Genomic DNA, 56,136 nt, shown 5'->3' on the forward strand with positions numbered 1-56,136 from the left:
CCGATCTCGCGCCGGTTCCATGAAAATCCCGATCAGCTGCGCGAGGCTTTCGCGCGGGCCTGGTTCAAGTTGACGCATCGCGACATGGGCCCCAAGGCGCGCTATCTGGGCAAGGATGTCCCGGCCGAGGATCTGCTGTGGCAGGATCCGATCCCGGCCTGCGATCATCCTGTGGTCGATGCGGCCGACATCGCCGCGCTGAAGGATCAGATCCTCGGCTCGGGCCTGTCGGTGCCGGAACTGGTGCAGACCGCCTGGGCCTCGGCCGCGACCTTCCGCGGTTCGGACAAGCGCGGCGGGGCCAATGGCGCGCGGATCCGGCTGGCGCCGATGAAGGACTGGGAGGTGAACCAGCCCGAACGGCTGTCCCGCGTCCTGTCGGTGCTGGAAGGCATCCGGGCCGATTTCAATGGCAAGGCCACCGGCGGCAAGCGAATCTCGCTGGCCGACCTGATCGTGCTGGGCGGATCCGCCGCGATCGAGAAGGCCGCGGGCGGCGGCATCGAGGTGCCGTTCACGCCGGGCCGGATGGATGCCAGCGCCGAACAGACCGATGCCGAGGGACTGGAGGTGCTGGAGCCCGAGGCCGACGGTTTCCGCAACTACCTGAAGGCCGATTACAGCGTGCCCACCGAAAAGCTGCTGGTGGACCGGGCGCAATTGTTGACCCTGACCGCGCCGGAAATGACCGTGCTGGTCGGCGGCCTGCGGGTTCTGGGCAACAATCACGGCCAGTCCAGCCACGGCGTCTTCACCGACGCGCCCGGCACGCTGACGAACGATTTCTTCGTCAACCTGCTGGATATGGGGACCGAGTGGAAGGCCGTCGAAGGCTCGGCCGAATTGTTCGAGGGCAGCGACCGGGCGACGGGCGAAAAGAAGTGGACCGCGACCCGCGCCGATCTGGTCTTCGGCTCGAACTCGCAGCTTCGGGCCCTGTCCGAGGTCTATGCCTGCGACGGGAACAAACAGAAATTCCTGCGTGATTTCGTCCGCGCCTGGACGAAGGTGATGAACGCGGACCGCTTCGATCTGGCCTGATCGCAGCTTCCGGCATCGCGACGAACGGGCCGGCGGCAGAAACTACTGCCGCCGGCCTTATTCCGACAAATACAGTCGGGAACCATTGACAATAGCCAAGTTTTTTTGTCAACATCCTGTCGGACAGTGATTTTTCCGGCAGGCAGACATGATTTCCCGATTCAGCATCCTTCCGATCGCCAGCGTCAGCGTTCTTGCGCTGTCGGCGGCTTTCGCCACCGCGCAGCAGGGCGAAGCTCCGGTCGTTCTGGACACGATCACGCTGACCGCAACGACCGGCGCGACCAGCGCCGCCGAGGGTTATGTCAGCGACTATTCGCAAGCCGCAACCAAATCGGACACGCCCATAGCCGAGATGCAGCAATCGGTTTCGGTCGTCACCTCCGATCAGATCACGGATCAGGGCGCGCGGAACCTGGGCCAGGCGCTTGGCTACACGGCCGGCGTTTTGGCGGAACCCTTTGGCGTCGATCCACGCTTCGACACCCCTTATATCCGCGGCTTCAGGGCCGATAACGCTCAATATATCAACGGCCTGCGTCAGGGTCGCTATTTCGGGGCGATCGGGCAGGAATTGTACGGGGTGCAGCAGATCGAGGTTCTGCGCGGCCCGTCATCATCGCTTTACGGGGCCGGATCGCCGCTGGGCGTGATCAATCTGGTCCAGAAACGGGCGCAGGATGGCGATTTCGGCGAGGCCGGGATCGGCTATGGCAGCACCGGCAGCGCGCAGGCGTTCTTCGACATGAACCGCGCCCCGTCCGACGCCCTGTCCTGGCGTCTGACGGGCATCCGCCGGGACGACAGCACCCAGATCGAGGATCTGACCGACAGGGGCGGCTATCTGGCCGGGGCGATGCGCTGGCGACCCGATGACGGCACCACCATCGACCTGATGGCGAACTATACCAGGGATGCGCCGATGTCGCCGACGGGTGTGCCCTTTGCGCTGACCCGGACGGGCGACGGCGATTCCTTGCGCGATCTGTATACCGGCCAGAAAGACTGGGACGACAGCGACCGCACCGCCGCCAGCGTCAGCCTGGAACTGAGCCACGAACTGGACGGCGGCTGGACGCTGAGCCAGGGATTCCGCTATGAGAAACTGGATTGGGATTATCGCAGCACCTACGCGATCGCCGTCACCGGCGAGGACAGGTTCAGCCGCGGCTCCAGCCGGCAGAGCGAGGACAGCGAGACGATCAGCCTCGACACCCGTCTGGCCGGCGAGGTCACGACCGGGCAGGCCGTCCACCGGCTGCTGTTCGGCGCCGATATCCGTCAATACGACGCCTATGAAAGCAGCCAGTTCGGCACCGCGACCGACCTGAACTGGCGCGATCCCGATTATAATGCCGGGGGCCGCAATTTCTTCGGTCAGCCCAATGCCGGGCCCTCGCTGCTGCGTCAGGCGGGCCTCTATGCGCAGGACGAGATCGAATACGGCAACTGGCGCGGATCGCTGGGTTTGCGCTACGATTGGGTGGAACAGACCGGTGAACGCTACGGAAGCGCCGCGGACTACAAGGACAACCAGCTCACCGGCCGCCTGGGTCTGGCCTATGTCATGGCCAATGGCGTCACGCCCTATGTCAGTTATGCGACCTCGTTCGATCCGCAGGCCGGCCAGGATATCGACGGCAATGCCCTGCGCCCGACCGAGGGAAAGCAATGGGAACTGGGGGTGAAATTCCGGCCCACCGCGTTCGATGGGCTGATGACCGCCGCGCTCTACGACCTGCGCCAGACGAATGTGAACCGTTCGGTCCTGGAAGGCGGCATCAGCGGCCTGCGCCAGATCGGCGAGGTGGCATCGCGCGGGTTCGAGATCGAGGCCACGGCCGAGATCGCCGAAGGTTGGAAACTGCGCGGCGGCTATGCCTATAACGAAACCGAACAGGTCGCGCCCTCGGGCGATCCGCTGGACGGAAACGAACTGGCCGATGCGCCCAACCATCTTGCAAGCCTGTGGATCGACCGGGAATTCGGCAACGGCCTGCGGCTGGGCGGCGGGGTCCGCTATATCGGCGAACGCTACATCGATGCGGCCAATTCCGCCGAACTGGACAGTGTGACGCTGATCGATCTGGCCGCAGGCTATACCGCCGACAATGTCGAGATGTCGCTGAACCTGACCAACCTGACCGACGAGGTCTATGTCAGCGCCTGCGGATTTTCCTATTGCTCGTATGGCGAAGGACGCGCTGTCAGCGCCAGGGTCGCCTACACGTGGTGACGGGACGGGCCGCGTTCCGGACCGAACGTCGCGCCGTCCTGACCGCCGCCGGCCTGATGGTGGCGGCGCTGCCCCTGCGCGTGACCGCCGCAGCGGCTGCAGCCGCCCCCGCGCAACGTCTGGCCGCGATCGACTGGGCGATGTTGGAAACCGCCATTGCCATCGGCCACATGCCGGTCGCCGCGAGCGAATTGCTGCGCTTTCGTGCCGATGCGGTGACGCCCGCCGTGCCGCGGGACGTGACCGATCTGGGCCTGCGCGGCTCGCCCAATTTCGAATTGCTGCAATTGTCGCGCCCCGACCTGATCCTGACCTCGCCCTTCTACACCCGCTACGAGGACAAGCTGCGCCGGATTGCGCCGGTGCTGTCGCTGACCTTCTACAGGCCGGGCGACCCGCCCCTGCCTCGCGCGCTGGCGGCGCTGGACGATCTGGCGCGGGCGATCGGGGATCCGGGCGCCGGGCGGTGTGCCCGGACCCGCGCCGAAGCCGCGCTGGACGGCGTGGCGACCGGGCTTGCCGCCTTTCGGGACAGGCCGGTGGCGCTGATCGAGATCGGCGATGCGCGCCATGTCCGGGCCTTCGGCCCCGACAGCCTGTTCGGCAGCACGCTGACCCGGCTGGGCCTGGAAAACGCCTGGTCCGGCAAGACCCGGTTCAGCTTTCTCGCGCCCGTCCCGATGGAACGCCTGGCTGCGATGCCCGAGGCGCGGCTGGTCATCGTCGGCAATGTCCCGGTCGAGGCCCGACGCGACCTGTCGCGCAGCGTTCTGTGGCAGGCGCTGCCGCCGGTCCGCGAGAACCGCTTGTATCGGCTGGAACGGGTCAATGCGTTCGGCGGCGCGCCTGCGGCCCTGCGCTTTGCGGAACTGTTGGCCGCAGCCTTCCAGACCGGACCGCGCCGCGCCACATGACCCGTGCCCTGCCCCTTCTTCTGCTGTCGCTGGCGGCCTCGGCGCTGATGTGGCTGACTGCGGCTCGCGGCCTGTTGCCCATGCAGGCCTGGCCGGCGCCGCCGTTCCGGCCTGAGGCGATGAGCCTGCCCCAGATCCTGCTGGCCTTCGGGCTGATGCCGCGCGGAATCATCGCCCTGCTGGCGGGGGCGGCACTTGGCCTGTCGGGGGCAATCCTTCAGGCGGTGCTGCGCAACCCGGTTGCGGATCCGACGACTCTGGGTCTCTCGGCCGGGGCGCAGCTGGCGCTGGTTCTGGCGACGATCCTGTGGCCCGGATTGTTGTCGCATGGCCGGTGGCCGGTGGCGCTGAGCGGGGCGGGACTGGCCGCGGCGCTGGTTCTGGGCATCGGCGCGCGGCGCGGTTTCGCCCCGGTGACGATGGTGGTCGCCGGCCTGCTGGTCGGGATGACCGCCGCCGCGATCGCCACGGCGGTGACGCTGGCGCGGGGACATTACCTTTTGTCGCTGGTGATCTGGAATGGCGGCGCGCTGGCGCAACAGGATTGGTCGGGCGTGCGCGCGCTGGCGGCCGTCGTTGCCCTGGGCGGGATCGGCGCGGCGCTGCTGGTGCGGCCGCTGCGCATGCTGTCGCTGGGGGCGGGCTCTGCCTCGGGTCTGGGCATGAACGTGGCCGGCATGCGTCTGGCCGCGGTCGCGCTGGCGGTCTGGATCGCCGCCAGCGTCTCGGCCGAACTGGGGCTGATCGCCTTCGTGGGCCTTGCGGCGCCCGCGCTTGCGCGCATCCTGGGCGCGCGCGGCATCGCCGGAAATCTTGCCGTGTCGCCGGTGATCGGGGCGGCGCTGCTGTCGCTGTGCGACGGGCTGGTGCTTGGCCTTGCGGCCGCCGGCGGGGCTGAATTGCCGACCGGTGCCGTGACCGGGCTGATCGGGGGGCCGCTGCTGATCTGGCTGCTGCCCCGCCTGCGCGGCACCACGCCGCCGGGAACCGAGACCGCCGAAGGCCCCGCCCCGCGCCGCGCCCGGCCGGCGCGCCTGCTGATCACCCTGGCGATCGGGGCTCTGGCGGCGGCGCTGGCGATGCTGTGGATCGGGCGCGGCCCGCAGGGCTGGCTGCTGCTGGACCCGCAAAGCCTTGCCGCCTTCCTGCCGATGCGCCTGCCGCGCCTGATCGCCGCCGCCTCGGCCGGGGCGGCGCTGGCCATGGCGGGCGCGATCCTGCAACGGCTGACGGCCAATCCGCTGGCCTCGCCCGAGGTGCTGGGCGTGTCGGGCGGCGCCTCGCTGGGCTATGCTGCGGTGGTGTTCGTTGCCGTCGCCCCGACAGCGGCGTTGCTGGGCGCCGGCGCGACGATCGGCGGGGCCGTGGCGCTGGCCCTGGTCGCGGCCTTCACCGCAAGCCGCGACATGCCGCCCGAACGCATCCTGCTGGCGGGAATCGCGATATCGGCGCTGGCGACCGCGGTCCTGTCGGCGATCATGGCCACGGGCGACGCGCGATCCTGGGTCATCCTGGGCTGGCTGGCGGGATCATCCTCGGGCGTGGGCATGCGCGGCGCCCTGGCCCTGAGCCTGGTCGCGGCGGGGATGCTGGCGGCCTGTCTCGGCGTGCGTCGATGGCTGGCGCTGATGCCACTGGGCGGCGAGACGGCGATCGGGCTGGGCCTGCCCTTGCGGCGCGCGCGGTTGTTTCTGATCCTGTTGTCGGGGATCGGCACCGGCGCCGCGACGGTGCTCGTCGGCCCGCTCAGCTTCGTCGGGCTGATGGCGCCGCATCTGGCGCGCCGGCTGGGCCTGGCGCGGCCATCGCATCACGTCACCGGTGCCGCGCTGATCGGGGCCGGCCTGATGCTGGCCGCCGATTTCGGTTCCCGGATGGCGGGCTTTCCCTATGATCTGCCGCTGGGCCTTTTCGCGTCGCTTCTGGGGGCACCCTGGCTGATCTGGCTGATCACGAGGCGTCCGGGATGAGCCTTTTCGCGATCCGCAGACTTGGCGTCGATGTCGCCGGGCGCCGGCTGATAAAAGGGCTGGACGCCGATCTGCCATCGGGGCGGGTGATCGCGCTGATCGGTCACAACGGCTCGGGCAAGTCCACCCTGCTGAAGGCGCTGGCCCGGCAAATGCCCTGCACGGGCCGCGTCAGCTTCGAAGGCCGCGACCTGCGCGACTGGCATCCGCGCGATTATGCCCGCAGGCTGGGCTATCTGCCGCAGACGACCCCGCCGGCCGAAGGGATGCTGGTGCGCGAACTGGTCGCGCTTGGCCGCTATCCGTGGCACGGCGCGCTTGGCCGCATCGGATCGCGCGACCGTCAGGCCATCGCCCTTGCGCTTGCTGAATGCGGGCTGGAGCCGATGGCCGGCCGCCTTGTCGATACGCTGTCGGGGGGCGAGCGGCAGCGGGCCTGGCTTGCGATGATGATTGCGCAGCAGGCGGGCACCCTGTTGCTGGACGAGCCCATCTCGGCGCTGGACATCGCCCATCAGGTCGAGGTGCTGTCCCTGGTGCGGCGGATGTGCCACGATCAGGGCCGCAGCGCGGTGATCGTGCTGCACGACGTCAACATGGCGGCCCGGTTCTGCGATCATGTCCTGGCGCTGAAGGGCGGCCGGCTGGTGATGCAGGGCGACCCCGACGCGCTGATGCGACCGGCGATGCTGGCCCGGATCTATGGCCTGGGGATGCAGGTGCTGACCCGCGACGATGGCGCCCGCGTGGCCATTCCCGCCTGATAAATCCGGATGCCGCGCGGTCCCTTGCCATTGCCGGCAAGGCTCAGCCCCAATAGGCCGCGGCCGTGTATCCGGTCTTGTCGAGGCCGCGATCCCGCAACATCCGTCTGGCCGACCGCGCCTCGTTGGCCGGTCCCGCGAACCAGACGTGATCGTTCTGATCCAGAGGCCCCAGAAGGGCCAATGCGCCCAGCAGATCGTCGCTGGCAATCACGCGGCGATCGTTTGCCAGCGGCCCCATATCCTCGGGCGCGCAGCGCAGGACGGCGCGCACCCTGCCGCGCGCCAGAACCAGCATCCGGGCAATGGCCGGCAGGGCCGTCTGGTCGCCGAACAGGAACAGCCGCCGCGCATCGGGACACCAGCCGCCACCGGGACCGGTGATGCCCACCTGCTGGCCCTGGGGTCCGGCCAGCGCCCAATCGCAGGTCGGGCTGTCCGCATGCGCGAACGCGTCGAAATCCAGCCAGTCCTGATCCTGCCCGGTCACGGTATAGACCGGCCTGTGCATCGCATCCGCCCCGTCGGGCCAGATGGTCCGTCCCGAGGCGCCGATCCGTGGCCAGACAGGCGCGCGGCCCGGCGGCGGGATCAGCAGCCGGAAATGCAGGCCGTCCTGGGCAAAGCGTGGCATGTCCGCACCGCGCAGCCGGATCCGCAGAAAGCCGGGGCTGCGCCGCATCACGGACAGCACCCGCACCAGTGAAAGCCCGGGCGCCAGCGCGCCAGTATCGACATGATCCCACGCGACCGCCAACCCGGCCTCGTCGAACAATTCCGAGGCGCTGTCGCGCAGCGTGGCCAGCATCCGTTGATCCGGTGCGGCCAGATCGATGCGCAGGCCGGCGCCCTCGGGCGTCAGGCGCAATTCGCAGTTCCAGAGAAACAGGCACAGCCCCTCATCCGTTTCGACCAGAGGCAGATCCCAGGCGGCGGCCCGCGCCTTCAGTGCGACGGCTGCGGCGCCTGATCTGTGGGCGATCCGTCCCCTTGATCGGTGGCTGCGGTCGAACATGCCTGACCCTTTCCGATGTCGAAACTGGCCGGACGATAAAACGAAGTGATTTACTCAACAATACCCTTTGGCAAGGCCGCGCGGCGGGCGCAGGATCGCGCCGGCTTCGGTTCGTCGCTCAGTCGCAGGGCAGATGGACCGGCGCCGATCAACCTGCCAGCCAGTCCATATAGGCCTGCGTGCCGCCGTTCCGGGCGGCGGCCGCGGCGGCCTTGGCGTCGATCGCGGCCGCCGCCGCGCCATCGCTCAGCCCCGCGACCAGGATATCGCGCACCATCCGGGCCTGACCCTGCATCAGGTTGCAGGGATCCAGCTGGAAATAGCCCTGCTCGACCTCGTGTCCGCGCACGATCAGCGGCGGATCCTGCCGACCCAGGATCTCGGCGAATTGCGCGGCGCTGGCCCCCGCGCGTGCCGGATCGACCCAGACCTGCAACCGCTCCAGCGGGTTTCCGGTAGGGTCGGGAATGCGGACCGGGGTGATGCCCGGCAGACCTTCGATGGCGGTCTTCCACATGTCCAGCGCGCGGGTTTCCTCGGCCCGGATGGCGTCGTGATCGCGTTCCATCCACTGCGCCATCGCCTCGATGGCGCCGGCGATGCTTTCCTTGCCGATCTTCATGCCGCGGCCGATGCCGATATTCTGCAGATAGGCCGCGCGGATCAGATCCCTGCGCCCCGCCACGATCCCCGAGGTCGGCCCGCCCATGAACTTGTGGCCCGAATAGATGGCGATATCGGCACCCCCGGCCAGAAATCCCGTCAGATCATATTCCGAGGCCGCGTCCACGATCACCGGAACGCCCCTGGCATGGCAGATGGCCGCGAATGTCTCCAACGGGATCATCCCGTAATCCACCACATGATGCGACACGACATACAGCGCCGCGGCGCAACCCTCCAGCGCGGCATCCAGCTGGTAATCCTTGGCCAGCGTCGATTGCCCGACGATCCGCGTGGCGCCCCCCGCCAGTGCGATGGCCTGGCTGACCGGCGCGCCATATTCGCACAGATGGCCCATCTGCACCGCGACGCCGTTGCCGGGCCCCGGATCGCCCGGCAGCGCCTCGGCGCGCGCGGGATCCAGCCCGGTGATGCAGCCCGCGACCGCCAGTGTGATCCCGGCGCTGGCCGAGGCGGTCAGGAACCCGGCCTCGGCGCCGGTCAATTGCGCGATCACCTCGGATGCGCGGGCCTGCATCTCGTGGATACGGACGAAGCGGGGCATCGCGGCGGCGGTCGCCTCGGCCACCCGGCGGGTGGCGATCGACCCGCCCAGTGACGTCATCGTACCCGACGTGTTGATCACCCGCGCAAAGCCCTGCGCGTCATGCCAAGACCAATCGACGGGGTATCCGGTATTTCCAAGCATGGGAGAGCCTTTCTGCGCTTGAGAAGATTTCCATAATTGCGTAGGTTGCATCAAAACGATGGAAACGACGATGAGCGACGATCCCGGCCCGGCCGACATCCAGACGACGCGGCGCAGCCGGACCAGCGGCATCGACCGTTCGCTTCAGATCCTCGATATCCTGACCGAGCGGCACCAGCCGATGAGCGCCTATGACCTGGCCAGGGCGACGGGCGCGCCGCCCTCGACCGTCTACAAGCTGATCGACGAGTTGACCGAACGGAACATGCTGTCGCGCAGCGCCGATGGCCGCGCCTGGCTGGGGCCGCGCCTGATGCGGTACGGCCTGGCCTACCGCGCCCGCGTCAACGCCTTCAACGAGGCCGAGCGCGCCATGTTCGCGCTGAACGAACGGGTGGCCGAAATGGTCCAGATCTGCGCCCGCGACGAGGGGATGATGCAGGTCGTGGCCATGGCCGAGGGTTCGGGGCCGTTCCGCGTCACCTCGGATGTGGGCACGCGGGTGCCGCTGAACTGGACCGCCTCGGGGCGGCTGCTGATCGGCCATCTGCCCGATGCCGAACGGCTGGCGGTCTTTGCCGAATGTGCGCGTCCTTCCAATACCGGGCTGGCCGAGACCGATCCGGCGATCCTGGCCGACCTGTCCCGGCGCGATTTCCTGGACGGGCTGTCGGTGCAGATCGACACCTCCGAAGATCAGGTGGCCTGCATCGCCGCGCCCGTGCGCGGACAGGACGGCACCTGCCAGCTGACCCTGTCGGTGGTCATGCCCAAGCACCGCGTTCCCGACAAGTTCGACCTTGTGGCCGAGGCCGTGCGCGAGGCGGCGCGATCGGTGGAAAAGGCGCTTGGGCTGCATCACCGCTGATCCGCGACCTCGAAGATCGCCTCGATCTCGACCGGGATGCGGTTGGGCAGCGATCCCACGCCAAAGGCCGACCGGGCATGGATGCCGGTTTCGCCGAACACCTCGGCCAGCAGGTCGGAGGCGCCGTCGATGACGAAGGGATGGCGTTCGAAATCGGAATCGGCATTGACCATGCCCAACAGCTTGACCACGCCGCCCACCCGGTCCAGCGAACCAAGCGCATCGCGCAGCGCCGACAGGATGTTGATCGCGACCAGCCGGGCATGATCACGAGCCTCCTCGGCGCTGATCTCGGCTCCGACCTTGCCGCGGATCAGGCTGCCATCGGCACGGACCGGCCCCTGGCCCGAGACATAGATCATCCCCCCCGAAACCCGGACATTGCGGAATGATCCGATGGGTTTCGGCGCGGCGTCGGGCAGGGTGATCCCGATCCGGACCAGCCGCGTCTCAGGCGTGGTTGGCAGCGACGTGATGTCCATAAAGATCCTCGGCTCTCTTGCAATGGCTCTGGTGATCGGGCGTGACCGGATGCGCCGTGGGCGCGCCCTGGGCGCAGATTTCGGCGGCATGGGGGCATCGGGTGCGGAAGACGCAGCCCGATGGCGGGTTCAGCGGGCTGGGAATATCGCCCTGAAGCGGCGTCCGGCCCCGTGCCGCGCGCGGATCGGGCAGCGGAATGGCCGAATTCAGCGCACGGGTATAGGGATGGGCCGACGCCTTGTGGATCGCGGCGGCGGGGCCGATCTCCATCAGCCGGCCCAGATACAGCACCGCGACCTGATCGCAGAGATAATTCACCACCGACAGGTCATGGGCGATGAAAAGCATCGTAAGGTTCCGCTTCTGCCGCAGATCCAGCAACAGGTTCAGCACCTGCGCCTGGATCGACACGTCCAGCGCCGAGACGCTTTCATCGGCGACGATGAATTCCGGCTCCAGCGCCAGGGCGCGGGCGATGCCGATCCGCTGCCGCTGCCCGCCCGAGAAGGCATGAGGATAGCGGTTCATGTGATCGGCGCTCAGCCCGACCTCCTCCAGCAGCGCGGCCACGCGATCGCGGCGCTCGGCGCGGGTGCCGATGCCATGGGCGCGCAGGCCCTCGGCCACCAGATCGCCCACCTTCAGGCGCGGGTTCAGCGATGACATCGGATCCTGAAAGATGATCTGCATCCGCCGCCGCATGTCGCGCATCTTGGCGTCGGGCAGGGTGGTGATGTCGGTGCCGTCAAAGTGGATCTGCCCGGCCGATGGTTGGACCAGCCGCAGCAGCGTGCGGCCCAGCGTGGTCTTGCCCGAGCCGCTTTCGCCCACCAGCCCGGTGATCGAGCCGCGCGGAATGTCGAAACTGACATCCTCGACCGCGTGAACGATGCCGGACGGCGTGTGGAACCGCCTGGTCAGGTTGCGGATCCGGATCAGCGCGTCGCTCATGCCGGCACCGCCCGTTCCAGAATGCAGGCCGCCAGATGGCCCGGCGCCTTTTCCCGCAGCGCCACCGGCGCGCGGCATTCGGCCCGCGCATGGGGACAGCGCGGCGCGAAGGCGCAGCCTGGCGGCAGGTCGGTCAGCGCCGGCACCGTGCCCGCAATCGGGACCAGCCTTTCGCCAGCGGCCAGCCCCTCGCGCGGGATCGAGTTCAGCAGACCCTGCGAATAGGGATGGCGGGTGTCGTCGAACAGGTCCATCACGCCGGCCTGTTCGACCACCGCGCCCGCATACATGACCGCCACGTCATCGGCCATTTCCGCGACCACACCCATGTCATGGGTGATGAACAGGATCGACATGCCCAGATCCTTCTGCAGCCGCCGCATCAGGTCCAGGATCTGCGCCTGGATGGTCACGTCCAGGGCCGTCGTCGGCTCGTCCGCGATCAGCAGGGCCGGGTTGCAGATCAGGCCCATGGCGATCATCACCCGCTGCCGCATCCCGCCCGACAATTCGTGCGGATAGGCATCGACGCGGGCGGCCGCGCCGGGAATTTCGACCAGTTCCAGCATCTCGATCACCCGCTTGCGGCGCTGCGCCGCCGGCAGGGTCTCGTGCAGGAACAGCATCTCGCCGATCTGGTCGCCGATGGTGAAAAGCGGGTTCAGCGAGGACATCGGCTCCTGGAAGATCATCGAGATGCCGGGGCCGCGCAGCCGCCGGAACCCCGCCGCGTCCAGACCCGCCAGATCGGTCAGCGATCCGTCGCGGCCGCGAAATTCCAGCCGCCCCGACCGCACCCGCCCCGAAGGCGGCAGCAGTCCCATCAGCGCCAGCGAGGTGAGCGACTTGCCCGATCCGCTTTCGCCCACCAGCGCCAGCGTCCGGCCCCGTTCAAGGCTGAAGCTGACATCGCGCAGCGCGGTCACGGCGGCGCGGCCGCGCCCGAAACTGACGCCAAGGTTCTGAACCGACAGGATCGTGTCGCTGCTGGCATCGCTCATGGTTCTAGCCCTCTGGCGGCAGGCGGCGCGCGGCGGGTTGCGCGTCGCAGCCCAGCACGGTCATGCGCGGCTCGAACATCCGTTCCATCACCATGTGGTTGCCCTGGCTGTCCATCGCGTCGACCCGGCTGTCCTCCAGATCGAAGACGGTGAAATCGGCCCGCGTCCCCGGCGCCAGGCCGTCGCGCCCCGACAGGCCCAGGAAGCCGCGCGGGGCCTGGGTCACGGCGCGGATGCATTCGTCGAAGGGCAGGCCCACCGCCAGCAACTTGGCGATGGTCGTGGCCATGTCATGGACCGGTCTGGCCATCGAATGGGCGTGCAGATCGGTCGAGATCGAGAACGGCCGCAGCCCGTCGGCCATCGATTCCCGCGCGGTCCTGAAGTTGAATGACGCGCCGCCATGCCCGATATCCATCAGGATGCCGCGTTCGGCCAGATCCTGCGCCATCCGGAACAGCGCCTCCGTGTCGCGGATCGAGCCTGCGGGCTTGCCGTTGAAGCAATGGGTCACGATATCGCCGGGCGTCAGGATCGCGAACACCTCGTCGATCAGCGGGGGCGGCTCGCCGACATGGACCATCAGCGGCAGGTTGGTCATCTCGGCCACCCGCTTGGCGATCCTGGCGGGGGTGATGCCCCAACTTCCCACGATCACGCCCGAGGCGCGCACCTTGATGCCGCAGATCACGTCGCGATTGGCCTCGATCACCGCCAGCGTCCGGTCGATGTCGATGGACCGCCAGTCGATCAGCTCGGGCACCCGATTGCAGGCCACCAGCCCGATCGAGCCGATGTTCAGGAACGCCTTGATCGTCTCGCTGGCCGGCTCGATCACATATTCGCGCAACCCGTGAAAGCTGGCCTCGCCTGCCGAACCGGCATCGGCCATCGCCGTCACGCCGGTGGGCCGCCCGGCATCGGAGGCGCGGATCGAGATATCGGTGCCGCCATGCCACACATGGACATGCAGGTCGCACCAGCCGGGCGACAGCCAGGCGCCCTTCAGGTCCAGCACCTTTGCGCCGCCCACGGGGGCACTGGCGACAAGGCCGTCATCACCCACGAAGATCTCGTCCGGGGCGGCGTCGAAGCCGGTGGCGCGGAAATTGGTCAGTTTCAGGGCCAAATCAGGTCTCCTTGGCAAGTCTGGGGTCCAGCGCATCGCGCAAGCCGTCGCCGACGATCTGCAACGACAGGACCGACAGCGCGATGGCCGCACCCGGAAAGAGGATCAGGAAGAAGGCAGTGTCGATATAGCGGCGGCCCTCGTTCACCATGATGCCCCATGTGGGGATCCTGGGATCGACGCCGACGCCCAGAAAGGACAACCCGGCCTCGGCCAGCATTGCATAGGCGAAGATGAAGGTGGCCTGCACCAGGATGGGCGACATGATGTTGCGCAGCACATGCGTGACCATGATCCTGGGCGTCCGGGTGCCCAGGGCGCGGGCGGCCTCGACATAGGGCAGTTCGCGAATGACCAGCGTCGAGGCACGCACGATCCGCGCGATGCGCGGCGCATAGACGACCGACAGCGCCAGGATCACGTTGACCATCGTGCCGCCGAAGATCGCCACCAGCGACAGCGCCAGCAGGATGTCGGGAAAGGCCATCATCGCGTCGATCAGCCGCGACAGCGGCGTGTCCAGACGCCGGAAAAAGCCCGCGGCCAGCCCGATCACGATACCCACCGCCGACGAGATGACGGCGACGCCGAGGCCGATCCCCAGCGAGGTCTGCCCCGCGACCAGCAAGCGGCCCAGCAGGTCGCGCCCGAAGGCATCCGCGCCCAGCCAGTATTCGGCGCCCGGCGGCGTCAGCCGCTTGCGCACCGACATGCCGCCGATCTCGGTCACGCCCAGCGTCGGCAGCAGGAAACAGGCGGCGACGATCAGCACGAAGACGACCAGCGCCACCACCACCGCCGGCCGCTGGAACAGCAGCTTGCGGAACGACGGCGCGGCGATTGCAGGGGATGCGGCGGCCATCAGTATTTCACCCTCTTGTCGACGACCAGATACAGAAGATCGGTCAGCAGGTTGACCAGCACATAAAGCCCCGCGACCACGATCAGCGTGCCCTGGATGACCGGGTAATCGCGCCGCAGCACCGCGTTCACGACCAGGTTGCCCATGCCGGGAAGGTTGAAGACCCGTTCGGTCACCACCGCCCCGCTGACCAGCAGCGCGAAGGTCAGGCCGATCACGGTGATGATCGGGATGCCCGCGTTCTTCAGCGCATGGCGCAGCACGACGCGGCGTTCGGTCATGCCCTTGGCGCGGGCGGTGCGCACGTAATCCTCGCCCAGGATGTCCAGCATCGAGGCGCGGGTAAAGCGCAGGATCAGCGCCGAATTGGTGATGCCCAGCGTGATCGAGGGCAGGACCAGATGCCACATCCGCGTGCCGAAGCCCGCGCCGGCGCCGCCATAGCCCGAGGCCGGGAACCAGCCCAGATCGGTCGCCAGATAGCGCTGGAAGATCAGACCGGTCAGGAAGCTGGGGACCGAGGCCGCCAGCATCGCCGTGGTGATCGAGCCCTGGTCCAGCACCGATCCGCGCCGATAGGCGGCCCAGATGCCGATGGGCGTGGCGATGACCAGCGCCACCAGCAGCGAAAACAGTGCCAGAAAGGCCGTCGGCTCGGCCCGGCTGGCCAGAACCTGCGTCACCGGCTGGTTGAAGAACAGCGATTCACCGAGGTTGCCTTGCAGCGCGTTGCCCACGAAGGTCGCGTATTGCACCAGGATCGGCTGATCCAGACCCAGACGCCTGCGCAGCGCCACCACCTCGTCGGGCGTGGCATCGGGGCCCAGCAGCAGCGAGGCCGGATCGCCCGGCGCAAGGCGCACCAGCACGAAGGCGATGGTCAGCACCAGGAAGATGACGACGACCATGCCGATCAGGCGGCGAAGAAGATAGCGACTCATGGGGCGATCTCGCTTGCGGGCGGTGTTCGGGGGCCGGGCTTTCCGGGGCGCGCGGGCCGCGACCGCAAGGATCGCGACCCGTTTCGACCCTATTCGGCGGTGCTGGCGTTCCAGAAGGCCGGCCAGGGCGAGGGCCTGACACCGGACAGGTTTTTCGCCTTGCCCTGCAGCGCGTTGAAATTGCCGACCTTGATCAGACCCACGTCCTCGTAGGCGACCTTCTGCAATTCGGCATAGATTGCCTTGCGCTTTTCGGGATCGGTCTCGCGGGTGAAGCGGTCGAGGATCTCGTTCTTCTTGGGATTGTTCCAGCCCTCGCGCGCGGTGGCGAAGAAGGACGAGGTCAGCGCCGGTTCCGGCAGGAAGGGCGAATGGGTGATATACATGTCCCACAGGTCGGGGTTGTCGCGATTCTGCGCCAGCGTGGCCCAGTCAACCACGTCCATCTGCACGGTAAAGCCGGCCATCTCCAGCGCCATCCGCGCCACTTCGGCCATCTGGTAATGGAACTCGTATTGCCGCGAGGTCAGGATCCGCAGCGGCGTGCCGTCATAGCCGGCCTCTTTCAGATATGCGGCCGCCTTTTCCTGATCGTTGATGTTGTAGAGTTCGGTCCCCGCGTCGTTGCGCCATGTCCAGCCCTCGGGATAGAAGGCGCCGTCGGTCTGGAAGAATTTCTCGTCCCCGAAGGCCGCGAACAGCATGTCGTCGAAGGGCAGCGCGGCCTGCACCGCGCGACGGATGTTCAGATCGGTCATCAGCCCCTTCTTGTGATTGACCGCGAAGATCGGCCAGCCGAAGGGTTCCAGCAGCACCGGTTCGGCCACCTCGGATTTCGCGATGCGGTCATAGGCCTCGGTGGACAGGCTGTCGGCATAGTCGAACTGTCCCGACAGCAGCCCCTCGACCCGCGTGCTGGTGTCGGGCACGGGCACGAAGCGGATCTCGTCGGGGATCTGCTGCCGCTTTCCCGCCGCTTCGCCGGGTTGGGTATAGCCGTCGAAGCGGACCAGTTGCGTGTACTGGTCGGGCTCATAGGCCTGAAGCTTGTAGGGGCCGGTGCCGATGGGCTTGTCGATCGTGTCGGCGATGATCTCCTCGGGATAGATCACGGCGGCGGAATTCGAGAAGGCCAGCAGCGACAGCAACGGCGAATAGGGTTCGTTCAGGGTGATGGTGATCTCGTTCGGGCCGCCGGCCTTGATGCTGTCGATCTTGTCGGCGATGCCCTGACCGCGGCTGGCGACCTTTTCCCAGCGTTGCAGCGAGGCCAGCACATCGGCACTGTCCATCGCGGAACCGTCCTGGAACGACACCCCCTTGCGCAGCGGGATCGTGTAGGTCAGCCCATCTTCGCTGATCGTGGGCATGTCTGCGGCCAGCAGCGGCACCACGGCCCAGTTGTCATCGAAGGTGTACAGCGTTTCCATGAAATGCTGCGTCACGATGCTGACGACATCCTTGGTGGACATCATCGGGTCGAACGTGTCCGGATCGCCGACGATGGCGACCTCGACGGTTCCCTGCGCGGCGACCGGCGCCGCGGCCGCGAAGGCAAGCACGGCCGAGCCGGCCAGGCAGACGGCACGAAATGTCATGTGAAGCTCCCTGATTTCCATTATTGTGTTATGTAATCCGCAGAAATGAGTAGAGAATCACTCTACATAGAAGTCAACAATCATTCATTATTGTGTACAGTAGGGGTCCGGGCGGCGCGACGCAGGCATCAGATCGCCGCGCGGATTGCATCCAGAAGGGCCTGCTGCGCCCGTGTCGGCTGCCATCCGCTGCGCAGGGTCAGGCCGATGGGGCGCGGCACCGGCAGGCCGGGAAACGGAAGTTCCGCCACGATACCGCGCTCGATCTCGCGCGCGGCCTGGGCTTTCGACACGCAGGCCAGATGGCGGCCGTCGCCGACCATCTCGCGCATCAGGATGACCGATCCGGTCTCGATGATGCTGGCCGGCGGATCGAGATTCGAGTCGCGAAACAGCGCCTCGAACAGATCGCGGGTCGGCGTGCCGCGCCGTGCGACAAGCCAGGGCCGACATCGCAGGGCCGACAGCGGCGCGGGATTGTGGATCAGCGGATCATCCGGCCCGGCAAGGATAGCCAGCACGTCATCGAACAAGCGTTCCTGCACCACATCCCCGACCGGAAGCGGCTGACGCAGCGCGCCGATGATCAGGTCGATCTCGCCCCGGCGAAGCCCCGCCAGAAGATCGCCATAGATCCCGTCCATGATGCGGATCGGCTGCCGGGGGCGGTCCTGGCGAAACCGGGCCAGCGCGCGCGGCAGGACATGGGCGCGCGACAGGGGCAGCGCGCCGATGACGATCCGACCCACCTCGCGGCCTTCCAGTTCCGCAAGCTCGGCCACGGCCTGATCCAGCTCCGCAAAGGCCAGTCGCGCCGCCAGCGCCAGCGCCGATGCCGGCCGCGAGGGCGCCACGCCGACCGCGCTGCGCTGGAACAGCGCCCGCCCCGCAGCAGCCTCGATCGCGGTGATCGCCCGGTGCAGGGTGGGCTGCGCGATCCCCAGCCGGTAGGCCGCCAGCGTGAAATTCTGCGTCTCGACGGCGGCGATCAGCGCGGTCAGCTGCGCCCGCGTCGCGGTCGTCCGAAGCCGCGGCGCGATGTCGGACATCGCCATGTCCAGACGTGCCAGCGCGCGGGCCGCGCGATGCTGGAAAAGGCGCCCCGCCTCGGTCGGGAACAGGCCCTGCCGGGTGCGCCGGAACAGGGCCGTGCCGGCCTGCGATTCAAGCTTGGCGATGGCCTGCGTCACGGCCGGTTGCGACACCAGCCCCGCCGCTGCGGCCCGCGTGACCGAGCCGCCCTCTGCGACCGCCAGGAAGACCCTCAGGTGGCGGAGGTTGCCGACAGGCATAGCGCCTCTTCGATCATCGCCAGGCGCTGCATCAGGTCGCCCTCGCGCTCGTGCAGGCCCAGATCGCCGATCCTTTGCTGCCATGCGACCGTGGCGCGGGCGAGATCCGCGGGCAATCCCAGCCCTTCGACGGTCTTGGCGACCTCGCGCATCTCGGCGGCGCGGCGCAGCCCGTGCTGCATCATCCGTTCGGTATTGTAGGCGGCCTTCGCCGCCCAGTCCGTGGCCGGATCGGAGGCTTGCAGCGAATCCAGCACATCCTGCAGAACGCCCGCCCGTCGTGCCGACAGAAGGCATTCCGCGGCCAGCGCCTCCATCCCCTTGATCATCACCGAGCGGATCATCTTGATCGCCGAGGCCGAACCGATGCGGGGGCCGCGCCAGCGATACTGCATGTTCATGCGATCCAGGAAGTCCAGCGCCGTTTCGGGGCCCGCGATCAACAGCGGCGTGCGGTGCAACCGGGGTCGGATCGGCGCCATGATCGCCATATCGACATAGGTTGCGCCGGCATCGCCGATCATCGTCGCCGCCTCGCGCTTGCTGTCGGGGGCGCAGGAATTTCCGTCATACCAGACGCTTGCCGCCGCCAGATGCGGTGCCGCCTGCCGGGCGGCCTCGACCGCCTGATCGGCGGTGACGAGGCACAGGACATGCCGCGCGCCCGCCAGCACGACAGGGGCCGGCCCGCAGGCGACATCCAGATCCGTCGCGGCATCGCGAAGGGGCTGCGCCTGGGCGCCATCCAGCTTGGTGTCCCAGGCCGCGATGGCACCGGCAAAGCCCTCGTCACGCCAGCCCTTCGCGACCGCGCGGCCGGCCTCTCCGAAGCCGATGAAGGCGATTTCTGCGCTCATGTCGATTTCCTTTCGAAACCTGGCGGAATATTGCCCCGCCGGGCCGCGCCCGCCAACCCGTCATAGCCGGAACTTATGCATTGGCGTGGATTTCTGAATTGCCTGCGGTGGGGCCGGGATGCGATCTGGTCGGCAGCACAACTCAGGGAGAATGGAATGCCGGAGCCCGGAACCGCGCTGGTCTTCAGCGCCCATGCCGCGGATTTCGTCTGGCGCTGCGGCGGCGCCATCGCGCTGCATTCCCGGATGGGGTATCAGGTGACGGTGGCCTGCCTGTCCTTTGGCGAACGCGGCGAAAGCGCGCGGCTGTGGAAGGACGGCAAGGCGCTGGACCAGATCAAGGCAATCCGCCGGGCCGAGGCCGAGGCGGCGGCCGAGGTGCTGGGCGTGCACCGGCTGGAATGTTTCGATCTGGGCGATTACCCGCTGCATCTGGACCGCGAGGACAAGTTCCGGCTGGTCGACCTGATTCGCGAGGTGCAGCCGCGCTTCATGCTGAGCCACAGCCAGCATGATCCCTACAACACCGACCACATGCAGACGACCCAGGTGGTGCTGGAATGTCGCATGGTCGCGCAGGCCTGGGGTCACGATCCCGGCCAGAAGGTGCTGGGCGCACCGCAGCTTTACCTGTTCGAGCCGCACCAGACCGAACAGATGGGCTGGAAACCCGACACCTTCCTCGACATCACCCCGGTCTGGGACCAGAAGCGGGCCGCGATGGAACAGATGAACGGACAGGCCCATCTGTGGGAATATTACACCCGCGTGGCGCAGCAGCGCGCCAACCATTTCAAGCGCAATTCCGGCGGTCAGTCGGGCGGGCGCGATTGCCGATATGCCGAAGGATTCCAGTCGATCTTTCCCCGAACCGTGGACGAATTGTGATGCCTGAGGCCCCGATCATCGGCAGGGTGGCGATCGAAGCCATGCTGCGGAAACCCTGGAAAGGCTGATTCATGGCTGTTGTCGTCCAGAACATCGTCCGCGCCGACGCGGAAGTCATCGCCGGTCTGTCCGAGGTCGGCGTCGCGACCGTTCACGAGGCCCAGGGCCGTCGTGGCTGTCTGTCCAGCCGGATGCGGCCGATCTATCCCGGCGCCCGCATCGCCGGCAGTGCCGTCACCATCAGCGCGCCGCCCGGCGACAACTGGATGGTCCATGTCGCCATCGAGCAGTTGCGCGACGGCGACATCCTGGTTCTTGCCCCCACCTCGCCCTGCGAGGACGGCTATTTCGGCGATCTGCTGGCGACCAGCGCGATGGCGCGGGGCTGCCGGGGGCTGGTGATCGACGCCGGCGTCCGCGATGTCCGCGACCTGACGGAGATGCGATTCCCGGTCTGGTCGCGGGCCATCAGCGCGCAGGGCACCGTGAAGGCAACGCCGGGATCGGTGAACGTGCCCATCACCTGCGGCAATCAGGCGATCGAGGCGGGCGATGTGATCGTGGCCGATGACGACGGCGTCTGCGTCATCCGCCGCGCCGAAGCCCTGACCGTGCTGGCCGCTGCCCGCAAGCGGATCGAGGCCGAGGAGGCCAAGCGGCAGCGACTTGCCGCCGGCGAGCTTGGCCTCGACATCGATGACATGCGCGGCAGGCTGGAGGCGAAGGGGCTGCGCTACATCTGAGGGGCGGGGGCGGTCCGGCCGCGGCGGGCCGAGCGCGGCCGCTTGGCCAAGAAAGGGTATTTGGGCAACGAAGAAGGGCTGAAAGGATGCGCGACGAGGACGGGATTGCCTGCCTGTGGATGCGCGGCGGCACATCGAAGGGGGCGTATTTCCTGAAGGACGACCTGCCCGCCGATCCGGCCGGCCGCGACGCCTTGCTGCTGTCGATCATGGGCAGCCCCGATCCGCGACAGATCGACGGGATCGGGGGCGCGGACCCGCTGACCTCGAAGGTCGCGGTCCTGTCGCGGCCCAGCCGTGCGGATGCGGATGTGGATTACCTGTTCCTTCAGGTCTTCGTCGACCGGGCCCTGGTCAGCGCCGCGCAGGGTTGCGGCAATATCCTGGCCGGGGTCGGCCCGGCCGCGATCGAACGAGGCCTGGTCCGCGTCGCAGGCGCGCAGACACCGGTTCGCATCCACATGGTCAATACCGGCGAGATTGCGACGGCCATCGTTCAGACCCCCGATGGCAGGGTCAGCTATGCGGGCGATTGCAGCATCGACGGTGTGCCGGGGCAGCACGCCCCGATCCTGCTGATGTTCGACGACGTGTCGGGGTCCATGTGCGGTGCCCTGCTGCCCAGCGGCCAGGCGGTCGATGTGATCGACGGGATCGAATGCACGCTGATCGACAACGGCATGCCCTGCGTGATCCTGCGCGCCGATGCGGTCGGCCGGACCGGATGCGAGGATCGCGAGGCGCTGGATGCCGATGCCGAATTGAAGACGCGGCTGGAGGCGATCCGGCTGCAGGCGGGGCCGATGATGAACCTGGGCGATGTGCGCGAGAAATCGGTGCCCAAGATGACGCTGGTTTCGGCCCCGCAGGCAGGCGGCGCCATCTCGACCCGCAGTTTCATTCCGCATCGCTGCCATGCCTCGATCGGGGTGTTCGCGGCCGTCAGCGTGGCGACGGCCTGCACCTTGCCCGGATCGCCCGCCGCATCCGTCGCGCGGATGCCGCAGGGCGATGGAGTCGCCGTCGAACATCCGGGTGGCGCGGCCCAGCTGCGGCTGGAGCGCGACGATCAGGGCCGCGTAACCCGCGCCGGCGCGATGCGCACCGCGCGCAAGCTGTTCGACGGGCATGTCTTTCCCGCCTGAGCGAGCCCGGTCTCAGCGAAGTCTGCGGAGCTGCGCCTCGCGCACCAGCGCCGCCATCCGGTAGAAGCCATGCGCCATCTTGGAATAGGGCGTGACCAGGAAGAAGGCCAGCACCAGCCCCAGATGCAGCGCCAGCAACGGGCCGGTCAGCGCCGTGCCCCGCAGCGCGTAGAGGACAAGTCCGGTCAACCCCGCCAGACCCAGCGTCCAGATGAAGGCATTCTCGCCCCCCGACCGGCCCGGCGCACCCAGTCCGGGATCGGCCTTGCCGCGCAGGACGATCATGCCGAAGCAGCCCGCCACCAGCAGCAGGCCGCCGGGAATGCCCAGCAGCTTGGGCAGTGAGAACAGGCCGTAGGGCGCCGGCATGTCCAGCAGGTAGTGCATCACCGTGGCCACGCTGGTCGCGGCGAAGCACAGCAGGAACCCGTACATGATCGCCTGGTGCACATGACGCCGGGCATTGCTGTAGCGTTCGCCCTTTTCGAAGTTGCATCCCTGACCCTGCCCGCCCGACAGGTTCCGCATCGTCCCGGCCGAGATCGCGGCCTCGCGCAGATCATGCAGCGTGACGGCCTGCCCGCCGACCTCGTGCCAATAGGACCGCAATCCCATCGCGATGGCCGCCAGCGGCAACAGGAAGGCCGGCAGGAAGATCGCCACCATCGCGCCGTGGCCCAGCCAGGCATAGAAGCCCGGGCCTTCGCCCGGCAGGGCGGCGATGGCAAGGATCATCGCAGCGATGCCCAGCACGATGGCCACGACCAGCCCGGCCGCGTGGCTTTGCAGCAGGCGGGCCAGCCCCGAGGGCCAGGCAAAACGTTCCCAGCTGTCGACCCGCGCGGCGCCGAGAGCCTTTGGCAGGTTCAGGTCGAATTCGTGCGGCGCGGTATATTGGCAGGCATGGTAGCATCCCCTGCAATTGTGGCACAGATTGGCCAGTTGGGTGATGTCGCCGCTGGCAAAGACCTTGTTGCGGGTGATTGCCGGAAAGACCGAACAATAGCCCTCGCAATAGCGGCAGGCATTGCAGATCTCGATCTGGCGCCGGGCTTCCTGCACCGGATCGTCCGAAATGGCGCCGGGATCGGTCTGCAGGGTGACGTCAAGCGACATGGGCGGCGGCCTCCTGTCCGGCGATGCGTCCGAAGACGGTGCCGATGGTCATGCCGAACCCGGCCAGATAGCCCTGACCCAGAATCGAGCCGGCCATCATCTCTCCGGCACTCCAGATGTTTTCGTAAGGCCCTTCGGGACCGGTCGCGCGGGCATGGCGGTCCACCTTCAGGCCCAGATAGGTGAAGGTCACGCCGGGGCGCAGGGAATAGGCATAGAACGGCGGCTGCTCGATGGCGCGCGCCCAGTTCGTCTTGGCGGGCGTCAGGCCGCTGGTCGCCAGGCCGTCCAGTTCCTGCGGGCGGAACTGGCCCTCGCGGCAGGCGGCGTTGAAACCGGCGATCGTGTCGGCGACCGCATCGACCGGCAGGCCCAGCTTGCCGGCCAGATCCGGGATCGTGTCGGCGGTGATCGGCGGATAGACCGACGGCATGAACAGGTCGATCGAGCGGCTGTCGATGATCGAATAGGCGACCTGATCGGGCTGCTCGGCGACCAGCCGGCCCCAGATCGCATAGCGTTTCGGCCAGACATCCTCGCCCTCGTCATGGAATCGCTGGCCATCCCTGTTGACGACGATCGAGAAGGGCACGCAATCCAGCCGCGTCACGATGCCGCCGTCGAATTTCGGCGCGCGCCCGTCGATGGCGACGGCGTGACATTGTGTCGGATCGCCCACGGTCAGCGCACCCTGATCGACCATGTCCCGCAGCAGGACACCGCGATTATAGGGTGTGCCGCGGATCAGGAAATTGCGCGCGGACGGGCCCCAGGCGCGGGCCAGCCAGTCGATATCGGCCTGGAACCCGCCCGAGGCCAGCACGAAGGCGCGGCCGGCGATGCTGATGATCTGGCCGCCGATGCTGGCGATGACATGGGTGGCCCGGCCTCCCTCGATGCCGACATGGCTGACTTGCGCGTCATAGGCGACGGTGACGCCCAGGTCCTGCGCGGTCAGGTAATAGGCATTGACCAGCGCCTTGCCGCCGCCAAGGAAGAAGGCATTGGTGCGGTCCAGCGACAGCGTGCCCGCCAGCGAGGGCTGGAACCGCACGCCATGGGCCTGCATCCAGGGCAGACATTCGGCCGAGTTGCGGATCGCGTGCCGGGCCAGTTCCTCGTCGGTTTCGCCCCTGGTGACGCGCAGCAGGTCCTGCCAGAATTCCTCCTCGTCATAGGTCTCGACCAGCGGACCCAGATCGCCGTGATGCATGCAGCGGAAATTGCGGGTATGGCGCGAATTTCCGCCGCGATAGGCATGGGGCGCACCTTCCAGGATCAGGACCCGGGCCCCCGCCTCGGCCGCCTCGATCGCCGCGCAGAGCGCCGCGTTGCCGCCGCCGGCGATCACCACGTCCCATGTTTGGCCTGCCAGCGATCGCGAAAGACCGTCAGTCACGTTCCGCCTCGTCTTTCTGTCTCAGGATGCGCAGCCGGGTCAGTTGGGCGCGTTCCATGTGTTCGCGCATCGCGGCCTCGGCGCGCTGTCCGTCGCGGGCGGCAAGAGCGTCGAGGACCGCCTCGTGTTCTTCGACCGCCTGCCGGGCGCGTTCCGGCGCAGCCATCGCCGAGGGGCCCAGGATCAGCAGCGTGTTCTCGACGCTGGCCGCCGCGCGCAGCAGGAACCGGTTGCGCGCCGCGTCCAGCAACCGGGCGTGGAATTGCCGGTTCAGGCGAACCAGGCGGGCGGCATCCTCGACCGCGCGGGCCATCTCGGCGTTGATCGAACGCAGCGCCTCCAGCTCCATCGGCGAGGCGGCGCGGGCCGAAAGCCGCGCGGCGGTGCCTTCCAGCACCGTCCGCATCTCGTAAAGCTCCATGATTTCGGGATAGGCCAGCTGTCGGACGACGGCGCCGCTGCGGGGCTGGTGATCGACCAGGCCGTCGGCCTCCAGCCGTCGGATCGCCTCGCGCACCGGGGTCCGGCTGACGCCGAGGCGGGCGGCAAGCTCGGTCTCGGTCAGTCGTGCGCCGGGGCGGATCGTGCCCGACCGGATCTGTTCGCAAAGCCTGTCATAGACGCCCTCACCCTGCAGGGTGCGCCGCATGCCGTCGCCTGATCCGGATTTCGGACTTTCGGTCATGCATCCAGTCGTATACATCAGGATGCAAAAGGGTCAAGTCCGGATGGGCCGGATCTGTTCCAAAGGCATCGAAGGGGCCGGTGCGCCGGCTTGCCGCCCCGGGCGCATTCTGGCAAAGGCTTTGCACATCATGCAGAAACCTGCGCGCATAGGCCGGCCTGGCCGGATGATCGTGACCTTCGCGCTGGCTCTGGCCGGGGCGGGGCTGTTTCTGGTCCTGAACCTGCCCCTGCCCTGGTTGCTGGGGCCGATGCTGGCATGCCTGATCGCGGCGTTGCTGGGCGCCCCCCTGCGCGGCGCCGGCGGCTTCAGCACCTTCATGCGGACCTTCCTGGGGGTGGCGGTCGGCGCATCCATCACCCCTGAAGTGCTGGCCGGCCTGCCCGAAATCGCGGCCTCGCTGGCGCTGGTGCCGATCTTCATCGCGATCATCGCGATGGTCGGCTATCCGCTGTTCCGGCGTGTCTTCGGCTTCGATCATGCCACCGCCTGGTATGCGGCGATGCCGGGCGGCCTTCAGGACATGCTGGTCTTCGGCGAAGAGGCGGGCGGCGACGTGCGGGCGCTGTCGCTGATTCATGCGACGCGGGTGCTGGTGATCGTGACCGTGGCGCCGCTGATCATGCGCATCTACTGGGGCGTCGATCTGGCGCGGCCGCCGGGCGCCTCGATCGCGGGCTATTCGGCGTCCCAGATCGCGCTCATGGTCGCGGCGGGTTTCCTGGGCTGGAAGCTGGCGGAACGGGCCGGATTGTTCGGCGCCTCGATCCTGGGGCCGCTGATCCTGACCATGATCCTGTCGCTGAGCGGCATCGTCCAGAACCGCCCCCCGGCCGAGATCATCCAGGCGGCGCAGTTCTTCATCGGCATCGCGGTGGGGGTGAAATATGTCGGCATCTCGGCGCGCGAATTGCGCATCGACGTGACGGCGGGGCTGGTTTATGCCGTCGTGCTGGCGCTGATCAGCCTGGTTTTCATCGAGGGGATCGTGACGCTGGGCCTGGCGCCGGGGCTGGAGGCGTTTCTGGCCTTCCTGCCGGGCGGGCAGGCCGAGATGACCGTGATCGCGATCATCGCCGGCGCCGATCTGGCCTATGTCGTCAGCCACCACCTGCTGCGGATCATGATCGTGATCCTGTTGGCGCCGATCGTCGCGCGGCTATTCCGGCGGCGCGAATAGGCGCGTATCCTGCCCCGATGAGCTGGGATTTCGAGGAAGAGGATCGGGACTGGCCACTGCCCATGGCGGATCGGCGCAGCCTGTTCGATCCGCAGCCGTGGCGCGAGGCGCAGGCCGATTGCGCCTTTGCACTGGCGCAGGCCGGGCTGGCCGCCGGGCGGCTGGAATCGCGGCTGACGCCGATGACGGGACCGGCGCGGGCCGGCGCGCTGAGGCGGCTGGCGCTGCTGGAGGCCGAGGCGATGCTGTGGGCGCAGGGCTCGCCGCTGGCCCGGCACGAGATCGGCCTGGACCTGATGGCCGCCCGCGCCGGCACCGATCTGGATGCGATGGCGCAGGCGCGGTGGGCCGTCCGGCGGCTGGAAGGACAGGGCGATCCGGCCGATCTGCGCGGCTTTCTGGGCCTGCACCGGGCCGAAGGCGTCGATGCGCCCGAGGCGCCGCTGGGGCGGCTGTCGGGGCGGGCCTTCGACCACGCGGCTGAGGGATTTCTGGCCGCCGTCCGGGGCTTGGAGCCGCTGCATCCGCTGGCCCGCGCGCCCGCGCTGCGGCTGCTGTGGCGGCTTTACGATCTGTCGCCCGAGAACGCGCCGATCGAGGCGGCGGTCTGGATCGCGCGGCGCATGGCCGCGGATTGTCCGGGCCTGCCGTTCCTGCCGATGGGACGCGCCGGGCAGCCCGCTGACGAGGGGCCGCCGAAACACCGCCTGCGACGGCATCTGGCGGCGCTGGCCGATGGCGCCTCGGCGGCGCTCGCGCATCTGGATCGGGTCGCGGCATGGTCCGCGCGCGCCGGCGTCGAGACAGAGGCAATCAAGGGGTCCAACGCGGCCCGGATCGTGGCGGCGCTGGCCGCCCATCCGCTGATGAGCACGGCCATGGTCGAGGAAAGCTGCGCCATCAGCCGCGACACGGCCGAGCGGCTGCTGGCGCGATTGGAGAGGATGGGCCTCGTGCGCGAGGCGACCGGCACGCGCCGGTTCCGCCTGTGGGCCGCCGCGATCTGAGCCGACGACATTCCCCGGCGCAAACAGCCGTTTTTCGGGAACGGCATGCGCCGACCGGCACCGCCCGTCTAACCCGCGCGCAGGCCGCGGCGGGGAATGTCCTTGATCGCATGGATGATCCCGTCCGAGCGGCCCGAGACCGCGCCCACGTCGCGGGCCAGCGCCCGCATGGCGCGGTTGTCGCCGATGAAATCCATGTGGATTCGGCCAAGGCCCGCGCGGCGCGCGGCCAGCACCGTCGCCAGCACCAGCCGCTTGCCCAGGCCGATCTGCTGGAAGGGCTGCTCGATGGAAAAGGACGCCTCGCCCTGGTCCCGAGCCGGCCATGGGATCAGCTCGCCCAGACCGCGCAGCACGCCGCCCACGAAAGCGCCGAAGATCAGCGCGTGGTCCCAGTCAACGCCGTCGGAATAGGCGCGGATCGCGTCATCCGTCAGCGCCGCGTGAAAGCGGGCACGGCGGTCTTCGGGCGACAGCCGCAGCAGGTGTGCTGCATGGTCATGGCGGTCGCGGCCTTCCAGCCCGCGCAGGCGGATGCGGGGCGGACCGAAATCCGGGGGATGGGGTATCTGCGACATGGCGCGGACCTCATGCTGCGCTGCGGCACATATGGGTCGCGGGCGCTGGCGGGTCAATCGCGGGCGGGCTTGACTTGGCGTCGCCCACGGCCGCATGTCGCGGAAATGTTCGGCTTCCGCGACCTTGCCATCATCCGCGCCATTGCCCGCCATGGCGGATTTCGCGCCGCCTCGGATTCGCTGGGGCTGGCGCAATCGGCGATCTCGCGACGGGTGCGGCATCTGGAGGACCGGATGGGCATGACCATCTTCCAACGCGACGGCCGGGGCGTGCGTCTGACCGCCGCCGGCCGCCGCCTGGTCGAGGAATCCGAGATCCTGATCGCTCAGCGCGACCGGATTCTGGGCGAACTGACGCAGGGCCTGATGGCGGGCGTCGTGCGGCTGGGCGTGGCCGAGACGATGACGCATACGGTCCTGCCCCGCATGCTGACGGATCTGCGCGCGCGCCATCCGCAACTGCGGTTCGAAATTTCGGTCGATACTTCGGAACAGATGGCGCAGATGCTGGTCGCGGACGGGCTGGACGTGGCGATCATGATGCGCGATCAGGCGCCGCGCGGGATCAACCTGACGCCGCTGCCGCCGGTGACGCTGGGCTGGTTCGTGGCGCCCGCGCATTTCGACCTGCCGCGCCCGGCCGGGATCGACGACCTGGCGGCGCTGCCGATCGTGTCCTTTCCCAAGACGACACTGCCGCACCGGCGGGTAGCCGATTTGTTGTCGCCGGGGCGCCGGCAGGCAGCGGCGATCCACGGATCGGCCTCGTTGGCGACGGTGCTGCACCTGGTCGGGCAGGGATTCGGCATCGGCACGATTCCCCATGACATCGTAGACGCTTGGCCCCATGCGGGCCTGGAGGAAATCGCGGTGCGGCCCGAGGCGCGGCTGCCCGATCTGGATTTTGCCATCTGCTACATGCCGGAACGCAATGAGGAAATCGGACGCGCGGTGACGCGCGCGGCACTGGACGCGGCGAGGAAGTGATCACCGGGCGCGATCAATATTGCGGATAAGTGAGCGCTTGATTCAATCGGTTTCGTCAGGAATCCTTGTCGGAGAGGAGAACCGGATGATCCAGCCCCAGCCGCAACCCCAGCCCCGTCTTGCCGATCCGCGCATTCTGCGCGCCCGGATCCGCGACGGGCTGTTCGATGGCCCTACGGCGGGCCTTTGCGGTGATGCGTTGCAGGCCAATCTTGTGATCCTGCCGGGCGAGGAGGCGTCCGATTTCCTGCGCTTCTGCCAGGCCAATCCGCGCCCATGCCCGCTGCTGGCCGTGGGCGAGCCTGGCGATCCATCGCTGCCGGCGCTGGGCGACGGCATCGACCTGCGCCATGATCTGCCGCGCTATCGCGTCTGGCGCCGGGGCGCGCTGGCCGACGAGCCGGCCGACATCGCCGATCTGTGGCGGAATGACATGGTGTCCTTCGCGCTGGGCTGTTCCTTCAGCTTCGAGGATGCGCTGCTGCGCGCCGGGATCGCGGTGCGGCATCAGGAAACCGGCCGGAACGTGCCGATGTATCGCACCAGCCTGCCGACCAGGCCCGCCGGGCGCTTTTGGGGGCCGCTGGTCGTATCGATGCGGCCGATGCGGGCGGCCGAGGCGATCGAGGCCGTGCAGATCTGCGCGGGCTTTCCGCTGGCCCATGGCGCGCCGGTCCATCTGGGCGATCCGGCGCTGATCGGTATCGCGGATGTGATGGCACCCGATTACGGCGACCCGCCCGAGTTCCGCCAGGGCGAGATTCCGGTCTTCTGGGCCTGCGGGGTGACGCCACAGGCCGCAATCGCCGCCGCCCGGCCCGATCTGGCGATCACCCATGCGCCCGGCCACATGCTGGTCACCGACATTCCCGCCGGTCGCGCGACGGCGCGGCTGACCGGGGTCCATGCCGATCTGCCCATAAAAACCCAACAGGAGAGACTGACATGAAACTTGCAAAAGCCCTGCTGACCGGAACCGCGCTGCTGGCCTCGCCGGCCATGGCCGAGGAACTGGCCGTCGTCGGAAGCTGGTCGAACCTGCCGCTGTATCAGGATTTCGAGTCGCCCTTCTGGACCGAGAAGCTGCCGCAGATGACGGATGGCGAATTCACCGCGCAACTGACCAGTTTCGACCAGATGGGCATCGCCGGCGCCGATGTCTACCGGATGCTGGGCGACGGGGTCTTCGATGTCGGCTCGACCGTGGCCGATTACACGGTCGGCGATGCGCCCGAACTGGAAGGTCTGGACGTGCCGCTGATCGCCAACACGCCCGCCGAGGCCCGAAGCATGGTCAAGGCCGCCCGCCCGATGGTCGAGGAGATCATGCGCAATCGCTTCAATGCCGAGGTTCTGGGCATCGCGCCCTATCCGCCGCAGGTCGTGTTCTGCAAGGGCGAGGTCGGTTCGCTGGCCGATCTGGAGGGCAAGAAGATCCGCGGCTCGGGCCGGATGACGACCAAGCTGCTGGAGGCTCTGGGCGCGGAAGGCGTCAACATCGCCTTTTCCGAAGTGCCCGGCTCGCTGGAGCGGGCCGTGATCGACTGTGCCGTGACCGGCGCCGGGTCTGGCTATTCCGCCGGCTGGTGGGAGGTGACGGACACGCTGATGGTGCTGCCGCTGGGCGGCTGGGATCCGGTGGTGATCGCGATGAATGGCGACCGTTACGACGGGCTTTCCGGGGATCAGCAGTCGATGCTGAAATCGGCCGTGGCCGAGGGGCTGGAAGCGCCCGCCTGGGACGCCGCGCAAGGCGGGCTGGAAGGCGACATCGCCTGCCTGACGGGCCAGGGCGAATGTGCGGCCGGCGATGCGGCCTCGATGACGCTGGTGCAGCCGTCCGAGGCCGATCTCGCGGCGGCGCGGAAAGTGCTGGAAGACGAGGTTCTGCCCGACTGGGCCAGCCGCGCCGGCGCGGAATGGGTCGCGCGCTGGAATGATTCGGTCGGCAAGGCCGTCGGCGTGACCGTCCAGTAGCGCCCGCGCCGCCATGATCGACGCAACCCTTGGCGCGCTGCGGCGCGCGAACCGGGCCATAGCCCTGATCCTGGGCGCGGGCCTGATCCTGACCGTGCTTTTCATCCTGACGGATGTGATCCTGCGCAAGCTGGGCAGCGCCAGCCTGGGCGGGTCGGACGAGATCTCGGGTTATGTCATGGCGGCGGTCGCAAGCTGGGGGCTGGCCTGCGCCCTGCTTGAACGGGCCCATGTCCGCATCGACGTGATCCGGCTGAAGCTGGCCCGGCCCGCGCAGATGGCGATGGACCTGTTCGCGATGCTCGTGACCAATGGCGTCGTGCTGCTGATCGCCTGGCAAAGCTGGCCGGTGCTGGGCAAGACGCTGGAACGCGGCTCGCGCGCGAACACGCCGCTGGAGACGCCCTTGTGGATTCCGCAAGGCATCTGGTTCGCCGGCTGGCTGTGGTTCGCGATCAGCGCCACCGCGCTGTCGCTGATCGGAATCGCATTTTTGCAGGCCGCGCGGCGGGACGATTTCGACACCGTGCTGGGCATTGGATCCGAGGTGCCGGAATGATCTGGACCACTGCCATCGCGCTGCTGGGCCTGATGGCCCTGTCGATCCCGGTGGGCATCGTGCTGTTCCTGCTGGGTATTGGCGTGGGCCAGTTCTATTCGGCCTTTCCGCTGCTGCGCGGGATGGGGCAGGTGATCTGGTCGTCGTCCAATTCCTCGACCCTGATCGCCATTCCGCTGTTCGTCCTGCTGGGCGAAATCCTGGTGCGCGGCGGCGTGGCCGAACGCACCTATGCGGCGCTGGACAAGTGGCTGTCATGGCTGCCGGGCGGTCTGGTCCATGCCAATATCGCGACGGCGACCATGTTTTCGGCCACGTCCGGATCGTCGGTGGCCACCGCCGCGACCGTGGCCACCGTGGCCATGCCGCAGGCCGAGCGGCTGAACTATGATCCGCGGCTGTTTTCCGGCGCCATCGCGGCCGGCGGCACGCTGGGAATCCTGATCCCGCCCTCGATCAACCTGATCGTCTATGGCTTCCTGACCGAAACCTCGATCCCGCGCCTGTTTTCGGCCGGGCTGGTCCCCGGCCTGCTGATGGCCCTGGCCTTCATCGCGGTCACGGCGGCGATCTGCTGGGTGCGGCCGGGGCTGGGCGGGCCTTCGCGCGGCTTTTCCTGGGCCGAACGGGCGCGGTCGCTGACCCAGCTTGTGCCGATCGTGGTGCTGTTCGTGGTCGTGATCGGGTCGATCTATGCGGGTTGGGCGACGCCCACGGAAAGCGCGGCCATCGGCGTGGCCATCGCGGCGCTGATCGCGATCCTGCTGGGTGACGGTCTGGGTCCACGCGCCCTGTCCGAGGCGCTGCACGGCACCATCCGCATCTCGGCGATGATCATGCTGGTGGTGACGGGGGCGACGTTTCTGAACTTTGCCATGACCTCGGCCGGGCTGGGGCGGCAACTGACCGATCTGATCGGGGGATCGGGGCTGTCGCCCTTTGGCACGCTGCTGCTGGTCATCGCGCTGTATCTGGTGCTGGGCTTTTTCATCGAGACCTTGTCGCTGATGGTCGCGACCATCCCCATCGTGGTGCCGATCATTGCCGGGCTGGGCTATGACAAGGTGTGGTTCGGGGTGCTGTTGATCGTGCTGATCGAGATGGCGCTGATCACGCCGCCGGTGGGCCTGAACCTGTTCGTGGTTCAGGGGGCGCGGAAATCCGGCCCCATGAGCGACGTGATCATGGGCGTGATTCCCTATGTTCTGGTAATGCTGACGATGATCGCGGCACTGGTCGCGTTGCCGGGGCTGGCCTTGTGGTTGCCCTCGGTGCTGTGAAAGGAAATGGAAGATGCGATTTTCGGCCGGGGGCGAGGCCCTCGATCTGGACCTGAAACACCTGGTCGTGGCGGGCTGGACCGGCCGCGACCCCTCCGCGATCCGGCACCATATCGAGGAACTGGCCGCGATCGGGGTCAGCCCGCCTTCTGCGACACCGCTGTATTACCGGGTCTCGGCGGCGCTGCTGACGCAGGCAGGCCGGATCCAGGTGGTGGGCTATGGCTCATCCGGCGAGGTCGAGCCGCTGCTGCTGCAATCGGGCGGGCGACGCTGGCTTGGCCTTGCCTCGGACCATACCGACCGGGCGCTTGAGGCGCATTCGGTCGCCTTGTCGAAACAGGTCTGCGCCAAGCCCTGCGCGGCCGAGGTCTGGCCGTGGGAGGATGTCGCCGACCGGCTGGAGGCGATCGTTCTGGAAAGCTGGATCGACGACAGCGGGGAATGGGTGCTGTATCAGCAGGGCACGCTGGCCTCGATCCGGCCGCTGACGGAACTGGCCGCGGGGGCCGGTCTGGACGATCTGGCCGCCGAGGGTGTGGCGATGCTGTGCGGGACGTTCGGCGCCAGGGGTGGCGTGCGCCCGGCGGCACGGTTTCGCATGATGATGCGCGATCCTGCGACAGGACGCGAGATCCGCCACGATTATGCTGTTCAGACCCTGCCCGAGATCGCATGACGGCCGCCCTTCCAGATGACCGCGAGGGCACCCGCCCGATGGCAAGGATCGCGCCGCGATGAGCGACGCGCGCTCGCCCGAGGTGCTGCCCGCGGGGCCGGACGGGGTTCTGGTCCGCTTCGGCCTGACGCCCGATCCCGACGCGATGGCGGCGGCGCAGGTTCTGGCTGCGGAATTGCAAGACGACGCACCGGCCGCCGCGGTCGAGATCGCCCCGGCGCTGGTTTCGGTCCTGGTGCGGTTCGATCCGGGCCGGACCGATCGGGGCGCGGTGGCGCGCGATCTGGCGGCGCGGGCCGAACGGATCGCGGCCGCGCGTCCGGTGCTGCCCGATCCGCCCCGGCGCTGGACCATCCCGGCGGCTTTCGGCGGCGATCACGGCCCGCAACTGGCCGAGGTGGCCGAAAAGCTGGGCATGTCCGAAGATCGTGCGGTGCAGCAGATCTGCGAGGCCGATCTGCGGGTCCTGGCCATCGGCTTCGCCCCCGGCCAGCCCTATATCGGGCTGTTGCCCCGTGCCTGGAACCTGCCGCGGCTGGCCGAGATGACGCCGAACGTGCCGGTCGGCGCCGTCGTCGTCGCCGTGCGCCAGATCGTGATCTTCGGCGCGGCCTCGACCACGGGCTGGCGTCAGGTGGCGCGGACCGGGTTCCGCACCTTCGTTCCGGATCGCGAGACGCCGATGCTGCTGAAGGCGGGAGATGCGATCCGCTATGCCCCGATCGGCGCGGCCGAGATCGAGGGGCTGATGACGCCCGATGGCATGGGCGGCGCGCGGCTGGAGATCCTGCGATGAGCCGGTTGACCATCAGCCGCGCCGACGGGCTGCTGTCGGTGCAGGACATGGGGCGGCCCGGCCATCTGGGGCAGGGCCTGTCATGCGGCGGTGCGATGGACCGGATGGCCCTGATCGAGGCCGCCGCGCTTCTGGGCGCGGACACGCCGCTGGCGGCGATCGAGATGGCCGGCGCGGGCGGCGTCTTCGGCGTCGATGCGCCGATGCGGGTGGCGCTGACCGGTGCGCCGATGGCCGCCTTTCTGGACGATGCGCCGTTGCGCTGGCATGGCTGTCACCTGATCCTGCCCGGTCAAGCTCTGCGCATTGGTGGCGTGGACAGCGGCGTCTACGGCTATCTGACACCGGCGGGCGGGATCGCCACGCCGGAATGGCTGGGCAGCCGCGCCGCGCATCTGAGCATCGGCATTGGCGCGTTGCTGGACAGCGGCGACGACCTGCCCTGCGGCGAGGATCCCGACCCCGACCGCCCCGCAAGGGTGATCGAACCCGCCGTGCGCTTTGGCGGCGGCACGCTGCGGGTGATGGATGGGCCGCAGACCGGCCTGTTCGCCGATGACGTGCTGGAGGCCTTCTATGCCGCCGGTTTCAGGCGCGGGCAGCGGGCGAACCGGCAGGGGATTCTGGTTCAGACGGGGAAGGGATGCTTTACCTCGGACCATGCGGCGGGACTGGCTTCGGACGTGATCGGACCGGGCGATGTGCAACTGACCGGCGAGGGCGTGCCCTTCGTGCTGATGGCGGAATGTCAGACCATGGGCGGCTATCCCCGCATCGGTCGGGTGATCCCCGCAGACCTGCCCCGGATCGCGCAGGCCGCCGAAGGGGCGGCATTGCGGTTTCAGCGCCTCGACGCGTCCCAGGCCGATGCGCTGTGGCGCGATGATGCGGCGCTCTTGCGCGAGGCGGCGGGGCGCTGCCGCAACCTGATCCGCGAGCCCTCGACGATTGCCGACCTTCTGTCCTATCAACTGGTTGGCGGCGTCACGGCGGGGCGGGAACTGGAGGACGAATGAAGGTCGATCTGAATTCCGACATGGGCGAGGGCTTCGGCCCCTGGACGATGGGCGATGATGCCGGGCTGCTGGATGTGATCACATCGGCCAATATCGCCTGCGGCTTTCATGCCGGCGATCCCGATGTGATGGCGCGCGTGATGCGGCAGGCGCAGGGCAAGGGCGTCGGCATCGGGGCGCATCCGGGCTTTCACGATCTGCAGGGCTTCGGGCGGCGGCGGCTGCGCCTGTCGGCCGAGGAACTTGGCAACATGGTTGCCTATCAGCTGGGCGCGGCGCAGGGCGTGGCGCGGTCGCAGGGCGCGCAGGTGCGACACCTGAAGCTGCACGGCGCCCTGGCCAACATGGCCAGCGAAGACCCCGAGATCGCGCGCGCCTGCTATCGTGCGGCGCTGGCGGTCGATCCGGAAATCGTGCTGGTGGTGCTGGCCGGGACGCCAATGCAGCAGGTGGCCCGGGATCTGGGCGCGGCCTGGGCCGGAGAGATCTTTGCCGACCGTGCCTATAACGAGGATGCGACGCTGGTCGATCGCAGCCAGCCCGGCGCGGTCCTGCATGATGCGGCGCAGGTCGGCGCGCGGATCGAGACGATGCTGCGGGCGGGCGCGATCATCACCGCATCGGGCAAGCAGATCCCGTGCCGGATCGACACGATCTGCGTGCATGGCGACAGCCCCGGCGCGGTGGCGATGGCACGGGCGCTGCGCGATCATCTGGGCGCGGCCGGGATCGAGGTCGCGCGGTTCTGACCGGGGCCGGGGCGCCGCCGGAAATGCGCCGCTGCGCAAGACATGCAGTTTTTTGCCTGCACGTCTTGACGAGCAGGTTTTTACCTGCATATTAGTTCCTGTCCCGAGGCGGAATCGAGAATGGATGACGACAAGGTCTTCAAGGCGCTGGCCGATCCCGGCCGCAGGCGCCTGCTGGATCGGCTGTGCGAGCAGAACGGCCAGACGCTGGGCCAGCTTTGCGACCGGATGGAGATGACGCGCCAGTCGGTGACCCAGCATCTGGGGATTCTGGAAGACGCGAACCTCATCAGCACCGTCAGGCGGGGGCGCGAGAAACTGCACTTCATCAATCCGGTCCCGCTCTACGAGGTCTATGGGCGCTGGATCCGAAAGTTCGAGGAGGGCCGTCTGGGCCTTCTGTCCGACCTCAGACAGCAATTGGAACGGGAGTGAGCGATGACCGACATGTCAGCCAGCTTCGTCTATGTCACCTATATCCGCACTACGCCCGATAAGGTCTTCGAGGCCATTACCCGACCCGAGATCGCCTGCCGCTACTGGGGGCATGAAAACATCTCGGACGACTGGCAGCCCGGATCGGAATGGCGCCATGTCCGCACGAATCCGGCGCGCAGTGTCGATCTGGTGGGCAAGGTGCTGGAAAGCGACCCGCCCCGGCGCCTGGTGCTGAGTTGGGCGAATGAAAGCCAGCAGGACGACCCCGCCCAGTTCAGCCGCGTGATCTTTGACATCGATCAGCAGGACCGGATGGTCAGGCTGACCGTCACCCACGAGGATTTGCAGCCCGGCAGCGGGATGCTGAAGGGGATCACCGAGGGCTGGCCGCTGGTCCTGTCCAGCATGAAATCGCTGCTGGAAACCGGGCAGGGGATGGATCTGTAGGCAGAAGCCGCGTCAGTGGCAGCGCCCGCCCGGCATCGGGCGCTGCCACTTTTTCCACAAGGCCCGCTTTCAGAACGGGCTGTCGGGAAAGTAGAATTGTTCCGCGTTTTCCGGCGTGATCAGCTGGCTGCCGATGATGAAGCGGCCGACCATCGGCGCGCCGGACACGAAGTTCAGCGCCGTCATCTCGATCGCCGAGGAAATCAGCGCCGGCGGATAGGTCACATCGACCGGCAGTTGCGGGTCACCCTCCATGATGCGCTTGACGATTTCCTTCATCCCGGCCCCGCCGATCACCCACATCTCGTCAGTCCGGTCGGCGGCGGCGATCGCCTCCATCACGCCGATGGCCATGTCGTCATCGGCTGCCCAGACGGCGTCGATCTGGGGATATTTCGACAGGTAATCCTGCATCACGGTAAAGGCGTCGTCGCGGTTCCAGTTGCCGTGCTGCATGTCGAGGATCTCGATATCCGAGCCCTCCAGCGCCGTCTGGAACGCCTCCACGCGCTCGTTGTCCAGCGTGGTCGGGATGCCGCGCAGCACGACGATCTTGGCGCCCGGCTGAAGGTTTTCCTTGAAATATTCGCCCGCGACACGGCCGAAGGCGGTATTGTCGCCGGCGACATACAGATCCTCGATCCCCTCTTGCGACAGGCCGCGATCGACGACGGTGACGAACTTGCCGGCCTTTTTCACCGCGGCGACCGGGGCGGTCAGCGGTTCGGATTCGAAGGGCAGCACGATCAGCGCGTCGATGTTGCGCGTGGCCATCATGTCCTCGATATCGCTGACCTGCTTGGCCGCGTCGCCCGCCGTGGACAGCACGAATTCAAGATTCGGATAGACCTTGCCCAGTCGGTCGATCGTGTCCTGGGCGTGCCAGTTCAGCCCGCCCATGAAGCCGTGGGTGGCCGACGGGATCGACACGCCGATGATGGTCTTTTCGCCGTCCTGCTGCGCGACGGCGGCGCCGCCGGCAAGGCCCAGCACCGCGACGATGGCCGCGGATTTCATCAGGCTTCTGCGTTTCATTCCTTTCCCTCCCTTGGATCACCGCTCGTCGGCGGTGCGTTTTTCCCGCTGCAAGACGACAGCGAGGACAATGATGATTCCCTGGATGGCGCCGTTCAGATAGGGGCTGACCAGATCGGCGAGGTTCAGGATGTTGTCGATCAGCGACAGGATCAGCACGCCCACGACCGTGCCCCAGACGCGGCCCCGCCCGCCCTTCAGCGCGGTGCCGCCGATGATGACGGCGGCGATCGCCTCCAGTTCCCACAACACGCCGGTCCCGCCCGAGGCCGAGCCGAGGCGCGGCACGTACAGAACCGTGGCCAGCCCGACCAGAAGGCCCAGAAGCATGTAGGTCAGCAGCCGCGCGCGATTCACGTCGATGGCGGAATAGCGCGCCACCCGGTCGTTCGAGCCGATCGCCTCGACATGGCGACCGAAGCGGGAATGGCGCATCATCCATTCGCCCGCCATGGCGGTCAGCGCGAAGACGATGATCGGCCAGGTGATCCAGCCGATGCCGCCGTAATAGACCGGGCGATAGAGGGTGCGCAGCCCGTAATCCAGGCTGAGCGTGCCGCCGTCGGCCAGCCATGTCACCAGCGACCGGAAGATGCCCATCGTGCCCAGGGTGACGATGAAGGGTTCGATCCTTGCCTTGGTGATCAGCGCGCCGTTCAGGTATCCCGCGGCGATCCCGCCAAGGATGGCAACGCCCATGCCGATGATGATCGTGCCCCAATTCTCGCCCAGGCCGGGCAGGGCGGCGTTCATCGCGATGATGGCGATGCCGGCCAGAAACGCGGCCATCGAGCCGACCGACAGATCCAGCCCGCCCGCGGTGATGACGAAGGTCATGCCGACCGCGATCATGCCGATAAAGGCGGAACGGGCCAGCACGTTGGTGATGTTGGCCGGCGCCAGGAAGGCCGGGTTCAGCAAAGCGCCCAGAATGACCAGCGCAATCAGCGCGATCAGCGGGCCGAGGGTATGCAGATCGGGTTTCATGCGGCCTCGCCCCTGACGCCCATGGCAAGGCGCACGATCCTGTCTTCCGTCATGTCGTTTCCCGTGACCTCGCCGGCGATGCGGCCCTCGCGCATGACCAGGACGCGGTCGGCCAGGCCGATCACCTCGGTCATTTCGCTGCTGATGACGATCAGGCTGCGACCCTGCGTCGCCAGATCGCGGATGAAGGCATAGATCTGCGCCTTGGTGCCCACGTCGATGCCGCGCGTCGGTTCGTCGATGATGATGATGCGGGGATCGGGCAGCATCGTCTTGGCCAGCAGCAGCTTCTGCTGGTTGCCGCCCGACAGCTTGCCCGCGATCATCGTGCGGCTGGGCGCGCGGATGTCGAATTCCCGTGTGGCCCGGTCCAGCGCCACATCCTCGGCCTGCGTATCCAGCCGCAGATGGCCAAAGCGGGACAGGCTGGCCAGGGTCAGGTTCTCGCGCAGGCCCTTGTCCAGCAGCAGACCGGCCTCTTTCCGATCCTCGGTCAGATAGGCCAGCCCCGATGCGAAGGCGTCCCGAAGGCTGCGGATCGCGACCGGCTGGCCGTTGACGCGGATCTCGCCCGTGGATGCGCGCAGACCGACCAGCCCCTCGGCCAGCTCGGTCCGACCCGAGCCGACAAGGCCGGCAAGGCCCAGCACCTCGCCTTCGTGCAGGGTGAAACTGACGTCGTGGACCTTGCCCGGCACGGTCAGGCCCGTGACCTGCAAGGCGGGCCTGTCGGAATGGCTGCCCTTGGGCGGATAGAAATCCTGCAATTCGCGGCCGACCATGGCGGTGGCCATGCCGTCTTCGGTCAATTCGCCGCGCATCGCCTGCCGCACGACGCGGCCGTCGCGCAGCACGGTGATGCGGTCGGCCAGATGCGCGACCTCGTCCAGCCGGTGCGAGCAATAGAGGATCGCGACGCCTTCGCGGCGAAGCCGGTCGATCTGTTCGTAAAGCGTGCCGACCTCGCGGTGGGTCAGGACCGCGCTCGGCTCGTCCATGATCAGCACGCGGGCCTTGCGCGACAGGGCCTTGGCGATCTCGACCATCTGGCGGTTGGGCACGGACAGGTCGCGGATCGGCGTGTCGGGGCTGATCGGGGAATGGAGCCGGTCCAGCAGGGCGGCGGTGTCTCGGCGCATCGCCTGGTGGTCCAGCCGCCAGCCGCCTGTTTCTCGCCCCAGAAAGATGTTGGCCGCGACCGACAGGTCGGCGGCAAGGTTGAATTCCTGGTGAATCACGACGATGCCCTGCGCCTCGGCCCGCGGGCCGCTGGCGAAGCGGACGGCCTGGCCGTCCAGCAGGATCTGGCCCTCGGTCGGATCCAGAAAGCCGCCGAGGATCTTCATGATGGTGGACTTGCCGGCGCCATTCTCGCCGATCAGGGCATGGACCTGACCCGGTTCAAGCGCCAGATCGACGTGGTGCAGCACCTCGATCGGGCCGAAACGTCTGGAGACATCCTGAAGGGCCAGCACCGTCATTCCGCCACCCTGATCCAAGCCCCGTCGCGGGCCGAGGATTCCTGCGCCGCCGCGATGAAGGCCATTCCCGACAGGCCGGCTTCAAGGCCCGGCACGCGGTCCAGATGCGTCGTGTCTCCCCGGATGATCGCCGCGATATCGCTGTAAAGATTGGCGAATCCTTCCAGGTATCCTTCGGGATGGCCGGGTGGCGTGCGGAAGGATGCGCTGCGATCCTGCGCGCGGGTCAGGATGCGGGGGGCATCGTCCCTGGGCGTGAAGATCAGCCGCTCGGGATCGGGCAGGCGCCATGCCAGCGCGCCTTCGGTGCCGAAAAGACGCAGCGACAGCCCGTTCTCCTGCCCGATCGCGACCTGGCTGGCCCAGATTCCGCCCTTGGCCCCCGAGCCATAGCGCAGGGCGATCCGGGCATCGTCGTCGATGGGCCGGCCCGGCACGATGCTGGACAGATCGGCCGACAGGCGGTCGGGCGTCTGGCCGGTCACGAACGCGGCCAGTTGCCAGGCATGGGTGCCGATATCGCCAAGCGCGCCGGCGCCCGCGCGAACCGGATCGGTGCGCCATTCGGCCTGTTTGCCCCGCGCCGGTCCAGACAGCCAGCCTTGCAGATATTCCGCCTGCACCAGCCGCAGATCGCCAATGGCGCCCTCGGCCACCATCGCGCGGGCCTCGCGGATCATTGGCAGGGCGCTGTAATTGTGGGTCAGGAAGAAGCGGGCGGTGCCTGACTTGGCGGCGGCTTCGATCTCGGCGGCCTGACCCCGAGTGGCGGCCAGCGGCTTGTCGCAGATGACGTGGATGCCCGCGTTCAGGAAGGCTGCGGCGGGGGCTGCGTGCATGTGGTTCGGGGTGACGATCGCCACGGCCTCGATCCCGTCTTCGCGCGCGGCCTCGTCGCGGGCCATCGCGCCGAAGTCGTCATAGCCCCGCACGCCCAGTTCCGCCGCGCTGGCCTGCGCCCGGCCGGGTTCCGAGGACAGCGCCCCGGCCACGAGCGTGAAATGCCCGTCCATCCGCGCCGCGATGCGGTGGATCGCGCCGATGAAGGCGCCGCTGCCGCCACCGACCATGCCCAGCCGGATCGGCCTCATAATCCAAGCGCCTTGTCGATGGCGGCGCGGTCCACGCCGGATGCCGCGAAATCGTCGAAGGCATGGGGCGTCACCCGGATGATGTGGTCGCGCACGAAGGCTGCGCCTTCGCGGGCCCCGTCCTCGGGGTGCTTCAGTGCACATTCCCATTCGACCACGGCCCATCCGTCAAAGCCGTATTGCGTCAGCTTCGAGAAGATCGCCCCGAAATCGACCTGCCCGTCGCCGAGGCTGCGGAACCGGCCCGCCCGATCGGCCCAGGTCTGGAAACCGCCGTAAACGCCCTGCCGCCCGGTCGGGCGAAATTCGGCATCCTTGACGTGGAACATCCGGATCCGGTCGCGATAGATGTCGATGTTCTGAAGGTAATCGAGCTGTTGCAGAAGGTAGTGGGACGGATCGAACAGCATGTTGGCGCGACCGTGATCCTTCACGCGGTCGAGAAACATCTCGAAGGTGATGCCGTCATGCAGATCTTCGCCGGGATGGATCTCGTAGCAGATGTCGACGCCGTGATCCTCGGCCAGATCCAGCAGGGGCTGCCAGCGGGCCGCCAGCGTGTCGAAGGCGGCCTCGACCAGTCCGGGGGCACGCTGCGGCCAGGGGTAGAGATAGGGCCAGGCCAGGGCACCGGAAAAGGTGGCCATCCGGTCCAGGCCCAGAAGCCGGCTGACCCGGATCGCGCGGCCTATCTGATCGACCGCCCATTCCTGCCGCGCGGCGGGATCGCCGCGCAGGCCAAGGGGCGCGAAGGCGTCGAAACCGGCGTCATAGGCGGGGTGGACCGCCACCAGCTGACCTTGCAGATGGGTCGAAAGCTCTGTCACCTCGACCCCGTTTTCGCGCGCGGTGCCCAGGAATTCGTCGCGGTAATCCTGCGAGGATTCGGCCCGGTCCAGATCCAGAATGCGCGGATCGCTGGTTGGCACCTGCACGCCCAGATAGCCGCAACCGGCGGCCCAGCGGGTGATCCCGTCCCAGGTGTCGAACGGCGCGGCTTCGCCGATGAACTGCGCCAGAAACAGCGCCGGTCCCTTGATCGTCTGCATGGCTCCCCCTTCCACATGGTCAGCCTGCACGGCCCTGCAATCGATTGCAAACATTTTCTTGCGGCGCCGCGCGGTGGCGCATACCCTTTCGCGATGGATCACGAGGCCAATCCGCCGGGGCGGGCAAAATTGTCGGATGTGGCGCGGCTTGCGGGGGTGTCGGCCTCGACCGTCAGTCGGGTTCTCTCGCGGCCCGATCTGGTGGCCGAGCCGACGCGGACCCGCGTGGCCGAGGCTGTGGCCGCGACCGGATACCGGCTGAACCATGCCGCCCGCAACCTGCGCAAGCAGCGCACGGGCAGCGTCGTGGCGCTGGTGCCCAACCTCGGCAACCCTTTCTTCGCCAAGATCCTCGACGGGATGGGGCGCGAACTGGCGGCGGCGGGCTATGATCTGCTGGTCGCCGACACGCTGGACGAAAGCGGCCGTCACCGCGATCTGCGCGCCTTTCTGGATCCGTCCCGCGCCGATGGCATCATTCTGCTGGACGGGCTGGTGCCCCATGCCGATCTGACCGGCGGGGCGGGGCTGCCGCCCGTGGTCACGGCCTGCGAATGGATCGAGGGCGCGGATCTGCCACGGGTGGTGCTGGACAATCGACAGGGCGCGCGGCTGGCTGTCGCGCATCTGCGCGAGCTGGGTCACGACCGCATCGGCCTGATCGGCGGGCCGCCCGACAATGTGCTGCACAAGGCCCGGCTGGACGGCGCCATGCAAGAGGCGCGGAATGCCGGGATCACGCTGTTTCCGGGCGATTTCAGCCTGCAGGCGGGCCGGGGCGCGGCGCGCGACTGGATCGCGATGCCGGCGCATAGCCGCCCGACCGCCGTCTTCGCCTTTTCGGACGAGATGGCCTGCGCCTTTCAGTCAGGTCTGATCCGGGCCGGTTACCGGGTGCCCGCCGACCTGTCGCTGATCGGCTTCGACGATATCGACCTGGCCTCGCATCTGACGCCGGCGCTGACCACCATCCGCCAGCCGAAACGCGCCCTGGGCCGGGAGGCCGCACGAATCGTCCTGGCCCGGATCGCCGGGCACGCGGCGCCTGCCATCACGCGGTTGCAGCCCAGGCTGATGGTGCGGGAAACGACGGCCGCTCCGCCGGAATCGGCGAATCGGACGGCCTCTCCGACCGGCGCGTGATCGAACGCCGGAGCCAAGGGGCGGACAGGAATTTCAACCGGAATTCCCGCGGGTTGTCGTTAACTTCTCGGTAATGTGTTGCATTCTCTGCAATTCGGGCGAGCATCGCACGAAATGCGCGCTAAGGTTGTGCCAGCACAAAAACCTGAACGGACCTGAACGATGTCGATCGCCTCCGCCGCCGAACGCTATTTCGTCAGCCTCGTGAATGCGAGCCGCGCAAGTTACGGGCTGGACCCCCTGCGCATCGAAACCGCGCTGAACCAATCGGCGGACGCGCATTCGGCCTGGATGCTGTCGGCGGATGTCTTTTCGCATACCGGCCGCGGCGGCAGCAGCCCGACAGACCGGATGCGGGCGGCGGGGCTGGATCTGGATGGGCGCTGGATGACGTCGGAAAACATCGCCTATCGCAGCGTGACGACGGGCGACGGGCTGAACGACGATGTGCGCGCCCTGCACCGGATGTTCATGGACAGCCCCTCGCATCGCGCCAATATCCTCAACCCCGATGCCGAGGTGATCGGGATCGGTCTCAAGGTCGGCGACTTCACCCGCGACAATCAGGACTACAAGGTTCTGATGGTCACGCAGAACTTTGCGGCAACCGATGGCGATGTCGATATCGACTACAGCAACGGCCTGCCGCGACTGCCGCTGCCGGATCTGGCGGTGACGCAGCCGGGCCGAGCCGCATGGCTGCCCCATTTCGACGGCCAGACCTATCTCAGCGCGCCATCGGGATCGGTCCGGGGGACGAGTCGCGGCGACGACATCCGGCTGGGCGGCTTCGACACCTTCGTTCGGGCGGGCAGCGGACATGACTGGATCGCGGGCGGCAATGGCGACGATACGCTGGAGGGTCAGGGCGGAAATGACCGGGTGCTGGGACAGGGCGGCAACGACCGCCTGGTCGGCGGGCTGGGCAACGACCTGATGCATGGCGGCAATGGCGACGACCTGATTCTCGGCAAGGACGGCAACGACCGGCTGACGGGCGGCGCCGGTGCCGACCTGGTCTATGGCGGCGCGGGCAATGACCGGATCGCCGGAGGCTCGGGCGATGACCGGCTGGTCGGCGTCGGCGGCGACGATTATCTGGCCGGAAATGATGGCGATGACCGGCTTGAAGGGCGCGGCGGCGACGATACGCTGCGTGGCGCGGCGGGCAATGACACGCTGATCGGCGGCGCGGGCGCGGACAGTTTCATCTTCGGCCCGGGCGGCGGCGTCGATCGGGTGGCGGATTTCGATCCGATCGAGGACCGGGTGATGATCGCGCGAAGCGCCATCGGAACCAGCGACGCGAATTTCATCAGCGACGCGATCCGCGAGACGGCAGGTGGCGTCATTGTCGAGCTTCTGGACGCGGACAGGATCGTCTTCGTGGGCGAGAGCCTCAGCGCCCAGGACGTGACGAACGCGATCTACCTGGTCTGATCACGGCCGCTGAAAAGTTCGGCATATTCGGCCCGCAACGCGGCTTTCTGCACCTTGCCCATCGTGTTGCGCGGCAATTCGTCGATGATCATCACCTTCTTGGGCTGCTTGAATCTGGCCAGCCTGTCCGAGAGGTCGGCGATGATCGCATCCGGGTCCGGTTCGGCCCCTTCGGCGCGCGCGATCACGGCCACCACGCCTTCGCCGAAATCGGGATGCGGCACGCCGATCACGGCGCTTTCCAGAACGCCCGGCATCTCGTCGATCAGCAGTTCGACCTCCTTGGGATAGATGTTGAAGCCGCCCGAGATGATCAGATCCTTGCCGCGTCCCACGATCACCACATAGCCGTCCGGATCGATCATGCCCAGATCGCCGGTTCGGAACCAGCCATCCGGCGCCAGATCCTCGGCCGTCTTGTCGGGCATTCGCCAATAGCCCTGGAACACGTTATCGCCGCGAACCTCGATCTGGCCTATCTCGCCGCGCGGCAGCAAGGATCCGTCCTCGCCGGTGATCCGCAGCGCGACGCCGGGCAGCGGAAAGCCCACCGTGCCCGCCCGCCTCTCGCCCTCATAGGGGTTCGAGGTGTTCATGTTGGTTTCCGTCATGCCATAGCGTTCGAGAATCCGGTGCCCGGTCCGATCCTCGAAGGCGCGATGCGTCTCGGCCAGCAGCGGTGCGCTGCCCGAGGTGAACAGCCGCATCTTCTGCACCAGTTCGCCGGTAAAATCGGGCCGGTCCAGCAGGCGGGTGTAGAAGGTCGGCACGCCCATCATGCTGGTCGCCCGCGGCAGCAGCTCGATCACCTGGGTCGCATCGAATTTCGGCAGCCAGATCATCGCCCCGCCGGCCAGCATCAGCACGTTCGAGGCGACGAACAACCCATGCGTGTGAAAGATCGGCAGCGCGTGCAGCAGCACGTCCTCCGAGGTGAAGCGCCAGGCATCGGCCAGCACGCGCGCGTTCGACAGCAGGTTGTCATGGCTCAGCATGGCGCCCTTGGACCGGCCGGTCGTGCCCGAGGTGTAAAGGATCGCCGCCAGATCATCGCCCCGGCGTGGCACCGGGTTCTGCACCTCGGCATGGCAGATCGCGGCCTCGATCAAGTCGCCCTCGCCATCCGCGTCCAGCGTCATCAGCTTGCCGCCATCGGGCAGGAAGTCGTCGCGCCGGGCCGCGCGGGCGGGATCGCAGACGACAAGCGCGGGTTCGGCATCGCCGACGAAATAGGCGATCTCGGCCGGGGTATAGGCCGTGTTCAGCGGCAGAAAGACCGCGCCCGCGCGGATCGTCGCCAGATAGAGGGCCAGCGCCTCGGGTGATTTCTGGACCTGCACCGCCACCCGGTCGCCGGGCTTCACGCCCTGCGCCGTCAGCAGGTTCGCAAGCCGGCCCGACAGGCGATGGATGTCGTCATAGGACAGGCTTGATCCGTCCGGCAGGATCAGGAAATCGCGCGCCTCGCCCTTGTGCGGGGCCATCAATGCGTCGAAAAGCGTGTTCGTCATGTCTTGCTGTCCGTTTTGGTCCGTCTGCCGGCCGGGGCGGCCTCGATCTCGGCCTTGCGCGCGATGTCCTGCAACCGCTTCGGCGCGGCGATGATACCGCGTTCGGTGAAATCGTCGTGCTGGGCCTCGATCCGGCGCCGGTCATAGAGGTAGTTGACCATCATCCCGAGGCTTTGCCTCGTTCCCCGGTCCGAAATGTCGGCGCCGGCGATCAGGCGGTGCGCCTCGGCGCCGTTGCCCAGGTGAAAGCGGGCCACCGGATCGCGGGGCCGGCCTTTGGCATCCTTGGCCAGCAGAAGGTAGCGCGCGGTCTGTGCGGTCAGCGGGCCGGGCTGCGGATCGCGCAGCAGGGCGGTGGCCTCGGCCTCGCCCGCGGCGGCCCGTTCCTCCAGCCAGGCGCGCAGGCCGGGAATCGGCGACAGCGTAACGAAGGTCGCCAGTTCGGGCAATTCGCGGGACAGTTCGGCGACCACGTTCTTGATCAGCAGATTGCCGAAACTGATGCCCGCCAGCCCCGACTGGCAGTTCGATATGGAATAGAAGACGGCCGTATCGGCGTCTTCGGGGTCCAGCGGTGCACGGCTTTCGTCGATCAGCGCCTGCACGGAATCGGGCAGCCCGCGGGTCAGCGCGACCTCGACGAAGATCAGCGGCTCGTCGGGCATGGCGGGATGCATATAGGCATAGCAGCGCCGATCCACCGGCAGGACCCGGCGCTGAAGATCGCGGAAATCGCGGATCTCGTGGACCGCCTCGTATTCGATCAGCTTTTCCAGCAGCAAGGCCGGGCTGTGCCAGTCGATGCGCAGCAATTGCAGAAATCCGCGATTGAACCAGGATCGCAGCAGGTGACGGAAATCGGCATCGACGCGGGCAAAGGTCCGGTCGCGGCCCGTCAGCCGCAGCAGGTCGGCGCGCATCCCCACCAGCCGGACGGTCCCGCCCTGCGCCATGTTCAGCCGCCGCAGCAATTCCTGGCGCGGAGGCTCGGCCAAGCGCGACAGGGCTTCCAGATCGGCGGGCGATCCCTTGTCCAGCCAGACCTTTGCAGCCCGGGCCAGCGCCGCGTGGTCGGGGTCGAAACCGTCGCGCAGGCCCTCGAAGAAGATGCGCTTTTCGGGATCGTCCAGCGCGGCATAGCCCGCCAGGATATCCGCCGCGACCGCCATGCCGCGGGTTTCCGATTGCAGTTCCGTCAGCGCGCGCGCGGCCCCGATCAGCGCATCCGGCGCCGGCGGCGGCGTGCCCTTGCCGCGCCGCCAGCCGGAACTGACGACAAGGCTGCTGAGGCGGTCATAGAGCTGCGCCGTCAGCGTCATAGCGCGGGCCCCATGATCAGATCCGGCAGGAACAGGGCGATCTGCGGAAAGATCGACAGCAGCACCATGCCGAGCACCATCATCCCGACGAAGGGCAGCGAGCCGTAGAGAATGTCGCGCAGCGAAATCTGCGGCGCGATCCCGTTGATGACATAGAGGTTCAGCCCCACCGGCGGCGTGATCAGCCCGATCTCCATGTTGATCGTCAGGATGACCGCGAACCAGTAGGGATCGAAGCCCGCCGAATCGAGGATCGGCATCAGGATCGGCGCCGACATCAGGATGATGGCGACCGGCGGCAGGAAGAAGCCCGCGACCAGCAGAAAAAGCTGGATCACGATCAGCAGGATCCAGCGATTGACCTCCAGATCGGCGATGGCACCGGCGACGGTCTGGGTGATGAACAGCGAGGACAGGGCAAAGGCGAACAATTCGGCCGCACCGATGATCAGCATGATCATCACCGCCTCGCGGATGGTGTCGCGGAAGATCGCGATCATCGGGCCCGCCCGCCACATCCGGTAGATGATCGCGACCAGCAGGATGCAGATCAGCGCGCCGGTGCCGGCCGCCTCCGAGGGCGTGGCGACACCGCCATAAAGCACGAAAAGGATGGCGGCCACGATCAGCAGGAAGGGCAGCACGCGGGGCAGGTTCTCAAGCCGTTCGGCCAGCGAATAGCGCCGCGTCACATCGCCAAGCGCGATCCCCTTGCGCCAGCAATCGATAAGCGCCCAGGCCATGAACAGCACCGTCAGCATCAGCCCCGGCAGCAGCCCGGCCAGAAACAGCCGCCCGATAGAGGTCTCGGTCGATATGCCGTAGACGATCATCGTGACCGAGGGCGGGATCAGGATGCCCAGCGTGCCGCCCGCCGCGATGGATCCGGCGGCCAGGCTGTCGGGATAGCCGCGCTTGGTCATTTCCGGGATGCCCATCTTGCCGATGGCGGCACAGGTTGCGGGGCTGCTGCCCGACAGCGCGGCAAACAGCGCGCAGGCGCCGATATTGGACATGACCATGCCGCCCGGCACCCGGTAAAGCCAGCGGTCCAGCGCTTCGTACAGATCCCTGCCCGCGGGCGAACTGGCGACGGCGGCGCCCATCAGGATGAACATCGGCACCGAGACCATGCCGAAATTGGCCAGCCCGGCGAAGAAGGTTTCGGACAGACCACCGATGGCGCTGAACCCCTCGGACAGGACCAGCGCCGCGACCGCGACGAAGCCAAGCGCGAAGGCGATGGGTGTGCCCGCGCCCAGCAGGCCCAGCATCGTGACCAGAACGGCGATACCCGCCATGGACGGAGACATCAGACCTCCTTGCCGGGCGTCTCGCCCGTGATCGCCATCAGCATCTGCACGATCAGTTGCAGCATCATCAGCCCCATCGCGAAAGGCACCGGCCAGAACGGGATCCACAGAGGCAGCGCCCAGATCGTGTCGGTCGTCCAGCCGCGCGAGGCGGCCTCGTAGAGAAAGACGAAACCGGACCAGGCCAGCGCGCCGACAAAGCCCAACGAGGCCAGCCCCGAGATCAGCGCGAAGACCCGCCGCAGCCCCGGACCGGCCGCCTCGACCAGCAGATCGACCCCGACATGGCCGCGCAGCGCCAGCACGTAGGGGCTGCCCAGCATCATCGCCGCCGTGGTGGCGTAGATGACGAATTCGGTCTGCCACACGGTCGAGGCGCCCAGAACATAGCGGGAAAACACCATCTGCGTCACCACGACCGTCGCCGCGGCCAGCAGCATCATCGCAAGCAGGCCGCTGAGCCGGGCAAGACCGTTCAGAAGCCGCAGAAGGCCGCTCATCGCCACCCTCCGCGGCTTCCCGTTCCGCGGGTCATCGCCAGGATCATTCGACCGCCATCGCCTGGTCGATCAGATCCTTGCCGCCCTCGACCTCGTTCGAGAAATTCTTGTACGAGGTATCCTGAGCGATCTTCAGCCAGGCATCGAAATTCTCGGGCGACATGGTGACGACCTCGACCCCGGCCTTCTCGAAGGTGTCCACCATCTTGCTGTCCAGCCCGGCGGCCTGTTCGGCGAACCATTCCTCGGCCCGCTGGCCGGCATCCTTCAGCGCCTGCTGCTGTTCCGGGGTCAGCCGATCGAACGTCTTCTTCGAGATCAGGACCGGTTCATACATGAACCACAAGGCGTTTTCACCCGGTGCGGTCAGGCATTTGGCCTGTTCATACAGCCGGTAGCTGACCATCGACCCCGACGAGGTATTGGCCGCGTCCAGAACGCCGGTCTGCATCCCGGTATAGATCTCGGACGAGGGCATCGAGGAAATCGAGGCGCCCGCGCCGACCAGCATCTGCTCGAAGGCCGGTCCCGCCGCCCGCGTCACCTGGCCCGAAATCGTGTCCGGCGCGGTGATGCAGTTCTTCTTGCTGACGAAACCTCCGGCAAGCCAGGCATCCGACAGGACCATGGCCCCGTTATCCTCGATCAGCTTGTGGATCGTGTCCATGAAGGGCGAATCGTTCAGCCGCGCGGCGCGTTCGTGGTTGCGCACCAGTCCCGGCATCAGCGTCACGCTGAATTGCGGCACCCGTCCCGCCGCGTAGTCCAGCGGGAACGAGGTCATGTCCAGTTGCCCGCTGGTCAGCGCGCTCCATTGTTCCTTGGCCTTGTAAAGCGATTCACCCGGATAGACGCGGATTTCCAGATCGACGCCGGCATCGGCCACGTCCTTGGCGATCATCTGCATCATCTCGTCGCGGGCATCGCCCTTGCCGCCCGGAAACTGGTGGCTGGCTTTCAGAACCTCGGCCCCGGCGGCCAGCGGCATCGCGACACTCAGCGCCAGAACGGCGCAGGTTGACTTGAACTTCATCTTTCCTCCCTCGGGCGGAGCCCGCCCCGTTTCGCCGCATCGGACGCGGCTGTTCATTCTCCCGGTGCTCATTCTGTCTCGACTTTTGTGTATACACAAGCAATAATTATGCACACAAACAGAAAGGATCGTGATGGCCAGCGCCGCCGACGACATCAGCGAGAGGCTGGAGGCCGAGATCGTCGAAGGCGTCCTGCCCCCCGGCACGCGACTGGAAGAGCCCGCCCTGGCCGAGCGTTTCGGCGTCTCGCGCACGCCGGTGCGCGAGGCATTGCAGCGCCTGTCGGCATCGGGGCTGGTCGAACTGAAGCCGCGCCGGGGAACGCAGGTGCTGAACCCCTCGATCGGACGCATCGTCGAGATGTTCGAGGTGATGGCGGAACTGGAGGCCGTCTGCGCCCGGCTTTGTGCGCGACGCGGCGACCCCGACCTGTTTGCGGATCTGCGCGGCTGGCTGGCCCGCTGCGCGGCGGCGGCCGATACCGGCGACGCCTCGGCCTATTATACCGCGAACAAGGGCTTTCACAGCGCCATCTATCGCGGATCGGGCAACCTGTTCCTGTCCCAGCAGGCCGAATTGCTGCATCTGCGGCTGACGCCCTTTCGCCGTCAGCAACTGCGTCTGCCCCGCCGCCTGCGTCAGTCGCTGGCCGAACACGGACGGATCGTCGCCGCCATCGAGGCGGGCGACGCCGCGGCGGCCGAGGCCGCGCAGCGCGCCCATATCCTGATCCAGGGCGAACGCTTTGCCGATCTTCTGGCCCAGCATGGCAGCGGCCGGGAATGAGGCATCGGTCAGCGCGGGCTCGGGTGGCGGCGACAGCAATGTCGCGGCCGCGCGCCAGGCCGCAGGGCGGGGCTGAATGACGATGGCGGGCTGAGCAGAGTCCATATCGTGGACGCATGTCATTCGACTCTTTGCCGGGATTTTCTTCTTGCCCGGCAGGCTTTCCCTGCCTAACGTCCGGCCCCGGGAACGGCCGTCCATATCGTGGATGGCGGCGCCGGGGGGCGCCAGGGAGAGGATCGCGGATGCAGCTGGCTGATGAGCCGGATGCCGAGCTGGCGCTTGGCGGGGTCGAATCACTGTCACAGCCCAGGCGGGCGGAATCCTGGATGCGGCCGGTCGAGCTGGCCTCGGCGGCGCTGCTGGTGGTGATGATCGTCACGGTCCTGGCCAATGTCACCTCGCGCTATCTGTTGAACAAGCCGCTGATCTGGGGCGACGAGGTTGCCTCGATCGCATTCATCTGGATGGCGATGTTCGGCGCGGCGCTGGCGGTGGATCGCCACGAACACATGCGGCTGACGGTGTTCCTGCCGATGCTGCCCGCGCCCCTGACCCGCTGGGTCGAGGTGGCGGGGCAGGCGCTGGTGGCGGTGCTGCTGCTGCGGCTGCTGCCGGTCGCCGCCAGCTATGCCTACGAGGAAAGCTACGTCACCTCGCCCGCCTTGGGAATTCCGATGTCGTGGCGGGCCTCGGCGCTGCCGGCAGGGATCGGGCTGATGGCGGTGCTGACGGTCCTGTCGGTGATCCGCACCCGCGAATGGCGCCGGATCGCGGTCAGCCTTGCGGTTTTCGCGGCGATCGCCGGACTGCTGTGGTTGGCGAAGCCCGCCCTGATGGGGATCGGCAACTGGAACCTGCCGATCTTTCTGGGCCTTGTGGTCGGGCTGCTGCTGGTCGCGGGCGTGCCCATCGCCTTCTGCTTCGCTCTGGGCACGCTGGCCTATCTGACCTTCGCCACCCGCTCGCCGGTCTTCGTGATGATCGGACGGATCGACGAGGGGATGTCGTCGATCATCCTGCTGTCGGTGCCGGTCTTCGTGCTGCTGGGCTGCATTCTGGACGCGACCGGCATGGGCCGCGCCATCGTCAGTTTCCTGGCGTCGTTCCTGGGGCACGTGAAGGCCGGGATGAGCTATGTCCTGCTGGGATCGCTGTTTCTGGTTTCCGGGATTTCGGGGTCGAAGGTGTCGGACATGGCCACCGTCGCCCCGGCGCTGTTTCCCGAAATGAAGCGGCGCGGCCATTCGGTGCCAGAGATGACGGCCCAGATGGCGGCGGGCGCGGCGATGGCCGATACGGTGCCGCCCTCGATCGTGCTGATCGTGCTGGGCTCGGTCGCGGGCGTATCGATTGCGGGGCTGTTCACGGCCGGGCTGTTCATCGCGATGGTGCTGCTGGTCGCGCTGGCGGTGCTTGCCCGCTGGAAGGCGCGGGCCGAGGACATGTCGGCGGTCCGCCGCGCCACCTGGGGCGATGCCGGCCGGGCGGCGGTGATCGCCGTGCCGGCGCTGGTCCTGCCCTTCATGATCCGCGGCCTGGTCGGCGGCGGCGTGGCCACCGCGACCGAGGTTTCGACCGTCGCCGTGCTCTATGCCTGGGTCGCCGGGATCGTGCTTTACGGCGGCATCCCGATGCGCCGGATCACGCCGATGCTGGTGGAAACCGTCGCCATGTCGGGTGCGATCCTGCTGATTTTGGGCGCGGCCTCGGCGATGGCCTGGGGGCTGACGCAATCGGGCTTCGCGCGCGATCTGCTGACCTTCGTCACCGGTCTGCCGGGCGGTGCGGCGACCTTCATTCTGGCCAGCATCGTGATCTTTCTGGTGCTGGGCTGCGTGCTGGAGGGTCTGCCCGCCATCGTGCTGCTGGCGCCGATCATGTTTCCCATCGCGCGCGGCCTCGGCATCCACGACATCCACTACGCGATGATCGTCGTGACCGCGATGAATATCGGTCTGATGGCGCCGCCCATCGGCATCGGTTTCTACATCGCCTGCAAGATCGGCGGGGCCGAGGCCGATCAGGTCATGGCCCGCGTCTGGCCCTATCTGGCCGCGCTGATGGTCGGTCTGGCCGTGATCGCCGCGATTCCGCAATTCTCGACCGCGTTTCTATGATCCAAGGGAGGACATGATCATGAAATTCAACCGCCGTTCGCTGGTTCTGGGGGCCTCGGCCGGGGTGCTGGCCTCGCCGTTCATCCGGCTGCGCCCTGCCAATGCCGCCGAATTCACCATGAAGCTGGCCAACAACCAGCCGCTGGAACACCCGACCAATATCCGCGCCGCCGAGGCGGTCAAGGCCATTGCCGAACAATCCGACGGCCGCGTCGATGTGCAGGTCTTTCCATCGAACCAGCTGGGCGCGGATACCGACGTGCTGAGCCAGTTGCGCGCCGGCGGGGTCGAATTCTTCCTGCTGTCGCCGGTGATCCTGTCGACGCTGGTGCCCAATGCCTCGATCAACGGTATCGGCTTCGCCTTCCCGGATTACGATGCCGTCTGGAAGGCGATGGATGGCGAACTGGGCGCTTATGAGCGCGGCCAGATCGAGGATGCGGGCCTGGTCGTGATGGAGAAGATCTGGGATAACGGCTTTCGCCAGACGACCACGTCGACCAAGCCGATCGAGGGGCCGGCCGATCTGGAAGGCTTCAAGATCCGGGTTCCCGTCTCGCCGCTCTGGACCTCGATGTTCACCGCTTTCGGATCGGCGCCGACCTCGATCAACTTCGCCGAGGTCTATACCGCATTGCAGACCGGCGTCGTCGACGGGCAGGAAAACCCGCTGGCCATCATCAAGGTCGCCAAGATGTGGGAGGTGCAGAAATATGTCAGCATGACCAACCACATGTGGGACGGGTTCTGGATGCTGGCCAACCGCCGCGCCTGGGGCGCCCTGCCCGAGGATCTGCAACAGATCGTGGCCGAGAACTTCAACAAGGCAGGCATGGACCAGCGCCAGGACGTGATGCAGTTGAACGCCGATCTGCGGGGCGAACTGGAGGGGCAGGGTCTGGTCTTCAACGATGTCGATCCCAAGCCGTTCGAGGACAAGCTGCGCGAGGCGGGCTTTTACGCCGAGTGGAAGAAGACCTATGGCGACGAGGCCTGGGCGATCCTGGAATCGGCGGTCGGCCGCACGCTGTAATCCGCGATGCAGACCGGCGCCCGGCATCGACACGACCCCGAGCCCGCTCCGGCGGGGTCGGGCGCGCAATCCGTCGAACGGGCGCTGGCGCTGCTGTCGCTGGTCGGGCGTGGCGGCGATGCGGGCCGCGGGCTGGCCGGGCTGGTCAGCGAAACCGGCCTGTCGCGCCCGACGGCGCGGCGGCTGCTGATGGCGCTGGCCGGTGCGGGACTGATCGAACAGGACGGCGCGACGCGGCGCTATCATCTGGGCCCCGAGGCGTTTCTGCTGGGATCATTGGCGGCGTCGCGGCACGGCATGCTGAACCACGCGGCCGACAATCTGCGCCGTCTGGCGCGGGCGACCGGCGACACTGCCTTCATCTCGGTTCCGCAAGGCGATCATATCCTGTGCCTGCACCGCGAGGACGGCGATTTTCCGATCCGCACCCATGCGTTGCAGAAGGGCGACCGCAATCCGCTGGGGGTGGGCGCCGGCGGTCTGGCGGTGCTGGCCGCCATGCCCAAGGCGCGTGCCGATGCGGTTCTGGCGCGGTTGCAGGACGCGCTGCGGCAAAGGATGGGCGCAGCCTCGGATCGTCTGGGCGCCGATGTGGATCTGGCGCGGGAACGCGGCTATGCCGTCAATCCGGGACGGGTCGTGGCCGGTTCATGGGGCATCGGCGTGGCGATCCTGTGGCCCGACGGCACCCCCGCCGCCGCGCTGTCGCTGGCCGCGATCGAGGCCCGGATGGGTTCCGATCGCCAGCCGCGGCTGGCGGCCCTGCTGCACGACGAGGCGCGGCTGATCGAGGCGGCACTGGCCGCCGGCAGAAAGGAACGGCAATGATGCAGAATGATCCGCTGATCGTCGGCTGGGCACATACGAAATTCGGCAAGTCCGAGGCCCCCGACACGATGGCCCTGATGGCCGAGGTGGCGCGGCCGGCGCTGGACCATGCCGGGATCCCGCCCGACGCGGTGGACGGCATCTTCGCGGGGGTCTGGAACAACGGTTTCAGCCGGCAGGATTTTCAGGGTGCGCTGGTTGCGATGGGCACACCGGAACTGGCGGGCGTGCCCTTCATGCGGACGGAGAACGCCTGCGCCACCGGCTCGGCCGCGCTGTATGCGGCGGCGGATTTCATCGCTTCGGGGCGGGGCCGCACGGCGCTGGTGATCGGGGCCGAGAAGATGACCGCGACCCCCGTGGCCGAGGTCGGCGACATTCTTCTGGCGGCCAGCTACGTCGCCGAGGAGGCCGATGTCGAGGGCGGCTTCGCAGGCGTCTTCGGCCAGATCGCCGGCAGCTATTTCCAGCGCCACGGCGACCGGTCCCACGAGATGGCGATG

At 67.6% G+C, this 56,136-nt stretch carries 54 protein-coding genes (1 of these 54 cut by a window edge); 29 read left to right on the forward strand and 25 right to left on the reverse strand.

The window, feature by feature from the left end; genetic code table 11:
- From B4L36_RS10070 to B4L36_RS10090, 5 genes are all read left to right on the forward strand, one after another.
- On the forward strand, positions 1-1,041 hold a 1,041-nt coding region (locus tag B4L36_RS10070; RefSeq protein WP_349675825.1), incomplete at its 5' end, for a peroxidase family protein.
- A gap of 148 nt (positions 1,042-1,189) precedes the next feature.
- Positions 1,190-3,277, forward strand: coding sequence for a TonB-dependent siderophore receptor (locus B4L36_RS10075; RefSeq protein WP_292956290.1), 2,088 nt, complete (start codon positions 1,190-1,192; stop codon positions 3,275-3,277).
- A gap of 56 nt (positions 3,278-3,333) precedes the next feature.
- Positions 3,334-4,191, forward strand: coding sequence for an iron-siderophore ABC transporter substrate-binding protein (locus tag B4L36_RS10080; protein WP_292956798.1), 858 nt, complete (start codon positions 3,334-3,336; stop codon positions 4,189-4,191).
- On the forward strand, positions 4,188-6,161 hold the full coding sequence (gene fhuB, locus B4L36_RS10085; RefSeq protein WP_292956293.1) for a Fe(3+)-hydroxamate ABC transporter permease FhuB: 1,974 nt from the start codon (positions 4,188-4,190) through the stop codon (positions 6,159-6,161). The genes B4L36_RS10080 and fhuB overlap by 4 nt, the downstream gene beginning before the upstream one ends.
- A complete protein-coding gene (locus B4L36_RS10090) occupies positions 6,158-6,925 on the forward strand; it encodes an ABC transporter ATP-binding protein (protein WP_292956296.1) in 768 nt (255 codons plus the stop codon). Before fhuB ends, B4L36_RS10090 begins: the two co-directional genes overlap by 4 nt.
- 43 nt (positions 6,926-6,968) lie before the next feature.
- On the opposite strand, the gene B4L36_RS10095 is transcribed toward B4L36_RS10090, so the two are convergent.
- Positions 6,969-7,940: a siderophore-interacting protein gene (locus B4L36_RS10095; protein ID WP_292956299.1), complete on the reverse strand. Its 972-nt coding sequence runs from the start codon at positions 7,938-7,940 to the stop codon at positions 6,969-6,971.
- 148 nt (positions 7,941-8,088) lie between these two features.
- Positions 8,089-9,312, reverse strand: coding sequence for an aminotransferase class V-fold PLP-dependent enzyme (locus B4L36_RS10100; RefSeq protein WP_292956302.1), 1,224 nt, complete (start codon positions 9,310-9,312; stop codon positions 8,089-8,091).
- Positions 9,313-9,382: 70 nt separating this feature from the next.
- On the opposite strand from B4L36_RS10100, the gene B4L36_RS10105 reads away from it, so the two are divergent.
- A complete protein-coding gene (locus B4L36_RS10105) occupies positions 9,383-10,180 on the forward strand; it encodes an IclR family transcriptional regulator (RefSeq protein ID WP_292956305.1) in 798 nt (265 codons plus the stop codon).
- Here the strand turns inward: B4L36_RS10105 and B4L36_RS10110 are convergent.
- From B4L36_RS10110 to B4L36_RS10150, 9 genes are all read right to left on the reverse strand, one after another.
- Positions 10,171-10,662, reverse strand: a complete 492-nt coding sequence (locus B4L36_RS10110) for a RidA family protein (RefSeq protein WP_292956308.1) — start codon at positions 10,660-10,662, stop codon at positions 10,171-10,173. The genes B4L36_RS10105 and B4L36_RS10110 overlap by 10 nt on opposite strands.
- A complete protein-coding gene (locus tag B4L36_RS10115) occupies positions 10,631-11,614 on the reverse strand; it encodes an ABC transporter ATP-binding protein (protein ID WP_292956311.1) in 984 nt (327 codons plus the stop codon). Before B4L36_RS10115 ends, B4L36_RS10110 begins: the two co-directional genes overlap by 32 nt.
- Positions 11,611-12,615, reverse strand: a complete 1,005-nt coding sequence (locus B4L36_RS10120; protein ID WP_292956314.1) for an ABC transporter ATP-binding protein — start codon at positions 12,613-12,615, stop codon at positions 11,611-11,613. The genes B4L36_RS10115 and B4L36_RS10120 overlap by 4 nt, the downstream gene beginning before the upstream one ends.
- 4 nt (positions 12,616-12,619) lie before the next feature.
- Complete coding sequence (locus B4L36_RS10125; RefSeq protein ID WP_292956317.1) at positions 12,620-13,744, reverse strand: amidohydrolase/deacetylase family metallohydrolase; 1,125 nt, start codon at positions 13,742-13,744, stop codon at positions 12,620-12,622.
- Between the two features lies 1 nt (position 13,745).
- Positions 13,746-14,606, reverse strand: coding sequence for an ABC transporter permease (locus B4L36_RS10130; RefSeq protein WP_292956320.1), 861 nt, complete (start codon positions 14,604-14,606; stop codon positions 13,746-13,748).
- Positions 14,606-15,547, reverse strand: a complete 942-nt coding sequence (locus B4L36_RS10135) for an ABC transporter permease (RefSeq protein ID WP_292956323.1) — start codon at positions 15,545-15,547, stop codon at positions 14,606-14,608. The genes B4L36_RS10130 and B4L36_RS10135 overlap by 1 nt, the downstream gene beginning before the upstream one ends.
- 89 nt (positions 15,548-15,636) lie before the next feature.
- Entirely contained in the window at positions 15,637-17,145 is a 1,509-nt protein-coding gene (locus B4L36_RS10140) for an ABC transporter substrate-binding protein (RefSeq protein ID WP_292956326.1), read from the reverse strand.
- 128 nt (positions 17,146-17,273) lie between these two features.
- Positions 17,274-18,437, reverse strand: a complete 1,164-nt coding sequence (locus B4L36_RS10145) for a LysR family transcriptional regulator (protein WP_292956329.1) — start codon at positions 18,435-18,437, stop codon at positions 17,274-17,276.
- Positions 18,410-19,294 carry an NAD(P)-dependent oxidoreductase gene (locus B4L36_RS10150; protein WP_292956332.1) on the reverse strand — a complete coding sequence of 295 codons (885 nt, stop codon included), beginning with the start codon at positions 19,292-19,294 and terminating at the stop codon, positions 18,410-18,412. Before B4L36_RS10150 ends, B4L36_RS10145 begins: the two co-directional genes overlap by 28 nt.
- Positions 19,295-19,450: 156 nt before the next feature.
- Between B4L36_RS10150 and B4L36_RS10155 the strand changes: the two genes are divergently transcribed.
- The 3 genes from B4L36_RS10155 (at position 19,451) to B4L36_RS10165 (ending at position 22,070) form a co-directional block, all read left to right on the forward strand.
- Positions 19,451-20,182 carry a PIG-L deacetylase family protein gene (locus tag B4L36_RS10155; RefSeq protein ID WP_292956335.1) on the forward strand — a complete coding sequence of 244 codons (732 nt, stop codon included), beginning with the start codon at positions 19,451-19,453 and terminating at the stop codon, positions 20,180-20,182.
- Positions 20,183-20,253: 71 nt separating this feature from the next.
- On the forward strand, positions 20,254-20,925 hold the full coding sequence (locus B4L36_RS10160; RefSeq protein WP_292956338.1) for a 4-carboxy-4-hydroxy-2-oxoadipate aldolase/oxaloacetate decarboxylase: 672 nt from the start codon (positions 20,254-20,256) through the stop codon (positions 20,923-20,925).
- Positions 20,926-21,011: 86 nt separating this feature from the next.
- On the forward strand, positions 21,012-22,070 hold the full coding sequence (locus B4L36_RS10165; RefSeq protein WP_292956341.1) for a 4-oxalomesaconate tautomerase: 1,059 nt from the start codon (positions 21,012-21,014) through the stop codon (positions 22,068-22,070).
- A 12-nt stretch (positions 22,071-22,082) separates the two neighbouring features.
- On the opposite strand, the gene tcuB is transcribed toward B4L36_RS10165, so the two are convergent.
- Genes tcuB through B4L36_RS10180 form a run of 3 tightly spaced genes read right to left on the reverse strand, consistent with a single transcriptional unit; the run spans position 22,083 to position 25,234 of the window.
- On the reverse strand, positions 22,083-23,186 hold the full coding sequence (gene tcuB, locus B4L36_RS10170; RefSeq protein ID WP_292956344.1) for a tricarballylate utilization 4Fe-4S protein TcuB: 1,104 nt from the start codon (positions 23,184-23,186) through the stop codon (positions 22,083-22,085).
- The gene (gene tcuA, locus B4L36_RS10175; protein WP_292956347.1) at positions 23,176-24,585 is read right to left on the reverse strand and encodes an FAD-dependent tricarballylate dehydrogenase TcuA; all 1,410 of its coding nucleotides are present in this window, start codon (positions 24,583-24,585) and stop codon (positions 23,176-23,178) included. The genes tcuB and tcuA overlap by 11 nt, the downstream gene beginning before the upstream one ends.
- Positions 24,578-25,234 carry a GntR family transcriptional regulator gene (locus B4L36_RS10180; protein ID WP_292956350.1) on the reverse strand — a complete coding sequence of 219 codons (657 nt, stop codon included), beginning with the start codon at positions 25,232-25,234 and terminating at the stop codon, positions 24,578-24,580. Before B4L36_RS10180 ends, tcuA begins: the two co-directional genes overlap by 8 nt.
- Positions 25,235-25,436: 202 nt before the next feature.
- On the opposite strand from B4L36_RS10180, the gene B4L36_RS10185 reads away from it, so the two are divergent.
- Both B4L36_RS10185 and B4L36_RS10190 read left to right on the forward strand, forming a co-directional pair.
- Entirely contained in the window at positions 25,437-26,450 is a 1,014-nt protein-coding gene (locus B4L36_RS10185) for an AbrB family transcriptional regulator (RefSeq protein WP_292956353.1), read from the forward strand.
- Between the two features lie 17 nt (positions 26,451-26,467).
- Entirely contained in the window at positions 26,468-27,457 is a 990-nt protein-coding gene (locus B4L36_RS10190; protein ID WP_292956356.1) for a hypothetical protein, read from the forward strand.
- Between the two features lie 68 nt (positions 27,458-27,525).
- Here B4L36_RS10190 and B4L36_RS10195 read toward each other — a convergent pair whose 3' ends face one another.
- Positions 27,526-28,035, reverse strand: coding sequence for a GNAT family N-acetyltransferase (locus B4L36_RS10195; protein ID WP_292956359.1), 510 nt, complete (start codon positions 28,033-28,035; stop codon positions 27,526-27,528).
- Positions 28,036-28,140: 105 nt separating this feature from the next.
- Between B4L36_RS10195 and B4L36_RS10200 the strand changes: the two genes are divergently transcribed.
- From B4L36_RS10200 to B4L36_RS10250, 11 genes are all read left to right on the forward strand, one after another.
- Positions 28,141-29,022: a LysR family transcriptional regulator gene (locus B4L36_RS10200; protein ID WP_292956362.1), complete on the forward strand. Its 882-nt coding sequence runs from the start codon at positions 28,141-28,143 to the stop codon at positions 29,020-29,022.
- Positions 29,023-29,107: 85 nt separating this feature from the next.
- Positions 29,108-29,971 carry a putative hydro-lyase gene (locus B4L36_RS10205; protein ID WP_292956365.1) on the forward strand — a complete coding sequence of 288 codons (864 nt, stop codon included), beginning with the start codon at positions 29,108-29,110 and terminating at the stop codon, positions 29,969-29,971.
- Positions 29,968-30,999 carry a TRAP transporter substrate-binding protein gene (locus B4L36_RS10210; RefSeq protein ID WP_292956368.1) on the forward strand — a complete coding sequence of 344 codons (1,032 nt, stop codon included), beginning with the start codon at positions 29,968-29,970 and terminating at the stop codon, positions 30,997-30,999. Before B4L36_RS10205 ends, B4L36_RS10210 begins: the two co-directional genes overlap by 4 nt.
- Before the next feature lie 13 nt (positions 31,000-31,012).
- Positions 31,013-31,558, forward strand: a complete 546-nt coding sequence (locus B4L36_RS10215; RefSeq protein WP_292956371.1) for a TRAP transporter small permease subunit — start codon at positions 31,013-31,015, stop codon at positions 31,556-31,558.
- Positions 31,555-32,838 (forward strand): TRAP transporter large permease, encoded by a 1,284-nt coding sequence (locus tag B4L36_RS10220; RefSeq protein ID WP_292956374.1) that lies wholly within the window; start codon positions 31,555-31,557, stop codon positions 32,836-32,838. The genes B4L36_RS10215 and B4L36_RS10220 overlap by 4 nt, the downstream gene beginning before the upstream one ends.
- 13 nt (positions 32,839-32,851) lie before the next feature.
- Positions 32,852-33,517, forward strand: a complete 666-nt coding sequence (locus B4L36_RS10225; protein ID WP_292956377.1) for a DUF2848 domain-containing protein — start codon at positions 32,852-32,854, stop codon at positions 33,515-33,517.
- A 58-nt stretch (positions 33,518-33,575) separates the two neighbouring features.
- Entirely contained in the window at positions 33,576-34,313 is a 738-nt protein-coding gene (locus B4L36_RS10230; protein ID WP_292956381.1) for a 5-oxoprolinase subunit B family protein, read from the forward strand.
- On the forward strand, positions 34,310-35,329 hold the full coding sequence (locus B4L36_RS10235) for a biotin-dependent carboxyltransferase family protein (protein ID WP_292956384.1): 1,020 nt from the start codon (positions 34,310-34,312) through the stop codon (positions 35,327-35,329). The genes B4L36_RS10230 and B4L36_RS10235 overlap by 4 nt, the downstream gene beginning before the upstream one ends.
- On the forward strand, positions 35,326-36,078 hold the full coding sequence (locus B4L36_RS10240; RefSeq protein WP_292956387.1) for a LamB/YcsF family protein: 753 nt from the start codon (positions 35,326-35,328) through the stop codon (positions 36,076-36,078). The genes B4L36_RS10235 and B4L36_RS10240 overlap by 4 nt, the downstream gene beginning before the upstream one ends.
- Positions 36,079-36,198: 120 nt before the next feature.
- Positions 36,199-36,513, forward strand: a complete 315-nt coding sequence (locus tag B4L36_RS10245; RefSeq protein WP_292956390.1) for an ArsR/SmtB family transcription factor — start codon at positions 36,199-36,201, stop codon at positions 36,511-36,513.
- Between the two features lie 3 nt (positions 36,514-36,516).
- Positions 36,517-36,963 (forward strand): SRPBCC family protein, encoded by a 447-nt coding sequence (locus B4L36_RS10250; protein ID WP_292956393.1) that lies wholly within the window; start codon positions 36,517-36,519, stop codon positions 36,961-36,963.
- A gap of 69 nt (positions 36,964-37,032) precedes the next feature.
- Here B4L36_RS10250 and B4L36_RS10255 read toward each other — a convergent pair whose 3' ends face one another.
- The 5 genes from B4L36_RS10255 to B4L36_RS10275 are packed head-to-tail and all read right to left on the reverse strand — an operon-like array spanning position 37,033 to position 42,606.
- Complete coding sequence (locus B4L36_RS10255) at positions 37,033-37,998, reverse strand: ABC transporter substrate-binding protein (protein ID WP_292956396.1); 966 nt, start codon at positions 37,996-37,998, stop codon at positions 37,033-37,035.
- A gap of 18 nt (positions 37,999-38,016) precedes the next feature.
- Positions 38,017-38,985, reverse strand: a complete 969-nt coding sequence (locus B4L36_RS10260; RefSeq protein WP_292956399.1) for an ABC transporter permease — start codon at positions 38,983-38,985, stop codon at positions 38,017-38,019.
- A complete protein-coding gene (locus B4L36_RS10265) occupies positions 38,982-40,466 on the reverse strand; it encodes a sugar ABC transporter ATP-binding protein (protein ID WP_292956402.1) in 1,485 nt (494 codons plus the stop codon). The genes B4L36_RS10260 and B4L36_RS10265 overlap by 4 nt, the downstream gene beginning before the upstream one ends.
- A complete protein-coding gene (locus tag B4L36_RS10270) occupies positions 40,463-41,557 on the reverse strand; it encodes a Gfo/Idh/MocA family protein (RefSeq protein WP_292956405.1) in 1,095 nt (364 codons plus the stop codon). The genes B4L36_RS10265 and B4L36_RS10270 overlap by 4 nt, the downstream gene beginning before the upstream one ends.
- Positions 41,554-42,606: a sugar phosphate isomerase/epimerase family protein gene (locus tag B4L36_RS10275; protein ID WP_292956408.1), complete on the reverse strand. Its 1,053-nt coding sequence runs from the start codon at positions 42,604-42,606 to the stop codon at positions 41,554-41,556. Before B4L36_RS10275 ends, B4L36_RS10270 begins: the two co-directional genes overlap by 4 nt.
- A gap of 93 nt (positions 42,607-42,699) precedes the next feature.
- Here B4L36_RS10275 and B4L36_RS10280 point away from each other — a divergent pair, with 93 nt between their 5' ends.
- Together B4L36_RS10280 and B4L36_RS10285 are read left to right on the forward strand one after the other, a co-directional pair.
- Positions 42,700-43,749, forward strand: coding sequence for a LacI family DNA-binding transcriptional regulator (locus B4L36_RS10280; RefSeq protein WP_292956411.1), 1,050 nt, complete (start codon positions 42,700-42,702; stop codon positions 43,747-43,749).
- 162 nt (positions 43,750-43,911) lie between these two features.
- On the forward strand, positions 43,912-45,189 hold the full coding sequence (locus B4L36_RS10285) for a CAP domain-containing protein (RefSeq protein WP_292956414.1): 1,278 nt from the start codon (positions 43,912-43,914) through the stop codon (positions 45,187-45,189).
- On the opposite strand, the gene B4L36_RS10290 is transcribed toward B4L36_RS10285, so the two are convergent.
- From B4L36_RS10290 to dctP, 5 genes are read right to left on the reverse strand one after another with little or no spacing between them, the layout of a single operon-like run.
- Positions 45,177-46,700, reverse strand: a complete 1,524-nt coding sequence (locus B4L36_RS10290) for a malonate--CoA ligase (protein ID WP_292956417.1) — start codon at positions 46,698-46,700, stop codon at positions 45,177-45,179. The two genes, B4L36_RS10285 and B4L36_RS10290, sit on opposite strands and share 13 nt — an antisense overlap.
- Entirely contained in the window at positions 46,697-48,019 is a 1,323-nt protein-coding gene (locus tag B4L36_RS10295) for a malonyl-CoA decarboxylase (protein ID WP_292956420.1), read from the reverse strand. The genes B4L36_RS10290 and B4L36_RS10295 overlap by 4 nt, the downstream gene beginning before the upstream one ends.
- Positions 48,016-49,332, reverse strand: a complete 1,317-nt coding sequence (locus tag B4L36_RS10300; protein ID WP_292956423.1) for a TRAP transporter large permease — start codon at positions 49,330-49,332, stop codon at positions 48,016-48,018. Before B4L36_RS10300 ends, B4L36_RS10295 begins: the two co-directional genes overlap by 4 nt.
- A complete protein-coding gene (locus tag B4L36_RS10305) occupies positions 49,332-49,832 on the reverse strand; it encodes a TRAP transporter small permease (protein ID WP_292956426.1) in 501 nt (166 codons plus the stop codon). Before B4L36_RS10305 ends, B4L36_RS10300 begins: the two co-directional genes overlap by 1 nt.
- Positions 49,833-49,875: 43 nt before the next feature.
- A complete protein-coding gene (gene dctP, locus B4L36_RS10310; RefSeq protein WP_292956429.1) occupies positions 49,876-50,865 on the reverse strand; it encodes a TRAP transporter substrate-binding protein DctP in 990 nt (329 codons plus the stop codon).
- Positions 50,866-50,998: 133 nt separating this feature from the next.
- On the opposite strand from dctP, the gene B4L36_RS10315 reads away from it, so the two are divergent.
- From B4L36_RS10315 to B4L36_RS10335, 5 genes are all read left to right on the forward strand, one after another.
- Complete coding sequence (locus B4L36_RS10315; protein ID WP_292956432.1) at positions 50,999-51,652, forward strand: GntR family transcriptional regulator; 654 nt, start codon at positions 50,999-51,001, stop codon at positions 51,650-51,652.
- Positions 51,653-51,897: 245 nt separating this feature from the next.
- Positions 51,898-53,772: a TRAP transporter large permease subunit gene (locus B4L36_RS10320; RefSeq protein WP_292956434.1), complete on the forward strand. Its 1,875-nt coding sequence runs from the start codon at positions 51,898-51,900 to the stop codon at positions 53,770-53,772.
- A gap of 19 nt (positions 53,773-53,791) precedes the next feature.
- Entirely contained in the window at positions 53,792-54,805 is a 1,014-nt protein-coding gene (locus B4L36_RS10325; protein ID WP_292956436.1) for a TRAP transporter substrate-binding protein, read from the forward strand.
- Positions 54,806-54,811: 6 nt separating this feature from the next.
- On the forward strand, positions 54,812-55,633 hold the full coding sequence (locus tag B4L36_RS10330) for an IclR family transcriptional regulator (protein ID WP_292956438.1): 822 nt from the start codon (positions 54,812-54,814) through the stop codon (positions 55,631-55,633).
- Positions 55,633-56,136 carry the 5' end (the start) of an acetyl-CoA acetyltransferase gene (locus B4L36_RS10335; RefSeq protein ID WP_292956441.1) on the forward strand. 669 nt of this gene lie beyond the right edge of the window, so 504 of the gene's 1,173 nt are visible here — the first part of the coding sequence; its start codon is at positions 55,633-55,635; its stop codon lies off the right edge, out of view. Before B4L36_RS10330 ends, B4L36_RS10335 begins: the two co-directional genes overlap by 1 nt.

The organism is Paracoccus sp. UBA889, from assembly GCA_002294185.1.
Lineage (GTDB): Bacteria > Pseudomonadota > Alphaproteobacteria > Rhodobacterales > Rhodobacteraceae > Paracoccus.

Bases quoted from the DNA above. Each gene is read 5' to 3' on its own strand.
- B4L36_RS10285 (WP_292956414.1), top strand. From the start codon at position 43,912: ATGTCGATCGCCTCCGCCGCCGAACGCTATTTCGTCAGCCTCGTGAAT.
- B4L36_RS10140 (WP_292956326.1), bottom strand. From the start codon at position 17,145: ATGACATTTCGTGCCGTCTGCCTGGCCGGCTCGGCCGTGCTTGCCTTC.
- B4L36_RS10190 (WP_292956356.1), top strand. From the start codon at position 26,468: ATGAGCTGGGATTTCGAGGAAGAGGATCGGGACTGGCCACTGCCCATG.
- B4L36_RS10075 (WP_292956290.1), top strand. From the start codon at position 1,190: ATGATTTCCCGATTCAGCATCCTTCCGATCGCCAGCGTCAGCGTTCTT.
- B4L36_RS10240 (WP_292956387.1), top strand. From the start codon at position 35,326: ATGAAGGTCGATCTGAATTCCGACATGGGCGAGGGCTTCGGCCCCTGG.
- B4L36_RS10100 (WP_292956302.1), bottom strand. From the start codon at position 9,312: ATGCTTGGAAATACCGGATACCCCGTCGATTGGTCTTGGCATGACGCG.
- B4L36_RS10315 (WP_292956432.1), top strand. From the start codon at position 50,999: ATGGCCAGCGCCGCCGACGACATCAGCGAGAGGCTGGAGGCCGAGATC.
- B4L36_RS10305 (WP_292956426.1), bottom strand. From the start codon at position 49,832: ATGAGCGGCCTTCTGCGGCTTCTGAACGGTCTTGCCCGGCTCAGCGGC.
- B4L36_RS10295 (WP_292956420.1), bottom strand. From the start codon at position 48,019: ATGACGCTGACGGCGCAGCTCTATGACCGCCTCAGCAGCCTTGTCGTC.
- B4L36_RS10325 (WP_292956436.1), top strand. From the start codon at position 53,792: ATGAAATTCAACCGCCGTTCGCTGGTTCTGGGGGCCTCGGCCGGGGTG.
- B4L36_RS10265 (WP_292956402.1), bottom strand. From the start codon at position 40,466: ATGACGGTGCTGGCCCTTCAGGATGTCTCCAGACGTTTCGGCCCGATC.
- dctP (WP_292956429.1), bottom strand. From the start codon at position 50,865: ATGAAGTTCAAGTCAACCTGCGCCGTTCTGGCGCTGAGTGTCGCGATG.
- B4L36_RS10275 (WP_292956408.1), bottom strand. From the start codon at position 42,606: ATGCAGACGATCAAGGGACCGGCGCTGTTTCTGGCGCAGTTCATCGGC.
- B4L36_RS10300 (WP_292956423.1), bottom strand. From the start codon at position 49,332: ATGTCTCCGTCCATGGCGGGTATCGCCGTTCTGGTCACGATGCTGGGC.
- B4L36_RS10280 (WP_292956411.1), top strand. From the start codon at position 42,700: ATGGATCACGAGGCCAATCCGCCGGGGCGGGCAAAATTGTCGGATGTG.
- B4L36_RS10110 (WP_292956308.1), bottom strand. From the start codon at position 10,662: ATGGACATCACGTCGCTGCCAACCACGCCTGAGACGCGGCTGGTCCGG.
- B4L36_RS10290 (WP_292956417.1), bottom strand. From the start codon at position 46,700: ATGACGAACACGCTTTTCGACGCATTGATGGCCCCGCACAAGGGCGAG.
- B4L36_RS10320 (WP_292956434.1), top strand. From the start codon at position 51,898: ATGCAGCTGGCTGATGAGCCGGATGCCGAGCTGGCGCTTGGCGGGGTC.
- B4L36_RS10080 (WP_292956798.1), top strand. From the start codon at position 3,334: ATGGTGGCGGCGCTGCCCCTGCGCGTGACCGCCGCAGCGGCTGCAGCC.
- B4L36_RS10225 (WP_292956377.1), top strand. From the start codon at position 32,852: ATGCGATTTTCGGCCGGGGGCGAGGCCCTCGATCTGGACCTGAAACAC.
- B4L36_RS10135 (WP_292956323.1), bottom strand. From the start codon at position 15,547: ATGAGTCGCTATCTTCTTCGCCGCCTGATCGGCATGGTCGTCGTCATC.
- B4L36_RS10215 (WP_292956371.1), top strand. From the start codon at position 31,013: ATGATCGACGCAACCCTTGGCGCGCTGCGGCGCGCGAACCGGGCCATA.
- B4L36_RS10210 (WP_292956368.1), top strand. From the start codon at position 29,968: ATGAAACTTGCAAAAGCCCTGCTGACCGGAACCGCGCTGCTGGCCTCG.
- B4L36_RS10235 (WP_292956384.1), top strand. From the start codon at position 34,310: ATGAGCCGGTTGACCATCAGCCGCGCCGACGGGCTGCTGTCGGTGCAG.
- B4L36_RS10200 (WP_292956362.1), top strand. From the start codon at position 28,141: ATGTTCGGCTTCCGCGACCTTGCCATCATCCGCGCCATTGCCCGCCAT.
- B4L36_RS10205 (WP_292956365.1), top strand. From the start codon at position 29,108: ATGATCCAGCCCCAGCCGCAACCCCAGCCCCGTCTTGCCGATCCGCGC.
- B4L36_RS10145 (WP_292956329.1), bottom strand. From the start codon at position 18,437: ATGCCTGTCGGCAACCTCCGCCACCTGAGGGTCTTCCTGGCGGTCGCA.
- B4L36_RS10230 (WP_292956381.1), top strand. From the start codon at position 33,576: ATGAGCGACGCGCGCTCGCCCGAGGTGCTGCCCGCGGGGCCGGACGGG.
- B4L36_RS10255 (WP_292956396.1), bottom strand. From the start codon at position 37,998: ATGAAACGCAGAAGCCTGATGAAATCCGCGGCCATCGTCGCGGTGCTG.
- B4L36_RS10165 (WP_292956341.1), top strand. From the start codon at position 21,012: ATGCGCGACGAGGACGGGATTGCCTGCCTGTGGATGCGCGGCGGCACA.
- B4L36_RS10095 (WP_292956299.1), bottom strand. From the start codon at position 7,940: ATGTTCGACCGCAGCCACCGATCAAGGGGACGGATCGCCCACAGATCA.
- B4L36_RS10105 (WP_292956305.1), top strand. From the start codon at position 9,383: ATGAGCGACGATCCCGGCCCGGCCGACATCCAGACGACGCGGCGCAGC.
- B4L36_RS10250 (WP_292956393.1), top strand. From the start codon at position 36,517: ATGACCGACATGTCAGCCAGCTTCGTCTATGTCACCTATATCCGCACT.
- B4L36_RS10220 (WP_292956374.1), top strand. From the start codon at position 31,555: ATGATCTGGACCACTGCCATCGCGCTGCTGGGCCTGATGGCCCTGTCG.
- B4L36_RS10115 (WP_292956311.1), bottom strand. From the start codon at position 11,614: ATGAGCGACGCGCTGATCCGGATCCGCAACCTGACCAGGCGGTTCCAC.
- B4L36_RS10185 (WP_292956353.1), top strand. From the start codon at position 25,437: ATGATCGTGACCTTCGCGCTGGCTCTGGCCGGGGCGGGGCTGTTTCTG.
- B4L36_RS10245 (WP_292956390.1), top strand. From the start codon at position 36,199: ATGGATGACGACAAGGTCTTCAAGGCGCTGGCCGATCCCGGCCGCAGG.
- B4L36_RS10195 (WP_292956359.1), bottom strand. From the start codon at position 28,035: ATGTCGCAGATACCCCATCCCCCGGATTTCGGTCCGCCCCGCATCCGC.
- B4L36_RS10180 (WP_292956350.1), bottom strand. From the start codon at position 25,234: ATGCGGCGCACCCTGCAGGGTGAGGGCGTCTATGACAGGCTTTGCGAA.
- B4L36_RS10260 (WP_292956399.1), bottom strand. From the start codon at position 38,985: ATGAAACCCGATCTGCATACCCTCGGCCCGCTGATCGCGCTGATTGCG.
- B4L36_RS10270 (WP_292956405.1), bottom strand. From the start codon at position 41,557: ATGAGGCCGATCCGGCTGGGCATGGTCGGTGGCGGCAGCGGCGCCTTC.
- B4L36_RS10150 (WP_292956332.1), bottom strand. From the start codon at position 19,294: ATGAGCGCAGAAATCGCCTTCATCGGCTTCGGAGAGGCCGGCCGCGCG.
- B4L36_RS10120 (WP_292956314.1), bottom strand. From the start codon at position 12,615: ATGAGCGATGCCAGCAGCGACACGATCCTGTCGGTTCAGAACCTTGGC.
- B4L36_RS10155 (WP_292956335.1), top strand. From the start codon at position 19,451: ATGCCGGAGCCCGGAACCGCGCTGGTCTTCAGCGCCCATGCCGCGGAT.
- B4L36_RS10130 (WP_292956320.1), bottom strand. From the start codon at position 14,606: ATGGCCGCCGCATCCCCTGCAATCGCCGCGCCGTCGTTCCGCAAGCTG.
- fhuB (WP_292956293.1), top strand. From the start codon at position 4,188: ATGACCCGTGCCCTGCCCCTTCTTCTGCTGTCGCTGGCGGCCTCGGCG.
- tcuB (WP_292956344.1), bottom strand. From the start codon at position 23,186: ATGTCGCTTGACGTCACCCTGCAGACCGATCCCGGCGCCATTTCGGAC.
- B4L36_RS10330 (WP_292956438.1), top strand. From the start codon at position 54,812: ATGCAGACCGGCGCCCGGCATCGACACGACCCCGAGCCCGCTCCGGCG.
- B4L36_RS10090 (WP_292956296.1), top strand. From the start codon at position 6,158: ATGAGCCTTTTCGCGATCCGCAGACTTGGCGTCGATGTCGCCGGGCGC.
- B4L36_RS10160 (WP_292956338.1), top strand. From the start codon at position 20,254: ATGGCTGTTGTCGTCCAGAACATCGTCCGCGCCGACGCGGAAGTCATC.